Source organism: bacterium (assembly GCA_028821235.1).
Taxonomy (GTDB): Bacteria; Actinomycetota; Acidimicrobiia; order Spongiisociales; family Spongiisociaceae; genus Spongiisocius.
This window is the reverse complement of record JAPPGV010000059.1, coordinates 1-52,987: the sequence shown is the minus strand read 5'-3', so window position 1 is coordinate 52,987 and position 52,987 is coordinate 1. Positions and strand designations below refer to the sequence as shown.

Here is a 52,987-nt window from a genome sequence, read left to right as displayed (position 1 = left end):
ACGTCTATCCACCCACCAACCCACCAGACCCTACCGGTGGATTCAGGCTAAGAGGGTGCTGAAACGGGCGGGATGGGTTGGCCCCTACTTGACCTCTCCATCCGGAGTTCCGTTGTCGGCCCGATGGCCAACCGGACATGTTTGCGTACCCTCCTCACCGCCCGATACACGTACCGGCTCAGGCGGCGCGGATCGCAACCGGCGTGCCGGGTGTCACGTCAACGAGGTCGATTCCATTGACGGGCATGACGAAGCCCCTGATTCCATGCCGGAGCCGCTCCCGATCCTCGGCCAGTTCCCGGGCCGAGGCCTCGGGTTGACCGGTCACAAGACGCGTGAACGCGACGCACGGCTCGGCCGCCTTGGCGTCCGATAGGAGGATCGAAGCCTGGGAGGTTCCGATGCGGATACCGCCATCCAACTCGGCCTCGGAGATGACCTCGTTACTGGAGACGATCAGGTTCTCGCCGCCCGCACCGAGCGGGATCGGGGTGAACTGCTTCCAGATGTTCTCGTAGTGAGAGGTGAACCCGATCGACAGGGCCCGGCCCGGCCGGTAGTTAGTGGCCTGCGGGTGATAGCGGTGGTGGCAGTCCACGATCCACGAGACGCCGTCGAAGCCGATCGGCCCGTCCGGGGTGAGCCGCAGGGTCGACACCTCGGCGAGCGGACCGAGCCGGTAATCCTCACCGTCGCGCAGGGGTCGACGGTGGATCTGGAGCTTGACGACCTGCCCGACCTCTACCCATTCACCCATCACGTGGTTCCTTCCGATTCCTGTTGCCGGGCCGCTCGGCCAGGAGGGTCCGTAGCAAGTCCGGACGGTCGGTGATGAGACCGTCGACTCCCAGGTCCAGCAGTTCCTCCATCTCGGCCCGACGGTTGATGGTCCATACTATTAACGGAACCCCCAGCCTCCTCGCGGCTCGGACCGTCCTGGGGGTGACGATGGTGATCCCACGATCCTTGACGGGCACCTGGAAGGAGTCGGCCCGGGGCCGGTACGGTAGGTGGGTCCTCGCCGCGGTCACGAACCGGACAATCTCGGCGGGGCCGGCCGAGGTTGCCACCGGGCGGTCGACGAGCGACCGGAAGCGGCGTAGGCGGGACCCGCTGAACGAGCCGACGATCACCCGATCCCACAGGTCGAGACGGCGGATGAGTTCCACCAGGGCCGCCTCCATGCCGTCGCTCTTCAGGTCGAGGGTGAATACGCCGTCCGGATAGGTGATGGCCAGCTCTTCGAGCGTCGGCACCTGGACTCCCTGTCCTCGATGGGGGTGGTCGCCGTCGCGCTCGAATCGATAGCCCGCGTCGAGGGTCCGGAGCTCCTCCAGGGAGTGGTCGGACACGAGGCCCGTGCCGTCGGTGGTGCGGTCGACCGTGTTGTCGTGGATGGTGACCAGCATGCCGTCCCTGGTGATCTGGAGGTCGGTCTCCAGGTATCTGTAGCCGAGATCCACCGCGCCCTGGAAGGCGACCATCGTGTTCTCGGGCCACAGCAACCCGGATCCGCGGTGCGCCATGGCGATAGGGTGCTCATGCCCGAGCGCGAAGGGAAGGGACATCGACCGGGAGGTTACCCCTGATTCCTCGCACAGGCCCTCCGGTTACCTGCTGACCACCACCTCGCCTGCCTTGAGTACCTTCCAGACCAGGTTGGTGCCCGGTCGGTAGGGAAGGTGGGTGGGGCTGGGAGCGTCGAGAACGACGAGATCGGCCACCGCGCCGTGGCCCAGCCAGCCCCGGTCGCCCAGGCCCAGCGCCCGAGCGCTGCCCAGTGTCGCTGCCCAGATGGCCTGGTCGGAGGTCAGCCCCATCTCGGTCACGGCCAGGGTGATGGCGAGGGGTAGCGACTCCACCATGACCGGCGCCGGGCTGCAGTCGGTTCCCAGTCCCAACGGGACGCCTTTCTCCATCAGCTTGCGAAGCGAGGTGGGGGAGCGGCGGGTCCCAAGCATCGCGGTGGGGGTGATCACCACGCTGACGCCCCTTTCGGCCATCTGTTCGGCCTGGTCCCGGTCGGGATACCCGGCGTGGTCTACCACCGGGACCGAGGCTTCCAGCGCCAGCCTGTAGACGTCCGGGGCCCGGCCGCGATGGTGTATCCGCGTCCGCGCCCCGAGGCTTGTGGCAACCCCGATGAGTCGGCGTGCTTCCCCGGTCGTCAGAGCGTCGCTTCCGAGTGACAACCGCACCGCGGCTCCCAGCCTGGCCGCCACGGGAAGGTGTAGCTCGGCCACCTCATCCAGAGTCCTCGAACGGTCGGATGCGGTGACCGGCAAACCCGATACGTCGAACGTGGGCACCAGATCAACCATATAACGCCCGCCCGTTTCGACCACCGTGTCGATGAGAGCCAGCTCCCGCTCGTAGTCGTTCGAATACCCGGCGGACGCTTCGACCGTGGTGACGCCGAAGTCGAGCATGCGGTTCAGACGCCGGCCGATCACGTCGGCGATCCGGGAAGCATCCGCTAGGTGGTTGAGGCGGGCTGTCGTGGCGCTGCCGGAGCGGGCAACCGAGCGGGCATCAGGCGCGCCGGTGCTTCTGAGCACGAACTCCTCGCTCCGGTCGCCCGCGAATGCCAGATGGGTGTGGGCGTCCACCAGTCCCGGAAGCACCGCCCGACCCCCGCAGTCCAGGCTGGGAAGAGACCGGAGTCCCTGGGGTGTTCGTTCCGAGGGCCCGGCCCAGACCACCAGGCCGTTGCGGATCGCCACGGCCGCATCCGTTACGAGACCCAGCAAGCCGGGGAAACGCCGATCGTTGGTAGCCAGCGTGCCGATGTTGTCCAGCACCATGTTGCCGATCGGCGTGGCCTGCTCCCGCACGAGGTCCACCGCGAGGTCCACGCAGGCATCACAGATGGCGGCGCCGGCCTCGCCCATGACCAGGTTTCCGGCGTCTTCCGCCCGGGTTCCGCAGAAACTACAGATCATCGGCCAAGCCGGTACCGGCGACAATCCAGCATGAATGGGCTACTGGCGACTGCGACCACGACCTGTCTCACCGCCCAGGTAAGTTACTCGAAACGGCCCGGAACGCAGGGATCGTCGTCAACACCGAGGCGGCGGGCGCTGGGCTTCTCAAACATCAACCTCGCGCCGAGCCCTCGGTTACGGCTGTCCCGAGCGCCTGTTGCGCCTGGCCAGAGAGGCTGCCCCGATCAGGACGGGCACAGCCATGACGAGCGCCGCCACCCTGACGTTGACGAGGGTGGCCACGGAACCGTCGATGAGGCTTGCCACGGGCCGGAGTCCCAGGAAGGCCACGCCCCACAAGGCCATGACCCGGCCTCGGTGGCCTTCCGCCGTGTTGATCTGCACCAGGGTTGTCGACAGGCTGACCGAGACGATGTACATGATCCCTCCGGCGAACAGCGCGGCGATACCCATGTTCGGGTGGGAGGACATCCCGAATGCTGCGATCGACAGGCCCAGCCCGGTCATCCCCAGCGCGATGCTCCGGAACGAAGCCCGTATCCGGGTGATCACCAGGGCGGCGGTGAGCGCTGCGCCCAGACCGAACACCCCGATGAGCACGCCGGTGAACGTGTCGGGCCTCCCGTAGATCTCTACGGTGAACGCCGGGGTCAGGTTGCTCACCGGATCGACCGCTACCGAGACGGCGGCGATGGAGATGAGCAGCGGACCGATGATGGGGTCCTTTCTGACCAGGCGGATCGTCTCCCTGAGGGTGGTGCGCTCCGTGGGCCTGTGGCGCCTGCGCGGGTCGACCTTGACGATCATCACCGCCGCCGCCAGGGACAGGTAGGAGAGGGCGTTGATCGAGAACGCCCAGGTGAAGCCGAGGGTCAGGATGACCCCCGCGCCTATCACCGGTCCGATGGCTCGTGCCAGGTTGAAGGTGATCGCGTTCAGGGCCACCGCAGCCTGCAGGTCCTTCCGCTCGACCAACTGCGGCACCAGCGCCTGCTGTGCCGGGAGCACGAAGGCCTTGGTGATGCTGAACGCGAGAGCCGTACCCAGCAGCCACGCGGGGGTCACCAGGTCCAGATAGGTGACCAGCGCCAGCATCCCTCCGGCCGCCGTGGCCAGTACCTGCGTCAGGACGATCAGGCCGCGCCGGTCGAACCGGTCGGCGACCGACCCGGTCCAAGGGGCGAGGACGATGATGCCCAGGAACTGGGAGAAGGTCGTCATCGCGACCAGGAAGGTGGATCCCGTGAGCCGGAAGATCAGGAGCGCGAGGGCGATGTTCTGGATCCAGGTGCCCATGTTCGACATGAGGTTGCCGAGGAAATAGGGACCGAAGTTCCTCCCGAGGAGCAGGCTTAGCGGCTTGCTCGGAGGAAGGTCCGGCTCGGCGATGTTCAGATCTGAGTCCATGACCCGGTCCAGACGGTTGATTCCAATGCTGACGACGCCGCGCCGTCAACGCACGAGCACCCGGATCGGCCTCGGGTTACTCCGCCAGGCCCAGCTTCCTCAACTGCGGGAGTACCCGGTAGCCGAGCAGCTCTATCGATTCGAACCAGCGGTCGAACCTGAGCCGGAGGTCGAATACGAGGTGTTCCACCTCGACGGCGGCGAACTTGACGACCTCCTCCACCACGTCATCGGGTGACCCCGCTATCAAGGAGCCTTCGATGTCCTTGGCCGTCTCGAAGACACCCGAGGGAGGCTTCACCCACCACTTGCCGCGTTCGTTCGCCCAGCGTAGAAGCCCGTCGATGTTGAGGCCATCGAACGCCTCCTCGCGGGTCTTGGCGATCGAGGTCGGGGGGATCACGGCGACCGTAGGCCGGGAGCGGCCTGCCTCGGCCGCCATCTTGTCCATCGCCTCCACCCGCTTGGCGATGGTGGGCAGGGTGGTCCTTCCCGGCATCCAGCCGTCGCAGTAGCGGACCGCCCTGCGGGCCGAGGCCGGGGTCGATCCGCAATACCAGAAGGGAATAGGAGCGGGGGGTTTCGGCTCGATCGAGATCGCGTCCAGCTTGTAATGGGCATCCTGGTAGTCGACCCGTCCCTCGCCGAACAGGCGCTTGAGGATGTTGGCGTTGGACTCGACCAGTTCGGGACGGAATATGCCCGGCATCCCGATGGCCTCGAACTCGTGGTCGAAGGTGCCGGCTCCGTAGCCGAGGATGATCCGATCGCCGACCAGCTGGGCGAGCGACCCGACCGACAGCGCGGTGTGGATCGGATGGCGGAAGGGGATGAGGGATCCGGTTCCCAAGGTGATGCGGTCGGTGACGGCGCCGACCGCGGTGAGGGTGACGAGGGCTTCGTAGAAGACGATGTTGGGGTTCTCGAGTTCTGCGTGTGGTTCGAACACCAGATGGTCCCGGACCCAGAGGGAGTCGAATCCCAACTCTTCGGCGAGCCGGGAACCGGTCAGGATGCGCTCGCGGTTGGCGTACATGCCGAAGTGAGGCAGGAGCAGGCCGAATTTCATGACGGTTCCTCTTCTAATCGCTGGGTTTCACGTGGCGCCCGAACCCTGGCCTCCCCTTGACCGTCCCGCCACCGTAGATCTCGACACCCCTCAGGAACGTGCGTTCCACCGCCCCGACCACCTGCCGGCCGTCGTAGGGGGTCCATCCGATCTTGGACAGCACGTCCTCGTTGCGGATCGTCCACTTCTTGGTGGGGTCGACGATCAGCAGGTCGGCGTCGAAGCCCGGCCGGAGGTACCCCTTTGAACCGATGTCGAAGCACCGGGCGGGCGCCTCGGCCGTCAGCTCGACCACTCGCTCCAGCGTGAGCTTTCCCCCGTGTGCGGCGTCGAGCAGCAGGGGCACCTGGTGCTGGATTCCCGGAGTGCCGGTGTGGGCGGCCCACATGTCCTCCCAGCCCACGTCCTTCTCCGCCCGGGTATGGGGAGCGTGATCCGAGGAGACGATGTCGATCGTGCCGTCATCCAGCGCGTCCCAGATGGCGGCCCGGTGGTGGTCGGGCACCCAGTAGGACAGGCAGTAGGGCCCTAGCTCGAGCACGTCTTCCCAAGTGCTGAGGAACAGTGCCCAGTGGTTCACCTCGCCCGTGACCCGGACGCCCTCGTCCTTGGCCCGGCGGATCATCTCGATCCCCTCGATGGTCTGGACGTGGACGATGTGGAGGCGGCAGCCGGTAGCCTTGGCCATCCGCAGCAGGGTGGCGGTGGCGGTGTCCCAGATGATGCCGTCGTACGCGGCCAGGGTCTTGGCGTATGCCTCCGGGCTGCGATCCCCTCTCTTCCAGTATCCCTGCTCGACGTGATCCATCAGGGCCTGGTCGTGCGGATGGACCATGAAGACGCGCCCTGTCTCCTCCACGTCCTCGAACATCTGCAGCAGGTGGCCGTGGTCGTGGATCCCCGTGCCGGCCGGGTGGGGATAGGTGCGGCCGGTGTCCACCACCATGTACACCTTGAAGGCCGCCACCCCGGCCGCGGCCATGGCCTCGGTCTCGCCGTGGGCGGGCACCGGGTTGTGGTTGTAATCCACGATGCTCCTGGCCCGGTAGAGGTCGAGGACCTCCTCGAGATAGGTCCTGGTCACGGTGGGGGGATCCAGGTTGGGCATCCCGAAGATGGTCGTCACCCCGCCGGCGGCAGCGGCCTCGGTGCAGGTGATCAGGTCTTCCTTGTGGGTGTAGCCGGGCTCGCGGGTGTGGACGTGGACGTCCACCATGCCGGGCAGCACCAGCTTGCCGGTGGCGTCCACCACCTGCTTCGCCTCCAAGCCGGCTCCGTTACCGGTGGTTACCTCGACGATCCGCCCGCCGGAGACCCCGATGTCCGCCCGCTGCCGGCCCGAGCCGGATACGAGGGTTCCTCCGACCACCGCCAGATCGTATGTCATGTCGTCGCTCCCGGGTCGTGGTCCATCGTCACGGGTTCCCTGCGCAGGTACGTGCCGAACCAGTCGGTGATCTGGGGAACCACCGTGTCCGCGTACTGCGCATAGGCGCCGTAATGGGTGGTGTGGCGCTGCATGAGCAGCTTCTTGGGAGGGTGGGCGCGCTCGTAGAGGGCCACCGCGTGGTCGGTGGGCGTCACCGGGTCGTTCTCCACCCCGACGATCAGGAGCGGAGCGTCTTCGATACTGCCGACCACCTCGATCGGCTTGTAGGCGAGTATCCCATCCACGCTCCGTAACTGCACCAGGGTGGGGACGCGGGAGTCCACGTCCTTCTTCACCTTCGTGGTCCTCCGCTCCGGTGTCTGGAGCATGATGTCCTCGCGGGGATGGACGAGCCGGCTCTTGCCCGTCAGGACCCGCTCGGCCCGGTCGGCGCGGAGGGACTCCAGCAGTTCGTACCATTCGTACTCCCGGCGCATCCGGCGCAGCCAGTCCTCTCCGTCAGCCACCGGCACCTGTGAGACCGCGCAGCGGATGCGCGAGTCCGCCGCAGCCAGCATGATCGCGTTGCCCCCGCCGGTCCCTCCGCTGCCGAAAGTGCCGATGCTGTCCTCGTCGATGTCCGATCGCGACGCGACGTAGGTCACCGCGTTGATCAGGTCCTCCAGCTGGCGCGAGGGCAACAAGAGGTCACTCGCCCCCTCGGAGGAACCGAAGCCGCGGAAGTCGAGGATTAAGACCGCGATCCCGGCGGCGGTGAGGGCTTCGTGGTAGGGGAGGTAGAGCTGGGCGTCCTTGAGACCCAGCCAGCCGGGCCCTTGGACTACAGCCGGGTAAGGAGCGTCCGCACTCCGGTCGGGAAGCCGGAGGATCGCCGAAACGCGATCACCCTCCGAGTAGAACGAGACCTCCTCGACCCTCACGACCGACCTCCAAGGAACCTCTTCGACGCGGTGCTCACGGAGCGAGTATAGGGATCGGATATACGGTATACAGCCGTCAGCGCATCCCGGCTAGCCGCAGATTTCGGCGATGCACTGGGCGTAGACCTTGGTGCAATCGACCAGGTTCTCTATCGAGACGATCTCCCCGTACTGGTCGTAGACGTCGTAGACGCCGTCCTTGCGGATTCCGCCGGGACCGTAGGTGAGGGCGGGCACGCCGTACTCGTGGAGGATCGAAGTGTCGGCTGACACGTCGTAGCGGTACGGCTCCACCTTGTGGGAGGGGGTGCCGAACACGGCGCGATGGGCCCGCTCCACCGTCTGCACCAGGGGCTCGTCATCGCCGATCTCGTACCCGTTGCGGCACAGGAAGAAGGAGAGTTCGGTGGCCAGGGCGGGATCCTTCTCGGCCAGGTCATCCAGGAAACCCCGCACCTGTCGGTGGATCTCCATGATGGTCGCGGTAGGGGGGAAGCGGAAGTCGAGGTACAGGGTGCAACTGCGGGCCGGGTTGACGGCCGGTTGGAAGGGGTTCCCGCCGCGGATCGCCCCGAATCCGATCCTCGTTCCCATGGTGGGGTGAGCGTGGGAAGCGGCGAACTCCGGTTCCCAGGCGCGGAGGGCGTCCAGCACCCGGACCCCCTTCTCGATGGCGTCGTCACCGTGCTCCTTGGACCAGGTGTGGCGGGAGATGCCCCTGGTGGTGACCTTGGCGAAGATGTAGCTCGAGTTGCCGGTCTGGACCCTCAGCCCGGTGGGTTCGCCGAGAATGGCGGCGTCCGCCACCACGCCGTGTTGGGCGGCGTACAGGGTGCCCCAGCCTCCGGCCCGGTAGGCCGGTCCGGCGAACTCGTCGGTGGGGGACTTCTCGGTCTCTCCGATCACACCGGCCAGGATGATGTCGCCCCGTAGTTCGATGTCCGCCTCCTGGACGGCCCGGATGGCCCCGTAGTAGGCCGCGAAGGCCGACTTCATGTTGGAGACCCCGAGGCCGTAGATCCAGCCGCTTTCCTCGACCGTCGCCTTGGGAAGCAGCCCGAACGGCATTCCCGGATCCTTCCCGGTCATGCCCGTGTCGAAGTGCGCCCCAAGCAGGAGGCTGCGGCCCCGGCCGCTTCCTCTCAGGCGGCCGATCACGTTGTAGCGGTCGGGCTCCACCTCTTGGAGCTCGATGTCCATCCCGTCGATCTCCCGGAACCGGTGGGCCACGTAGTCGGCGATCGGGCCTTCCTCCCCGGTGGGGCTGGGGATGTCCACGAGGTCGCAGGTCATGCCGACCATCTCGTCCCGGAGTTCGGGCGTGAAGGAGGGAAGGAGCGTGGCGAGCAGTTCGTTCATGATCGGGTTCTCCTTCTACCTCGGAATGCTCGGGTTGTGATGGGTTCTGTCCGGTGGCACAGGTCTTCAGCCGGCCCAGCCGACCAGAGCGTCGATGCTTATCCCACCCGGGCCCTGGATGAGCAGGACCATGCCCACGATGATGAGCGTGAAGGGCCAGTCCCAGCCGTCCACGAAGCCCTGCTTCCACTTGACCATCGGTATGGCCAGGATGAGGATCACGATGAGCGGGATGACCGCCACGCGGGTCAGCAGACCGACGACCAGCAGGAGCCCGCACAACGTCTCGACGTATCCGGCCAGCAGCGCCACCGCGGCCGGATAGGGAACGCCCTTGCTCCGCAGGAGGTTCTCGGTCCGGCGCGGGCCGTGCCCCGTATCGGCGCTCCTGAAGATCTTGGGCCAGCCGTGGGCCATGAAGACGGCGCCCATCGTGGCTCGCAGCAACCCCATCGCAAGGTCTTCCACCGCTGCTCCTCCCGCTCTCCCGGCGCCCGGAGCGCACCGAAGTCCTGCTTGCCATCCCGGCGGCCGGGCCGCGCTCCGGATCGGATACTCTAAACACGTGAAGCCCCCACGGTTCAGCTACGCCGCGCCGGCCACCGTCCGTGAGGCGACCGACCTGTTGGATAGCGCCGGGGGCCGGGCCCGCGTGCTGGCCGGGGGGCAGAGCCTCATTCCGATGCTCCGCCACCGCCTGCTCGAACCGGAGGCCCTGATAGATCTCCGCCGGATCGACGGGTTGCGCGACATCTGCCTCGACGACGCCCGTAGGCTCAGGCTGGGAGCGATGGTGACGCACCATGCCCTCGAGCGTTGGGCCTCCGACCACGGGCAGGATCTCCTCGTCGATGCCGCCGCGCACATCGGCCACCATTCGGTCAGGACGATCGGCACCGTGATCGGAAGCCTGGCCCACGCTGATCCCGCCGCCGAGTGGGGCGCGGTCGCCCTCGTCCTGGACGGAGTCTGCCAGGTGGCCGGACCTGACGGAGAGCGGGAGGTGGGGGTCGAAGGGTTGTTCACCGGCCCTTACTCGACCAGCCTGGCCGGCTCGGAGATCATCACTTCGTTGACCCTCTCGCTGCCCCCGTCCTGTACCGGTGCTGCCTTTTCCGAGGTGGCGCCTCGCCCCGGTGACCCGGCAATGGCCGGAGCGGCCGCGGCCGTCAGTCTCGACGGCCCCCGCGTGGAGAGCGCCCGGGTGGCTCTGATCGGACTCGCCCCCACGCCGTGCCGTGCTCCGTCGGTCGAGGCCGCTCTGAGCGGCAGTGAGGCCTCGGTCGGTATCGAAGCGGCCGCGCAAGCCGTGGAGGACGACATCGCTCCGATCGGGGACATCCACGGTTCCGAGGAGTACCGGCGGCGGGTGGCGCCGGTGGTGGTAGCCCGCGCCCTGCGATCGGCGCTGGCGAGGGCGGAGGGCGGCCGGCCGTGACCGAGACCGTCCAGGTGACGCTGCTCGTCAACGGTGTCGAGCACGCCTTGGCGGTCGAACCCCGCCTGATCCTCGCCGATGTGTTGAGGGAGCGCCTCGAACTGCATAGCATCCACCTCGGGTGCGAGGAGGGAATCTGCGGTGCCTGCACCGTGCTCCTGGACGGGGAGCCGTCCACGTCGTGCCTGATCCTCGCGGTGCAGGCAGTGGGTCGATCCATCACCACGCTGGAAGGGCTGGACGGCGATCCGACCATGACCGGCCTCCAGGCCGCCTTCCACGAGAACTTCGCGCTCCAGTGCGGCTTCTGCACCCCCGGTGTCCTGGTGAACCTGTTCTCGCTGCTGGAGGACCGGGACCCGTCCGCTCCACCATCCGAGGTTGAGGTCCGGACCCGCCTCAACGGCAACCTGTGCCGGTGTACCGGGTATCAGAGCATGGTGGCGGCGGCCATGCAGGCAGCCCGCTCCGGCTCGGGACACGAGGACCCATGAGGACCGGCGCCGTCTTCGGCAGGCCGGTCCTCCGCAGGGAGGACAGCCGGTTCCTCAAAGGCGAGGGGGTCTACGTACCCGATGTCCGGCTCCCCGATGCCGCGGAAGCGGTCGTCAAGCGCAGCCCCCACGCCCATGCCCTGATCGAACACATCGATATCTCGGAGGCAGCCGCAGCGCCCGGCGTGGTCGCGGTGATCACCGCCGACGACCTGACCGATACCGGCGTCTACCGCCCGTACCACAAGTCACCGCCCGCATTCGCCAACCTGCTCCGGCCGCTCGAGAAAGGCCACGACGTGCCGCTCCTGGCCGCCGGACGGGTGAGGAGGGTCGGTGAGCCGGTCGCGCTGGTTGTGGCGGAAGACCGCTACCTGGCCGAGGATGCCGCCCGGCTCATCCGGGTCGACTACGAACCGCTGGAACCGGTGCTCGACTCCGAAGCCGGCTTGCGGCCGGAGGCGCCGGTCATCCACGACGAGCTGGGAGACAACGTGCAGAGCCGGGTCGGGGTGGTGGTCGGGGATCCGGACGGGGCGATGGCAGCCGCCGATCACACCGCCGGGTTCCGGTTCACGATCCGGCGGCAGATCGGGAGCCCCCTGGGACCCAGGGCGGTGCTGGCCCGATTCGACCCGGTGGAGGGCCTGACCGTCTGGTCTGCCACCCAGATGCAGCACCTCGCCCGCAAGGTGATCGGGGGGATTCTCGGAGTGGCCGAGGACCGCATCCGGGTCATCTGCCCGGACATGGGCGGCAGCTTCGGCGGGGGCGTCTACTACGAGGACATCCTGATCCCGTATCTCGCCCGGCGGGTAGGCCGCCCGGTGCGTTGGGTCGAAGACCGGACGGAGAACCTGGTCAACGCCCGCCACGCCCGAGACCAGGTCCATGATGTCGAGGTGGGGTTCGACAGCCGGGGCCGCCTCCTCGCCCTCCGCGACCGGATCCTCGTAGACATGGGCATCGCCAACTTCTACGGCCTGGTGGTGCCGTACAACACGATCTCCCATCTGAAGAGCCAGTACCGGATCGACAACTACGAGGCCGCGGCGACCTGCGTGATCACCAACAAGACTCCCAACGCCCCGGCCAGGGGAGCGGGGCGGGTCACGGCCGCCTTCGTGATCGAGAGGGTTCTGGAGAGGGTCGCCCGCCGGCTCGACCTGGATCCGGCGGACGTGAGGAGGATCAACCTCATTCCCGCTGATGCCATGCCGTTCGACACCGGGGTGCCCTACCGTGACGGCAAGCCGTCCGTGTACGACAGCGGCGACTTTCCCGCCCAGCTCGAGATGGCGCTGGAGGCGATCGGCTACCAGGAGTTCCGCGCCCGCCAGGCCCGCCTGCGGGCCGAGGGCCGCCACGTCGGGATAGGTATATCCGCCCACATGGAGGGGACCGGCTTCGGCCCTCCCGAGAGCGCCATCGTGAGGGTCGACGGGTCAGGGGCGGTGACGATCCTGAGCGGGTCCAACAACCACGGCCAGAGCCACGAGACCACCCTCGCCCAGGTGTGCGCCGATGCGTTAGGCGTCGCCATCGAGACGATCTCCCTACGGGACGGCGACACCGCCCTGATCCGGCAGGGAGGAGGCACGTTCGCCAGCCGCACCGCGGTCACCGGCAGCATGGCGGTGGCGGGTGCGGCCCGGAAGCTCCGAAAGAAGGCCATCGAGATGGCCGCCCGCCTCCACGGTGTGGAAGTGGACGGACTGACCGTGATCGGCGGGGTCATCCGGGACGGCGCCGGCGCCCGGATCACGACCCTCGCAGAGTTGGCCCAGACGACCGGCGACGGGGAGCGCACCGGTGGGAGAGCGTGCTTGGAGGCGATGGACTCCTTCGCGTCGCCGACCGTGACGTGGGCCTCCGGAACCCACGTCGTCACCCTCGAGGTGGATCGTGACACCGGCCAGGTCGAGTTGGAACGCTACGTGATAGCTCACGATGCGGGAAACATCATAAACCCGGCGGTGGTGGAGGGTCAGATCGTGGGAGGCGTGGTACACGGGATCGGCAACGCGCTGTCGGAGGAGGCGGTCTACGACGAAGCCGGCAACCTTCTTAGCGGCAGCTTCGTCGACTACCGGCTCCCGCGGGCCATCGACGTTCCGCCCATCGAGGTTCACCACCAGGAGTTCCCCTCCGGGCTGAACGACCTGGGGATCAAGGGATGCGGCGAGGGAGGAACGGTGGGTGCACCCGCGGCCATCGCCAACGCGGTCGAGGACGCCCTCCACCCCCTCGACCTGCGCATAACCGAGATGCCCCTGCAACCGGAGAAGCTACTGAGATACATCCTCACGGCCGAAGCATTAGCCCGGAAAGGCCAGGAGGCGTGACTGCCAAGACCCGCCGGGCCCGGCTAGGGCAGGTGTGATCCGGGGGCGGTCGTACCGGCAGAGGGGCTTACCCTCAAGTCATACCCGGTTGTACTCCGGGTATCAAAAAAGCCGTCTCCATCCCTGACACGGTCTTCCAGGCAGCCGAGCGGTTGGCGGAACGTCGCCGGTGCTCCCGATCACGCCTGTACACCCAAGCCCTGGAGCTGTTGCTCGTCGCTGCTGATGCCGATGAGGTCACAACTCGGCTGGATACCGTGTACGCCGGGAGCCATCGGAACTTTCCCCAGCATTGCGGGCTGCACAGCATCGGGCACTGAACGAGTCCTGGTGATCCGCCGCGGTGACATCCGCCGGGTCGACCCTCTTCCTCCGTAGGTTCCGAGCCGGGCCACCGGCGGCCGGTGCTGGTTGTCGCCAGCGATCGCTTCAACCGGAGCACCATCAACACAGTGCTCGCCATCGCCATCACCTCGAACCTACGTCTGGCTGCCGCGCCGGGCAATGTTGACCTACCTGGAAGGGTGAGCGGCCTTGATCGGGATTCCGTGGTCAACGTCTCGCAGTTCGCTACGGTGGACAAGGCAGACCTGTCTGATGCGATCGGAAGAGTCGATGCCGCGACCATGCGGATGGTCGATGACGGCATGGCGCTGATTCTGGACCTGTCCACCGAGCGTTGAGATACCCCCGGGTTGGCCCGGAGGTCGGTGGCAGAATCGCCGGGTCTGCCTCTTGCTTGAAGGAGCCGCGGACGGCTTAGCAGGCGGGTCGCCGGCTTGGCTCGGTTCAGCGATCATGTCCCGATGTTCCGGCGGAGTCGCCGGGTCGACATCGATGTCGGCGATGATCCTCAGTTGCCCCACACATGATCCGACCAGCGGGGGTCCATCCTGGCGGACCGGACTGACCCGGACAGGAGGCCGGCGGTCCTTCATCACAATGATCGTTGTTCCGGTCTCCTGGACGTCATCCATCAGGCGCAGGCGATGCGCCTTTAATTCCGCGGCGTGCACCGATCGTTCAAACCGCCAGCCCGGCTTCCGCGAGCAGGCCCAGGTGGTCGGCGTTGCGTACCGGCAGCGACGACGCCCCGCTGAACAGGCAGACCCGGAGAGGTATTCGCCCGGCCATCATGCACGGCCTCCGTGTGCCGGACACGCCATCAGAGCACCGGGTTCTCAACGGCTCCAGGTAGCGGTGGCGGCCGGTAACCCCCGGCGGCCGCTTCGTAGGCTGCCGCGACACGGAGCAGCAGGGGCTCGTGCAGCCGGCGCGACGACAGCTGCAGGCCCACCGGGAGGCCGTCGACGTAGCGGCCGGACGGGATGGAGATCGCCGGCACACCGGCCATGTTCCAGGGAAGGGTCAGCCGCGTGGTGAGCCTGCTCTGTGCGCCCGGCTGGTCCAGATCGATACACCTTCCCCCACCGATCCCGACATGCCGGGCGTCGATGGGGAAAGCCACGGTGGAGTTGCACGGAGTGAGCACCACGTCCACCGCCTCGAATACTCGGGCAACCCCGGCGCGGATCTCGTTGCGCACCTGCAAGCCCCGGCGGTGATCGGCGGCGGAGACGAACTCCCCGGCCAGGATCCTGTAGCGGATCTCGGGTGTGGCGAAGCCGTCCGGACGGGCGAGAGCGTGTGGAAGGAGAAGGGACTGCGACTCGTGCTGGGCGGCCGCCAGCGCCAGGGGAATCTCGTAGAAGGCCGATAGGTCCACCTCCTCGACCTCCGCTCCCAGGTCTTCGAGGACCCGGGCCGCGTCACGTACGGTCTCCTCCACCTCCGCGAGGGCGTCGTCGAAGAAGTAAGAACCGGGCAAGCCCACCCTCAAGCGACCCGTGCCCCTTGCCAAGCCGTCGCGGTAGGAACCCTCGAAGCCGGAATGGATGGACGTCGGGTCCTTGGGATCGTGTCCGGCCATGACGTCGAGCAGGGTTGCGGCATCCTCGACCGTCCTCGTGATCGGGCCGATGGTGTGGTGCCAGGAGCTGGTGGGAGGCAACTCCCCGAACCGGCTGGCCAGCCCGTGGGTGGGCATCAGGCCGACCACACCGCAATACGATGCCGGCGTCCGGATCGAGCCCCACCCGTCGGTGCCGACCGCGGCCCAGGCCATCCCGGCGCTCACCGCGGCGGCGGAGCCTCCGCTCGAGCCGCCCGGTATGCGGGCCGGGTCCCAGGGGTTGCGTACCGTGCCGAAGTGCATGTCCTTGCAGGTACCCCCCATTCCCCACTCGTGCATGTTGTTCTTCCCGAGGAGGATGGCCCCGGCTCGCCGGAGGCGGGTGACGACCTCCGCATCGAAGTCGGTCTTGTGATCCGCCCAGAGCACCGATCCGTTGGTCGTGGGGTGGCCCGCCACCGCAACGTTGTCCTTCACCGCCACCGGGATGCCGTGCAGCGGCCCGCGGTGGTTCCCGCTTGCGATCTCGTCCGCGGCGACCCTGGCACCGGCCAGCGCTTCCTCTTCGAACACGGTGACGTAGGCCCGCAGGACGGGGTCCAGGGTCCGGATGCGGTCGAGCGTTCTGGAGACCAGATCGACAGGAGAGACCTCCCCGGCCGAGATGCGACTTGCGACCTCGCTGATGGAGGCGAGCGCGATGCTGTCGCTCAACGCTCGCCCGCGTAGAGGGCGGTCCGCGGATCGGTGGAGTCCGGGACGCGCTCGGCCAGCCTTCCGGACCGGCGCAGTATCTGCATCACGTAGGGAACCAGCACCTCGGAGTCGTCGGGATCGAGCGCGTCGCCGAACCTCTCCCGGATCAGGAGCCGAGCGCGGGCCGCCAGGTCTTCATCCGTGGGGGAGTCTTGCTCGGGGTCCCCTTCGGCGCGATCACCGGGTTCCGCCGGAATGGCGCCTTCCTGCCCACCCCAGGAAAGGCGCAGGAGGTCGGGCCGGTCGTACTGGCGGTTGACCAGCTGCGCCCAGGTTCCGGCGTCCGGGTCGATGTCGGCGTAGAGGATTCCCTCGCCCTGCTGGGGACCGGCCAGGATCCTGCCACCCGGCGCGTAGATCATCGAGCCGGGCTCCTCGGTCATCGTCATGAGGTTGGCCCGATGCGCGGCGTCCGGCGCCACCCGCTCCACGGCCTCCGCATCCGAAGCGGCGGCCACCGAGAGTACGTGGGCCGTGTTCTGGTAGGCCACGGCCCGCCCGGTTATCGACACCACATTCTGCATCACGCCGGGAGCGTGGAAATGCGGGGGCCAGAGAGCCACGTGGATCCGGGCGCTCAGAGCGCGCATTGCGTAGGTGAGCAATGGGTTGGAGTTTTCCCCTCCTGCCAGCACGCTCACCGGCCCCCACGGCGAGTCGAACACGCGGATCGACTCCCCACCGCCCGGGTGGAAGAAGACCCGCTCACCCACTGCCGGAACCAGCTTCCGGCGCACGCCGAGCATCGCACCATCCGGGGACAGCACCATCTGGCTATCGAATACCACGCTCACCCCAGGGTCGGGACGCTCGACGAGGCCGATCACGACCATCGCTCCGGCGCGGCGGGCGGCCTCGCACAGCAGATCGCTCTCCGGGCCCGGAACCGTCAGGGCGTTCTCCACCATGGCTGTGGCAAGTTCCCTCGAACGGCCGGCGGTGGGTGGCAGGGCGTGGAACCAGATCGGGTGTCCGGGAAGGAAGCTCTCACCGAATGCGACCAGGCGAGCACCGGCGGCTCCGGCCTCCTCGATCAGGCCGCACGCCTTGCGCACGGACGCGGCCCGATCCAGAAACACGGGGGCCGCCTGCACCACGGCCACCCGGACGGGTCCTTCAGTACCGGCAGGCACGGGCTGATCGTATACGATGACCGGACCGATGAACACCCGGCAGCGTTGAATTCCCGGCAGCGATGAGCCTCTCCTTCGGCCTCCTCGTGCCCCACTTCGGCCCGCACTCGACCTGGGACCGGGTGTTCGCGATCGGGCCGCGCCTCCAGGAACTCGGGTTCTCCAGCGTCTACTTCCGGGACCAGCTGGGCTTCACGGGTGGCGTGTCGTTCGAGAACCCCAGCCACCACTTCGTGGATCCCTTCATCGCCATGAGCGCCGTCGCGGCAACCACCGAACTGACCGTGGGCATGGCGACCCTGACCCCGATTCGCCCGCCCGTGGTGCTCGCCCAGCTGGTGGGATCCCTCGCCCACCTCGCTCGTGGCCGGGTAGCGCTCGGTGTGGGTCTGGGGGGCCAGCCGAACGCCTTCCGCCTGGCAGGACTATCGGTCGACGACCGCATTGCCCTCTTCGAGGAGATGGTGACTGTCCTACGTGCCACGTCGCATCCCCGCGCCTCCCACCGTGGCACCCTGATCAGCTTCGACGGCCTGACTCTCGATCCGGCCCCGCCCCGGGATCTGACGCTTCTCTACTGCGGTTCCAGCCTGGCGGCCATCCGTCGAGCGGTCCGCTTCACTGACGGTTGGTTCCCCGGCCGCTGCCCGCTACAGGTGTTCGACCGCCTGTCGGGAAGGCTCAAGGAGGAGGCCGGCGCGGCCGGCAAGACGATGCGGATCGCCATCGTCCCGCTGATCTCCCTCGACCGGAGCCGGGAGCTCGCATTGGCCAAGGTCAACGTTGAGGGAATCCTCGAGGAGTCCCGCCGGAAGCCGGCCTGGCGTCCGGACGGACCGTTCGACTCGGCGGCGGACCTGCGCGGCGCGCTCATCGCGGGCACGCCCGATGACGTGGTGGAGGAACTCCATCAACTGGAAGGCCGCGGGGTGGACGAGGTGGTACTCGATCTGCGGGAGAGGATGGACGCCTTCGAGGAAGGCATCGAACAGCTCGGAGCCGAGGTCCTCCCGGCTTTCGTGACCTAGCGGTCAGCCGGCCACCGACCCTCACCCTGGCCCGAGGGAAGATCCCGGGTTTCCCTCCGAGCTGCCTGCAAGAGGTGCGCCGCGTGCCGACAATCAGTTGCGCGGGTAGGCCACGCTGTATACATTATGCGCGGAAGTTCGAGGCGCTACTTGGCGGAATTCGGCCATGTGGTGCTGTACGACCGGTGGCGGGGCGGCTCGCACACCGCCCGGCTAGGGAGGAGTTCGGATGAGACACATGAGGCTTTTGGCACTGGTGCTGGGCTTTGTCCTGCTTGGCGCCGCCTGCGGCGCCGATGAGGAGCCCGCTGCTACCACCCAGGCTACGACCGCAACGCAGGCCACCCAGGCCACCCAGGCCCCGGCCGACGACACGCCCACCGAGACGGCTCCGGCCGACGATGCGATGATGGATGAGGCCGAGACGATCGCCGACATCCGGTCCCGGATCGAGGGCCAGTCGGTGGTGGTGGGTAGCTCGGGCTTCCCGAACGCTTCCTTGACGGGTGCGTTCCGGACGATGGACTTCCTGCGGGATGACTTTGGTCTCGACGTGGAGTTCCGTCTGCTGGACTCCGATCCGCTGGTGGCGGCGACTATCGCCGGTGAGGTTGATGTCGGCCAGCTCTCCCTGGCCGGTATGGCGAATGCCGTCTCGGCGGGATCGGATTTCGTCGCCTTCGGCGGTGACGACCAGAAGAACTCGTTCATAATCGCGGCGAAGGCGCCGATCAGTTCGATGGAGGAGTTGCGGGGCCAGCCGGTGGCGGCGACGCAGAGCCTGAACCAGATCACCGGCCAGACTCTCCAGAAGTGTCTGGCGGATGTGGGCATGACCGTGGACGATGTGCAGCTGGTGCGGCTGGCGCACACGGGTGAGGCGACCCAGGCGATCACGTCGGGTCAGGTTGTCGGCGGTATCTCGGCTACCTGGCGTCTCACTCAGCTCACCCTGAATGAGGGCGAGGGCGCCTACAACATGCTTTGTGCGGGTTGGGAGGCGGCCCCTCAGATCTCCTCGGTGTGGTATGCCGAGAGGGCCTGGGTGGAGGCCAATCCTGACATGGCGCTGGCGTTCAACATCGCGTCGTTGAAGTCGGCGCGTTGGGCGCAGGAGGACAAGCAGCAGTGGATCGAGTACGCCATGTCGGTGAACGAGCGCCTTACCCCGGAGGCTGCGTCGCTCGACTACGACAGCCTCTTGGGCGAGCTGGACATGTGGCCGGTCAACGGTTCCCTCGACTACGACCTCTTGCAGACCACCTTGGAAACGTCCTTCGCGTTCGAGGCGGTCGACCGTGAGTACACGGTCGAGGAACTGGTCACCTTCGAGTTCCAGGACAAGGCACTCGAGATCCTCGGGACTGCCGAGCGCAATCCTGATATCTCGATGGCAGACGATGCGATGATGGATGCGGATGCGATGATCGCCGATATCCGGTCCCGGATCGAGGGCCAGTCGGTGGTGGTGGGTAGCTCGGGCTTCCCGAACGCTTCCTTGACGGGTGCGTTCCGGACGATGGACTTCCTGCGGGATGACTTTGGTCTCGACGTGGAGTTCCGTCTGCTGGACTCCGATCCGCTGGTGGCGGCGACTATCGCCGGTGAGGTTGATGTCGGCCAGCTCTCCCTGGCCGGTATGGCGAATGCCGTCTCGGCGGGATCGGATTTCGTCGCCTTCGGCGGTGACGACCAGAAGAACTCGTTCATAATCGCGGCGAAGGCGCCGATCAGTTCGATGGAGGAGTTGCGGGGCCAGCCGGTGGCGGCGACGCAGAGCCTGAACCAGATCACCGGCCAGACTCTCCAGAAGTGTCTGGCGGATGTGGGCATGACCGTGGACGATGTGCAGCTGGTGCGGCTGGCGCACACGGGTGAGGCGACCCAGGCGATCACGTCGGGTCAGGTTGTCGGCGGTATCTCGGCTACCTGGCGTCTCACTCAGCTCACCCTGAATGAGGGCGAGGGCGCCTACAACATGCTTTGTGCGGGTTGGGAGGCGGCCCCTCAGATCTCCTCGGTGTGGTATGCCGAGAGGGCCTGGGTGGAGGCCAATCCTGACATGGCGCTGGCGTTCAACATCGCGTCGTTGAAGTCGGCGCGTTGGGCACAGGAGGACAAGCAGCAGTGGATCGAGTACGCCATGTCGGTGAACGAGCGCCTGACCGCGGAGGCTGCGGCGATCGATTACGACGGGCTCATCCACGAGCTGGACATGTGGCCGGTCAACGGTTCCCTCGACTACGACCTGATGCAGACCACGCTGGACACCTCTCTCGCGTTCGAGGCGGTCGACCGGGCCTACACGGTCGAGGAGTTGGTCACCTTCGAGTTCCAGGACCAGGCACTGGACATTCTCGGGCGGCGATAGAACCGACGACACGACGAAATGAGTCTGCGGGCCTGCCGGTTCCTCCGGGATACGGCAGGCCCGTTAGGTGCCCATACGGCTGCGGAGCGTGGGACTAAGGTTCCCGTAAGTTCCGGCCGTCCTGAAGGCAGCCTGGTTCCGGTTTGCCGGGGATGGCCGGTGCCACTCTCGGGTCATGAGATGGGGAGCTATTGGAAATGGCCGCAGTCGACACGCTGACCCACCGGGAGAGGGGTCCCGCGGTCCTGGCTGCCGGGTGGAGCCGCCCCCTGCTGCGGTTCCTGGCGGTGTTCCAATCGAGTTGGGTGATCCGGATCCTGACCCTCGCCGTCATCCTCACCGGCTGGGAGGTCTTCGGCAGGCGCACCAGCACCGTCACCTTCGCCTCGGTGACCAGGACCTGGGATGCGCTATGGGAGATGACCGTCAGCGGCGACCTGTGGAAGGCGTGGCGGTCCGACCTGGCCATCATGTTCACCGCCCTGGCCATTTCGGCGGTGGCCGGAATCATTCTGGGCTTCGTCATGGGACGGTACCGCTCGATCGACAACACCGTCGAGCCGGTGTTCGTGGGTGTGTTCATGACGCCCAAGATCGCCCTACTGCCGATCATCGCCCTCTGGCTGGGCTTCCAGTTCAACGCCAAGGTGCTGATAGTGATCCTCTTCAGCTTCTTCGAGGTCTTCTTCACCGTTCGCGACGGCATCAAGGTGACGAACGCCGAGTACGTGGACGTGGCCAGGTCATACTCGATCCCGGAGGGCATGATGCTCACCAAGATCATCGCGCCGGCCACCGCGCCCTACATCATCACCGGGCTCCGCCTCGGCCTTCTGCATGGGATGGTGGGTGTGGTGCTGGCCGGCTTCTTCCTAGAGGCCAACGGGATAGGCGGGCTGATAGCCAACCAGACCAACGAGTACCGGATGCACTCGACCTTCGCCGGCATGCTGACCGTCATGGCGGTGGGAGTAGCGATCAACCTCGGCCTGCGGCTACTCGAGCGGTGGGTGACCCCGTGGAGCACTATGGAGGCCACGTGATGGCCGAGACTTCGACAGACAGCGGAGACGGCGCCGTCCAGACTGGCGGGGAGACCCGTAGCCCGTTCCGGATCAGCCGGGTGAGGATCCTTCAACTGACCGGAATCGTGGTCTTCCTGGGGCTGTGGGAGGTGTTCGGCGCCCGGAAGCCCGAGTGGTACTCGCAGCCGAGCCTGACGCTCGCCGAGTTGTGGAGGCTCCTCGGAGCCGAGCAGGTGCTTCCCTACATCGAGGGGAGCTTCCCGGTACTGCTCATGAAGTCCATGGGGGCTCTGCTGATCGGCATGGTGCTCTCGTTCATCGTGGGGGTGACCCTCGGCTTCCTGATCGGCCGGTACCGGGTGTTCCGGGTGGCGCTCGATCCCTACCTGGCGGCCGTCTATTCGGTCCCGCGGGTGGCCTTCGTCCCGATCATGGTCATCTGGTTCGGCATCGCAGACCACTTCCTGGCGGCCGGGGTCGAGATTCCCTTCTCCAGGTTCGTGATCGCCAGCGTGGTGGTGGCCTGCTCGGTTCTGATCGCCTTTTCCACCGCGGCGGGGGTGCACCAGTTGATGAAGGAGTACAACGAGATCTCCTATGCCTTCAACCTGAGGTCGGGCAAGGGCGTGGTCGAGGAATGGGTCGGGGCCATCCTCCTCGTCGTCACCTTCCTGGGCACGGCTGCGGGATGGCTGAGCCTGATCCAGGGTCTGGTACTGCTGTTCGGGACGGTAGGGCTGCTCGTAGTACGCGACCGGCACATGTTCCTGAAGATACTCCTACCCGGCGCCGTCCCGTTCCTGGCCACCGGTCTCCGCATAGCCGTTCAGCGAGGGCTGATAGCGGTGATAGTGGCCGAGTTCCTGATCGGGGTGCCCGGACTGGGCTTCGTGATCCGGGATGCCCGGGCCTCCTACCACACCGACCGGCTGTTCGCCATGGCCCTGCTGCTGATGGTGATCGGGGGGATCATGATCACCATCACCAAGGCGGTCGAGTCCCGGTTGTCCTCCTGGCGACCCAAGGCGTTCTGAGACCGGACCGGGAAGCCGCGGTGCGATCCATCGGATATGGAAGGTGCCGGACCGTTCGAGAGCGGCCCGGCGCCCGGACGCTCTTCCCCGCGCCGGCGCCGGAGCTTCTGTGAGCCGGGACCTGGCCGGCCATCCCCTTAGGAGGCCCCGGACGGGGATGACCTTCGGGGTGTTGCTGCCCCACTTCGGTCCCCACGCCTCGCGGACCCGCCTGATCGAGGGGATGAAGCTCATAGAGGACCTGGGCTTCGACGCGGTGTGGGCCCGCGATCACCTCCTCTGGCATCCGCACAGCCACGAGGAACACACCGACATGACCTTCCTGGAGCCGTTCACCACCCTGGTCGGGCTGGGAACCCTGGTGGAACGGCTGGTCATCGGGACAGGGGTGATGATCCCGGTGCGCCATCCGATCAGGGTCGCCCAGCAGTACCTCACCCTCTCCTACCTCACCGGCGGGCGCGTCATCGCCGGCTTCGGGGCCGGTCACGGCGGCGAGTTGAGGGCGGCCGGGATCGACCCGGACCGCAAACACCGGGCGGTCCTGGAGATGATCGAGATCGTGCGCCGGCTGTGGGTCGACAACGGCGTTACATTCGACGGGGAGATCTTCCGGGTTCACCACGCCTCCCTCGAACCGAAACTCGAGCATCCGCTACCCATCCTCTACGGGGGTCCTTCCCGGCGGGCAGCCCGGATAGCCGCCCGCCATGCAGATGGTTGGCTCGCCGGAACCGTCCCGCTCACCACCGTCGACGCCCGGCTCTCCTACATGCGGGAGCTGCTGGGTAGCATCGACCGTCTCTTCCTCTCAGCCACACCCCGCACGATTCTCGACGATGACCGGGACCGGGCCCGCAGCCGGGTGAGCGTGGAGCGGATGTCGAGAGACGGTAAGAGGAACTGGGTGACCCCGCCGGGGGGCGCCTTCCGGACGCTCGAGGACATCCGGGGCGTGGTGGTGGTGGGCGACGCCCGCGACGTGGCGGACGGCGTCCTTGAGTACTACAAGCGGGGGTTCGACCACTTCACGTTCGACGTGCGCAACCAGTTCGATCGCTTCGAGGAGACCCTGGAGGAGATAAGCGGGTCCGTACTACCGATCGTGCGGGAGGAGATCGCCCGGTCGGGTATGCCGCAAGCAGACAGGAGGAAATGATGGGGATCGTCGACCACGAGAAGCTGAGGGCCAACTACGAGGGTGTGGTCGAGAAGCTGGGCGGTAACCACGCCGCCGGGCTCGTCCATCCCTACGTGTCGGCCGAGACCATTGAAGACGTGAGCGTACGGTCGTCGTTCATCCAGTACGACCGGGAGTTCACCTTCTACGGCGACGAGGCCTTCGACCGGGGAGGGCAGGAACGAGGCCCGAGCCCCATCAGGTACTTCCTCAGCGGGATCGCCTTCTGCATGCTCGGCTGGTACGCCAAGGGGGCCGCGTTCGCGGAGTGTGAGGTCGAAGGGCTCGGGATGAGCATCACCACCCACCTCGACCTGCGCGGGGAGCATGGCTTCGAGTACAAGCCCATCCACATCCAGTGGCTGGTGTTCGACGTACACGTGGAGAGCCCGTCGGCGGCCGACTCCGTCCTGGCCATGATCGACTGGGGCGATGCCCGCTGCCCGCTGGGCGCCTTCTCCCGGCGGGCGGTACCCGTCTACACCGTGGTCAACCACAACGGAACCGTCATCCGCAACACCGTCCCGCACGGAGTTCAGCAGTCCGGCTGAAGACGGGGGTCTTCGGGACGGCCCTGGACCAAGCCACCGACATGACACTCTGCCCGCGCATGTGTCGATGCCGTTTCTGCGCATGTTTGGATACCGATTCTGCGCACTCCTTGATGCCGGTTCTGCCCACTTTGCACGAGCGTCACGGTTGACGCCCGCTCCGGTCGATGATCTAAACCGGGAGGGTCAGCGGAGCCTTCTTGCCAGGTAGTCGATCACGACGCCGGGATAGAGCGGGTGGAAAGGCCGCCCGAAGTTCTTCATGGTGATCTTCTCCTGCACCCGGGTGGCGTAGTCCTCGGCGTCCAGCTGGAAGGAGTGGTTGGCGCCCGGGATCACCCTCAGTTCGACATCCCTGTTCCCGGCGGCCCACAGGGCTCGCGCCGTCTCGAAGGCGTCCTCTGTGGGTACGTTCAGGTCCTCGGCGCCGTGCAGCACGAGGGCGGGGGCTGCCAGGTGGCGGAACTGGTCCTCGGGAGGGAGGTCCAGGTCGTACCGCAGGCTCGACAGGTCGCGGGTCCTGGTCACACCGTAGACCTCCGCCGTCGCCAGCGGCTCGCGGTTCTCGATCGCGGTGACGATGGCTGGCATCATCATCGCATCCTCGTAGGCCTTGGGGGAGTGCTCCTTCACCCACGCCACCTCGGACTCGCCGAGGCGCATGTAATCACGAATCAGGCGGTAGTTGTACTCGAGCAACGCCGCGATCGACCGGTAGAGGGCGCCCTGCAACACCGCCGCGTCGGGCTGCCCCACTTCGAGCGCCACCCGGCAGAGCACGTAGGCGCCGGCGCTGTGGCCCAGCATGGCCGCCCTGCCGTTGCACTCCGGCAGGGACCGGACCCATCGCCACACGGCCCCGGCGTCGGCGACCTCCTCGGCGCGCCGGACTCCCAGCTCGCCCGTGCTCTGGCCGGCGCCCCTCCGGTCGAAGCGGAAGGAGGCGATGCCCGCTCCCGCCAGACCGCGGGCGAGGATGGCGTACATGTGGCGCTTGGGGACGCCGGGCCAAAGCCTCGGATCCACGTCGGCATCCCTGAGATCCGAGAACGTCCCTCCCAGCAGGAGGGTCACCGGCCACGGGCCTTCGCCGGTGGGCAGGGTCAGGGTCCCGGCCAGGGTGGCGCCTTCGGCCTCTACCAAGCGGTCCTCGTCCCGGAAGGGTCTGGTCCGGCTGACGCTTCGGGTGCTCACGGAGCCTCCTGGTATTTCTCTCCGATCGAGCCTGCGGCGCCCGGCCGGGTATTAGCCTCTCGGAAATGTCGGTCGCCGATCTTAACGATTGCTCCCATGGCTGAACGCCCGCCGGGATCCAAGTTCGTCGCCGGAGTAGTGCAGGCGGCACCGGTCGGATTCGATCCGGAGGCCACGCTATCGAAGACAGTCGATCTGGCTACCCGCGCCCGGTCGCGTGGCGTGGACTTGGCAGTGTTCCCCGAGGCCTTCTTCTCCGCCTACCCGCGGGGCCTCGACTTCGGGGCAGTGGTCGGGTCGCGGAGCGAGGAGGGCCGGGACATGTTCCTCCGCTACTGGGAGTCGGCGATCGACGTGCCCGGTCCCGTCACCCACCGGCTCGCCGGACTGTCATCCGATCTGGCGCTGGACATCGTGATCGGGGTGATCGAGCGCGGCGGGAGCACCCTGTACTGCTCGGTGCTGTTCTTCGCGCCGGAGGAGGGCATGTACGCCAAGCACCGCAAGGTGATGCCGACCGGTTCCGAACGGCTGATCTGGGGGTTCGGGGACGGGTCGACGCTCCAGGTTCACCGGACCCGGCACGGCAACCTGGGCGCCGCCATCTGCTGGGAGAACTACATGCCGCTGCTCCGCTACTCCCTCTACCGGCAGAACATCCAGGTGTGGTGTGCCCCGACTGCCGACGCCAGGGACAGCTGGACCGCCTCCATGCGGCATGTGGCGGTGGAGGGCCGCTGCTACGTGCTCTCGGCCAACCAGTACACGACCCGTGCGGACTATCCCGCCGACTACCGGTCCGTTTTCGGCGACGCGCCCGACGGTGTGATCACCCCGGGTGGGAGTTGTATCGTCGATCCGTTCGGTGAGGTCCTCGCCGGGCCCCACTATGGGAGCGAGGCGATCCTGACCGCCGAGATCGACCTGGCCGACACGATCAGGGGCAAGTTCGACCTGGATGTGGCCGGTCACTACAGCCGGTCCGACCTCTTCGCCTTCGACGTCACGCCGCCGCGCCGTCCGGACGTCACGGGCGGAGCCGGGGACACCTCCGAATAGGTTCGTCCACCTCAACCGGATCCAACGACCTGTCGTGCTTGATGCGCCACTCCCTTTTGTGGAAACGGCCTTGACATCAGAATCCTCTTCTGTATAAACTACTTTGTATTACAAACTATATGGAAGGTTCCCGATGCCAGGCTCAGAAAGTGGTGGATCCGCCCTCACCCCTGAAGAGAGTTGGGGATCCATCCACACCACGATGGACAGGGCGAGGAGTTCGATGTACCTCGCCGGAACCTCACCGATCCTGCTGCTGTGGGGAGGTATCACCGCGGTGGCGTATCTCTTCTCATACTGGCTCCAGACCGGGGGCTCCGATCTGGTGGCGCAGAGACCGTGGGTGGTGGTGCCCCTATTCGGCGTCCTGATCGTGGGCGGGACAGTCGGGAGCGCCGTCATCGGGCACCGGGCGGGGCGCAGGAACGTGTCGAGGGAGGCCAGCCGGGCGGTCGGTCTCAGGGTCTTCGGGTTCTGGATGGCGGTGGCGGTGGCGGCCTGGTTCATCCCGGCGGCCGCGGGAATGTGGAATGACGAGCTCGGCCCTCGTATCCCCCACGTGGCCATCGGGATAGTGGCCCTGGGGTACATCCTCTACGGCATGATGACCCGGCCGGCGCTGGCAGCCGTCGGCGCCGGGATAGCCGCCGCCTACTACGTTCCCAGCTTCCTGGCCGGTGACGCCGCACTGGTGGTCTCCGCGGTGGCGACCCTGGCGGTCGTGGGCGGGGGCGCGGCGTGGTTGCGCAGGATCGGGATCCGGTGACCAGCGAGCCCGTCGACCTCGACCAGATCATCCATCAACCCGTCCGTTTGCGGATAATGACGCTGCTGGTCTCCCAGCCGGGCAACGGTCGGGTGGCCTACACGTTCATCCAGAGCACTCTGGATCTCACCGGTGGGAACCTCACCATCCACCTGCGCAAGCTGCGGGACACCGGTTACGTTGCGATCACCAAGGAGTTCCGGAATGAGAAGCCCTCCACATGGGTGAAGGCCACGCCTTCGGGCCGCCGGGCCTTCGCGGACTATCTGGTCAACCTCGAGAAGGTGTTGAAGTGGGCCCCGCCCCTCCAGCCGGAGGGACAGCTAGCCGCAAAGGGAGAGGCCTAGCCGGAAGGGGATGCCGCCGTATCCGCTCGCCGCAGCGATCCCGTCAAACGGTGGCGGTCTTGTGCGGCAGTAACTTGTTCCAGATGTCGTGTCGCATGTCGGCGAACAAGGGATCCCGCTTCAGGTCCCCCTCGGTCCTCGGGTACGGAAAGGGGACGTCGATGACCTCGCTCACCGTGCCCGGGTGCGCCGACATGACAGCTATCCGCCCCGACAGGAAGATCGCCTCGTCCACGCTATGGGTGACGAACACCACCGTCTTGCGCGTCTTCTCCCAGATCCCGAGCAGTTCTATCTGCATCAACTCGCGGGTCTGCGCGTCGAGAGCGCCGAACGGCTCGTCCATGAGCAGTATCTCGGGATCTACCGCCAGGGCGCGGGCGATTCCCACCCGCTGCTGCATACCGCCGGACAGTTCATGAGGATGGTGGTTGGCGAAGCCCTCCAGTCCCACCATCCTTATGTACTTCCAAGCAATCTCCTCGCGCTCCGCCCTTGACTTCCCGGCAGCCTCCAAGGGGAGCGTCACGTTCCCCGTCACGGTTCGCCACGGAAAGAGCCCGAACTGCTGGAACACGAAGGCGCGATCCCGGCCGGGCCCGGTTACGGGCTTGCCCGAGACTCTGACCTCACCGGAATCGTAAGGGACCAAGCCGTCCAAGACCTTTAGCAGGGTGGTCTTGCCGCATCCGCTCGGACCGATGAGGCTGACGAACTCGCCCTCGGCCACGGTCAGGCTGGCGTCGCGCAGGGCCTGAACCGTCCCGTGCGTCCGTCCCCGCCGGCTGAGGCGCTTCGGAGGCGTACCGGTCTTTCGATAGAACTTGTCGACGTGTGCTATCTCGATCTTCGGTCTCGCCACCGGCAGTCTCCTACTCGAACCAATGGAGCGAAGGCGGTCGTGCGGTCAGCACACACCCGACAGCCACTGTATACAGTGCTCTGTATACAGACTAGCGGAGGCACCGATAGCGGTCACTGGAAGCCCGGATACCCATCGGCTCTCTCGCTCGGTCGCTGGCACGGGACCGGACGCGGGTCCGCTCGAGTCGGATCTGTTTGAGCGGGCCGGAACGGGCATGTAGCGTGGATACCGTTAGGGGCCGGCTGTCGGCGACTGCCATCCTGACCATGCTCGGGGCGGCCGTGTTCCTCACCGTGGCGAATACGACGGCCTCGGCCGTCTCCCAACCCGCCATCGCCCAGACGTTCGCGGCCGGACCGGCGGACGTGGGATGGGTGGTCTTCGGTTACTCGGCGATGTTCGCCATAGCCACCGCCCTGTACGGGCGGCTGGCGGCCCGGTTCGGGCTGGGAAGAACCCTCTCGTTCGGGATCCTGCTCCTTGCGTTCGGCTCTCTGGTGGCGGTCGTGGCGCCGACCCTGCAGGTGGTGATCGCGGCGCGGGTGATCCAGGGGGCGGGTTCAGGGGCTATCCCGACCCTGTCGGTGGCCATCCTCGCCACCAGGTACCCCCCGGAGCGGCGCCAGTTCGCCTACGGGATCATCACCGCGGTGGTGGGCGTCGCTCAGGCCCTCGGACCGATGATCGGCGGTCTGCTAGTGGACCTCATCAGCTGGCGGGCCGCGGTGGGGGTCGGGATGCTGGCCTCACCCGTCGCGGCCTTCATCTGGTACGACCTGCCCCAGCGCGGTGACCCCGACCACCGCCTGGACTACGCGGGTGCGGGCTCGGTCCTGCTCCTGATCGGCGGTTTGGTCTTTGCCGTCAACCGGTTCCCGTTAGACGGCGCCACGCTCCTGACCGGGGGCGCCGTGATAGTCGCCGTTCTGGGCGGCTTGCTCACCGCTTCCAGGTCGAAGCGCCATCCGGCTCCGTTCATACCCATGTCGGTGCTGTCTGACCGGAAGTTCCTCCCTCTGGCGATCGCCGCCTTCGTGGGAAGCGCCGCCTATCTCGGTACGATCATCGCCCTGCCATCGGCCCTGTCCCGGGCCCACGAGATAGATGCGGTGGGTATCGGCCTGGTCATCGTCCCCGCCGCGGCGTCGATCTCCCTGGCGTCCACGACTACCAGGCTTGCCTCACGGAGGCTGGGCTACATGGGCACGACGCTGGTCTCGCTGCTGTTCCTTCTGGCGGGAACCGGGCTGCTGGCCGCACTGGGAGTCGACCGCGGCCCCGGCTTGGTGGCGATACTGGTGATACCGCTCGGCATCGGGTTCGGACTGTTGACCCCTCCGCTGGTCGATGCGGTGACGAAGCGCTTCGACGGTCCATCCCAGTCGATCGCCATCGGGATCTTCTACCTGGGCTTCTTCCTCGGCGGATCATCGGGCGGGGCGGTGACAACCGGGATCATCCAGCGTGACCTGTCCGTCCCGATCCTGGGCTCGGGATTCCCCGTGGGCGAAGCCGGGCTGGCTGCCGTGGCTCTGGTAGGGGTCATCATGACGGCGCGCATTCTCATCATGAGACCCGAGGGGGACCGGTCATGATCGCCTGCCCCGGGAAGTGGCCGGCTCCGAAGGCAGGTCTCCGGACGGTATCGTCAAGAATCGTGAACCGCCGCTACGACCGGACTCGAGGCCGATGACCCGACTCTCGCTGGGAATAGCGTGACCCTCCCGAAGACCATGCGAGCCATGGCACTGGTGGAGCTCGGAGGTCCCCACTGCATCATGGACACCAACCTGCCGGTACCGGAACCGGCGGAAGACGAGGTGCTGATCCGGGTCCGGACGGTGGCCGTGAACCACCAGGATCTCTTCACCATGTCGGGCAGGGCCCATATGGCGAACCTCTCGTTCCCACATGTGATGGGGATAGATCCATCGGGAGTGGTTGCCGGGCACGGCTCTCGGGTCACTTCCCTAGCGGTCGGCCGGCGGGTGGTCGTCAAACCTCCGATCGCTTGCGATGCCTGCGAATTCTGCGCTCGAGGCGAGGACGACTCCTGTCCCTACCTCCATAACGTGGGCGTCCACCGGTGGGGTGGACACGCCGAGTACGTGACGGTGCCCGAGCGCAGCGTGTTCCCCGTCCCATCCGGCCTGAGCCACGCCAAGGCCACAGCACTGGCCCACTCGTTTCCCGTCGCGGAGCAGATGTTCACCCGGGTAGGACTGACCGGGGACGATGTGGTCATGGTGGCGGGCGCATCCGGCGCCATCGGTTCCGCCGCGGTCCAGCTCGCCAAGCTGGCCGGTGCGTTCGTCATCGGTGCGGCCGGCTCGCCTGATCGGGCGGCGCGGGCGGCCGTTGCCGGCGCGGACGCCACCGTCGACTACACCGCCGAGCCCGACTTCGCGGGCCGGATCCGCGGCATCGTTCCCGAGGGCGTCACCCTCTTCCTCGACCCAGCCAGCAACCCGGACGTGTGGAAAGAGGTGCTTAAGACACTCCGGAATCGGGCCCGGGTGGTGGTCTGCGGGTCGCACGCCGGCCCGATGGTCCAACTCAACAACAACTGGCTGTTCCGGTCGCGGGTGGCGATATACGGAAGCGCGGGATCCACGCGGCGGGGGATGCGGCGGTGCCTCGACCTGGCCGGAGCAGGCCGCATCGATCCGGCGATCGACTCGGTCCGACCCCTCAGCGACATTCGCGAGGCCTACGCCGACCTGGGTTCCAGGCGCAACGTCGGCAAGATCGTCCTGCGCGTCGCGGAAGGAGACGGGTAGAGGGCCGCTGATCTAGCGGGTCGAGCGGATGGCCTCCCAGACCCGGGCGGGTGTGAGTGGGAAGTCCAAGGACGTCACCCCGTCGTCGCGCAGGGCGTCGTGCACGGCGTTCAGGATCGCAGGAGGCGCCCCGATGCAACCGGCCTCGCCGGTTCCCTTGACACCGAGAGGATTGCCGGGAGCGGGAGTGGTGGTCCGCCGGGCGATCAGAGGGAGGGGCTGGGTGGACGTGGGCACGAGGTAGCCGGCCAGGTTGGCGTTGATGGGCTGCCCGTCGGCGTTGTACACGACCTCCTCCAGGAGCGCCTCTCCGATGCCTTGCATGACCGAGCCGTGTACCTGGCCCTCGACGATCATCGGATTCAGCACGTTGCCGCAGTCATCGACGGCTACGAGCGACAGCAGGGCCACCTCGCCCGTCTCGCGTTCCACCTCGACGACTGCCACGTAGGCTCCGAAGGGGAAGGTCAGCGTGGCGCCGGTGTACATCTCCTCGGCCGCCAGTTCGACGCCGGTGGCTCCCGCCTCGGCGGCAACCTCGGCGAGCGTGACGGTCGTGCCCGGCGAGCCGGCGACGCCGAAGCCCCCGTCCACCAGGACGAGATCCGCCTCTGACGCCTCCAGCATTCCGGCGGCGATCGCCCGAGCGCGGGCGCGAACCTCTATTGCTGTGCGGAGGATCGCCGAGCCGCCGAGCTGGGTGGAGCGGCTCGCGAAGCTTCCGACACCGCCTGCCACCTCGCCCGTATCCCCCGCGTAGACCGTCACCTCCTCGGTAGGCACGGAGAACACGCCGGCTGCTATCTGGGACCAGACCGTACGGTGTCCCTGGCCGGAGGGAGTCGATCCGGTCCTCACGACCACACCGCCGTCCTGGCTGATCTCGACCCTGCCGTACTCGCCCGAACCGGCCGAGCCTCCGGCGCGCTCGACGAACGAGCCGATACCGATACCGATGGGATTGCCCCCGCCGGCCCGCCGTTCCGCCTGGAGTTGCCGCCACCGAGCCACGTCGGCCGTGTCGATGGCCAGCTCCAGGGCGGCCGCGTAGTCGCCCGAGTCGTAGATGAAGCCGGTGTGGCTCCTGAAGGGGAAGTCGGCCGGACCGACGAAGTTGCGCCTCCGAACGTCCTCGGGAAGCAACCCGGCGGCCTGCGCGAACGCGTCCACCGCCCGTTCGATGGCGATGGCCGCCTCGGGTCTGCCGGCGCCACGGTACGGGCCGACCGGGGCCCTGTTGGTGACGACCGCGGTTGCAGTGGCCTCGAGATGCTCGATGTCGTAAGGGCCTTGGATCACGGGCAGGGTGAAGAAGGGGACACGAGCGCCGGAGCACGGGTAAGCCCCGGAATCGCCCACTATCTCGGCGGCGAGGTAGCGGATCCGTCCGTCACGGTCACCGCCGACCCGCATCGTGATGTGCTGGGCGCGGCCATGGGTACCGCACATGAGCTGCTCGGTCCGGCTCTGGAGCCAGACGGTCGGCCTAGCCAGACGCCGGGCTATGGCCGCCACTACGGGATACTCCGGATAGAACTGGCCCTTCGTCCCGAAGGCCCCGCCCACATCCGGAACCCTCGTTCTGATGCCGGACGGGTCGATGCCCAGCATCCCTCCGAGTTGTCTCGACAGCGCTGCAGGCGCCTGATGGCCACACCAGACCTCGAGGCCGTACCCGGCCTGGCGGGCGAGTATGGCCAGGGGCTCGATGGTGACCGGTGAGACCCTGGGAATATCGACGTCGACGGTGACTTCGACCTGGGCGGCGGGTCGGGGTCCTTCGGTCATGATCGTGGCGCGGTGGGCGATGTTCGAGCCTGTATCCGGGAACAGCAGCACCTCGCCCGCCAGCGCAGAGTTGGTGTCCACGGCGGGGAGTTCCTCGGCCTCGATCCACACCGACCCGGCAGCGTCCACCGCTTGGACAGCCGACTCGGCAACTACCACTGCCACCGGCTCTCCCACGTACCGCACCCGGTCGCGGGCCAGGGGCGGCTGGCCCATGCCGGCGGGCCCAGGTGCGCCCGGATGGGGCGACGACGGCATGTCCGGCAAGCCGAGGCCGTCGGCGCCGAAGACGGCCACGACGCCTGGAAGGCCCCGGGCGCCGCCGAGGTCCGGAGGCAACAGCCTGCCGTGGGCGACCGGGCTGCGCACGAAAGCACAGTGGAGGGTGCCGGCGTCCACCATGTCACCGACGAACCGGCCGGAGCCGGTGATCAGCGGGAGGTCCTCCAGCCGAACCGGCGCCTGGCCCAGGTCCATTCTGTCTACCCGGCGGCGCTGTCCGTTACCGCCCGGACGGCCGCGACGATCTTGCCGGTGGTCGGCTCGACATGCCGCTCCAGCGGCGGGCTGAACGGTATCGGGACGTCCGCGGTGGTCACCCGCGCCGGGGCGGCCACCAGGTCTCCGAACGAGTTCTCCGTCACCACGGCCATGATCTCGGCGGCCACGCCGCACCGGCGATGGCACTCGTCCACGACCACCAGGCGTCCGGTCTTCGCTACCGAGTCGAGGATCGTCTGCTCGTCGAGCGGGGAGAGAGTGCGCGGATCGACCACCTCTACGTCGATCCCCTCGGCGCTCAGAGTCTCCGCCGCCTCCAGCGCGCGGAGGACCATCCAGGAGGAGGCGAACACGGTCACGTCCGTGCCGCGTCGCTTGACGTCGGCGACGCCGAAGGGGATGGAGAAGTCCTTGTCGTCAGGTGCGGGCCCTCGGGTGTCGAACAGGCGGACGTGATCCACCCAGGCGGTCGGGTTGTCGGACGCCGCGGCGGTGTTGACCAGCCCCATCACGTCCCGTGGCGTGGAGGGCGCCATGATCTCGAGCCCAGGCGTGTTCCAGAGCATCGCCTGCGGGCTGTGCGAGTGTTGGGCCGCTCCTCCTCCGCGGATGCCATGGTTGAAGTGGAAGACCATCGGCACCTTGGTGGCGCCGCCCGACATGTAGTGGATGTTGGCCGCCTCGTTGACGATCTGGGGGAAGGCCTGGAACATGAAGCTGGCGGTGGCCATGTCCACGATGGGCCTCAGCCCGGCCAGCGCCGCTCCTATGGCCACGCCCACGTACCCGACCTCGGCGATCGGGGGGTGGTAAACGCGGCCCGGGTAGTCGGCATGCAGGCGGGCCATGATCGCCCGGTGCTTGGTGAGGCCCAGGAAGTAGAGGCCCATGAGATGGACCCGCTCGTCGGTCGCCATCTGGTGGCGGAGCGACTCGACCAGCGCCTCGGCGTAGAGCATCTCGCGCATATCCACAACTCCTATGCGTAGACGGACTCGAGGGCGCTGGCCACGGGAGGGTAAGGACTGTCGAGGGCGAACCGGACGCCTCGCTCGATCTGGTCCTTGACCTGCTCGTCCATTGCCAAGGCCTCGTCGGAGGTCAGCACTCCGGCCGAGAGCAGCTCCCGGACGTAGCGGAGCAGCCCATCCTGCTCGGCGTGCCAGACCGCGTAGTCGGCCGGGATCGCCGAAGGGTCCCAGGCGTAGGAGAGATCGGTCGGACCGGTGAGGAGTTGTGGCCAGATCGGCCGGCTTCCCGGCCACCGGACCGTGAGCGCTTCGATGAAGGTGGGGCCACCGCCGCCGCGGGCTCGCCCGACGGCCGTCGCCATCGCTTCGTGGACCGCTCCGGTGTCGGTGCCGTCCACCGTGATCGTGGGCACCTTGAAGGCGGCGGCCAGGTCGGTGAGCGGCGCCGCCGCCATCGTGGAGGACGGGTACTCGTTGGCCTTCTGACCGAGCGCCTCCAGGCTGTTGTTCTCGCACAGATAGATGACGGGGAGGCTCTCGAGGGCGGCGATGTTGATCGACTCGTGGAAGGTGCCCTCCTCCAGGGCTCCGTCACCGAACAGGCATACGGACACCCGATCCCTCCCGAGCCGGGAGAAGGCGAACGCGGCCCCGGTCGCGAGGGGTGTGCAGCCTCCGGTGGCCGCCGACGTGGTCGGGAAGCCGTTCTCGACCGAGGCGATGTGGAGGGTGCCCCCCTTGCCGCGGTTGGTCCCCGTCTCCTTTCCGAGGATCTCGGCGAACATCGCGGCCGGGTCGGTGCCCCTGGCCAGCAGGTGACCGTGGTTCCGGTGGGTGGTGAAGCCCACGTCTCCCGGCTCGAGCTGCGCCAGGGCCGGCACGCCGGTGGCCTCCTGGCCGATGTACACGTGGAAGTGGCCGACGGCGTACTCGCCGGCCAGCTCTATCAGCCCCTCCTCGAAGCGGCGGATGACCAGCATCCGGCGCAGGTAGTCGGTGAGGCGATCGGCCGGTAGGTCGGGGATCACGTTCTTCCTCCCTTCTGTCCATCGGTCCGGGGCGGGACCTCGCCGAGCAGGCCTCGCACCGCCCCCACGATGTCTCCGGAACCGGGAACGAACGCGTCCTCCAACTCCGGTGCGGCGCCCACCGGGGCGAACGGTGCCCCCACCCGGGCTATCGGAGCCCTGGTGCGGACACCGGGGGCGGCTTGGAGCCGGGCCACCACCTCGGCGCCAACCCCGCCGGTAGTGACGGCCTCGTGAGCTACCACCGCCCTACCCGTCCGGCCCAATGAGGCCACAGCCGGTTCCAGATCGATTGGAGCCAGCCAGCGGAGGTCGATCACCTCGCACTCGATGCCGTCCGCTGCCAGGGTATCCGCCGCGGCCAGCGCGTGGTGGACCATCCTCGAGTAGGAGACGATCGTCACGTGGTCGCCGCGCCGCCGCACTACGGATCCCGACGCCGGCTCGTTCCCCGTGACCTCGCCCTTCGTCCAGTACAGACCCCGGTGCTCCACGTACACCACCGGGTTGTCGTCGGCGATCGCGACCTCGAGCAGCCTGGCGGCATCACCCGGAAAGGCGGGCGCCACCACCTTGAGGCCCGGCGTGTGCAGGAACCAGGCTTCGAGGCTCTGGGAATGGTGGGCGCCGAACCGCCCGCTCACGCCGCCCTGGACCCGTACCGTAAGCGGCACCCGCAGAAGGCCGCCGGTCATGAAGCCCAGCTTGGCGGCGTGGTTGACCAACTGGTCCATCGCCAGGGTGGCGAAGTCGACGAACATGATCTCGATGACCGGGCGCAGGCCGGTTGCCGCCGCCCCGGTAGCCATGCCCATCACGGTGGCCTCGCTGATCGGGGTGTCGAGGATGCGGTCCTTCCCGAACTCGTCCGCCAAGCCCTTGGTCGCTCCGAAGGGACCGCCGTATCCCACGTCCTCGCCCAGCACGATGACCGAGGGGTCGGACCGCATGGATGACTGCAACCCCTGTCGCACAGCCTCGATGTACCGGATACGGGCTGCCATCACACGTACACGTCGCCGGTCACGCCCGCCGGGTCGGCGGGGGGATCCGCCAGGGCCTGCTCGGCCGCTACGGCAACCTGGGTCCGGGCCGCGGCCTCGACGTCATCGAGGCGCTCGGGCGGCACCCCCGCCTCGGCCAGATGCCTGGCGAAGCGGGCGACCGGGTCCTTCCGCTTCCACTCCTCCCGTTCGGACAGCGTCCGGTAGCGGGCCGGGTCTCCCTCGTAATGACCCCGGAGGCGGTGGGTGAGCACCTCCACGAAGGAGGGTCCGCCCCCTCCCCGGGCGCGGTCCACGGCCTCCGTCACGGCGTCCCTGACCGCCAGGACGTCACCACCGTCCACGGTGACGGCCGGGATCGAGTAGACGGATGCGTAATCGGCCAGGCGCTCCACCACCGTGTGGGCGGACAGGGGAGAGAACTCGACGTACCCGTTGTTCTCGCACACCAGTACCACCGGCAGCTTCCACAGTGCGGCCATGTTGAGGCTCTCGTGGAAGGGACCGCTCTGCCCGGCCCCGTCGCCGAAGAAGGCCACCGAGACCCGGTCCTCGTTGCGCGTGACGCTGGTCAGGGCGGCGCCCAGCGCCAGCGGGATGTTCCCGGCCACCACCCCGGTGGCGGTCACGAAGCCAACCTCGGGAGCGGAGATGTGCATCGATCCGCCCTTCCCCTTGCAGTAGCCCGTGGACCGTCCGGCGATCTCGGCCATCAACCGGCGTAGGTCGGCGCCCTTGGCGATGGCGTGGGCGTGGGAGCGGTGGGTGCCGAAGGCGTAGTCGCTCCGGCCGAGGGCGGCGCAGGTTCCGACCGCCGATCCCTCCTGTCCGATCCCCAGGTGGATCAGACCGGCCACCTTGCCGGCGGCGTACAGTTCCGACACCTTCTCCTCGAACGCCCTGATCAGCCACATCCGTGCCAGGATCTCCAGATCCGTCAACGGGCGGGTTCGGGTCATGCCGGTCAGGTCTCGGTCTCGGTCTCGGTCTCGGTCTCGGTCTCGCCTGTGGAGCTTCGGAGCATCCGGGTCTGGTCCCGGTCGACGGTCATGGTCTCGGTGTCGATCGCCACCTTGTAGACGTTCCGCGCGTGGCTGGGCGTCACCCACTCGTTGCGCACGTCCTCGAGAACCTTGTCGGGGTCTCGCTCGGTGGGATCACCCACCCCGCCTCCGCCGCCGCTGACCTTCCCGAGGATCTCCCCGCTCTTGATCTGCACCATGCGGTGGGTGCGGGCCGGGATGATCTCGTCTCCCCGGCGGACGTACATCCTCGACAGGGGACCGTCCTCGCCCCCGACCGCTCCCGGCGGCTGGGTCAGGTCGCCGTCCGAACTGCCGGTTGCCACCCCTACGTCCCCACCGACGTTCTCGACCTCCCAGAGCATTCCCGACCCGCCCCGCCAGCGGCCGGCCCCCGACATGTCCGGGACGTAGTGGTAGCGCACCGCTCGCCAGGGGAAGCGGATCTCGATCTCCTCCACGCTGCCGCGCTGGATCGAGCCGAGGCCGGACATACCCATGGCGCCCTCGAACCCGTCGTAGCCCCACACCGCTCCCGAGCCCCCGTCGGCATCGGTGGTGGTCTGCACGTAGCGCTCACCGGTGCGGGGATCGACGCCTGCGATGTAGTGGCCCCTCCGGCGGCCCCATCCGGCGATGGCCTTGTCCGGCATGGCCTTCGACAGGGCGTTGACCGTCGCCTCCAGCACCTGGGTCCCCATGTTCACCGGGGATCCACCCACCGTCGCCGGGTACTGGGCGTTGCAGACGGAGCCCTCCGGAGCGACCACGGTGATGGGTCGCATGCTGCCCTCGTTGTGGAACTCCGAGTAGGCGGGGTCGAAGTAGAGGAAGCTGCCCGCCACGGCCCGGCTGTATGTGGACGAGTAGACGCAGTTCACGAACCCCTTCCGCTGGGCGTCGCTCTCGGAGAAGTCCAGGATCAGCTCGTCGCCCTTGATGGTGGCCGCGCAGCGCACCCACACCAGTTCGTCTAGCACCGTGCCGTCGTCGTCGGTGGCCGACTCGCCGTAGTAGGTCCCGTCCGGGACCTCCGCGAGCTGGGCCCGCACGTTGGCCTCCATCCGGTCCAGCATCTCCTCCACCGCATCCTTGACCGTCGGGACGCCGTACTTGTCGAGCAGGGTGACGATCCGGTTGTCGCACACCTGCAGCGCCGCCATCAGCGCGTAGTTGTCGATCTTGACCCCGTCGGGCCACCGGACGTTGTTCCAGATGAGCTCCAGCACGTCGGTGCGCTCCCGGCCCCGGTCGTAGATCTTGGTGGGGGGGATCATCAACCCTTCGGCGTGTATGTCGTAGCCGTTGGGGAAGTAGCCACCGGGAAATGATCCTCCCGTGTCCATCTGGTGGCCCCGGGTCAGGGCGACGAACACCAACTCGTCCTCGTAGAAGATCGGCCTGAAGAAACCCCAGTCCGGGAGGTGGTTGCAGTACCCCTTGTAGGGATCGTTGCAGATGATCACATCCCCCGGATGCAGGTCGTCGCCGAACTTGTCGAGGATGTACTCCACCGAGAACTGCTGCGACAGGAACATGGACGTGGGTCCTTCGGGCACCGCGATGGTGCGGGCCTGCGCGTCCCAGATACCGGCCGCCATGTCGTGGAGCTGGGCGATCAGGTAGTTCTGCGCGGTGCGGTCGATGACGTAGCGCATCTCGCGGCCCATGCTCTGGAACGAGTTCCAGATGGTCGAGAGGGTGATCGGGTCGACGGGGCCGGGTCTCATGTCGTACCTCCCGAGGGTTCTCCGACCGCTCCGTTGCGGTTCAGGTGGTAGCTGCGCTGGGCGTCGACCGTGGCCGTGAACGATCCGGGCACCACCACCGTGGTGGTCGGCTCCTCGATGATGGCCGGACCCACGACCTGATTGCCGGCCTTCAGCCGGCCGCCGTCGAAGACAGGGGTGGGCACCCGCTCGCCCCCGAACCAGCAGTCACGATGCGACTTGAGCGCGGCCGACGGATCGGGACCGCCCTCCGGGATCCGGTGGAGTTCGAAGGGCGCCTTCGGCACGGTGGCCCGGAGCCGGAAGGTCAGTAACTCGACCCCCTGCCAGGGCATGTTGAACGTGTACAGGTCGTAGTGCTTGGCGTGGAAGTTGTCGATGGCCTCCTCGACCGCGTCCAGCATCTGCATCCCGCCTGCGTCCCGGAAGACGCTCGCCCGGAAGGTCTTCTCGGCTGTCTCGGAGAGGTCCTGGCCGGGATCCATCGGCATCTCCACCTCCACCTCGTGGAACTGCCCTATGTAGCGGAGATCGGCGGTGCGGGCGAAGCTCACGTCCTCGGCCCGGTACCCCATCTCCTCGAAGCCGGTGATGGCTTCCTGCTCCATCTCCTCGTAGAGGGCCTGCACCCGGTCGGTGTCGAGGTCGGCGAATCGGGTTATGTAGGAGCGGGCGTAGTTACGGCCCACGTCCATCGCGAACATCCCGAACGCCGAATAGGTTGATGCCACCGACGGCACGATCACGTGCGGGAGCCCCAGTAGGTCCGCGATGAACGCCGCGTGCGCCGGACCGGCCCCGCCGCCGGCCACCAGGGTCAGGTCCCGGACGTCGATCCCTCGCCGGGTCGCCATCTCGTTGATCTCGTCCGCGGTGAAGGAGCTGACCGCGGTCATGATCGCCTCGGCGGCCTGCTCGACGGTCATACCCAGAGGCTCGGCCACCTTGTCTACGATGGCGCCTACGGCCAGTCCCGGATCGAGCGGGATCTCGCCTCCCAGGAAGAAGTCCGGGTCGATGTAGCCGAGCACCAGGTCGGCGTCGGTGACGGTCGGTGCCGTCCCACCCTTCGCGTAACAGGCCGGCCCCGGATCGCCTCCGGCCGAGCTCGGCCCCACCCTGAGCAGGCCCAGCGAATCGACCCAGGCAATCGACCCGCCGCCCGCTCCGGCCGAGACGATGTCCACCATCTTGATGGCCACCCGCTCGTCCTGTACCCATCCCTCGGTCGTGGTGGGTATCTCGCCCCTCATCACGACCCCAATGTCGATGGAGGTTCCCCCCATGTCGAAGCTGAGCAGGCTCTTGTGGCCGGTCTCGGAGCCGAGGTGCACGGCGGCGGCGGGGGCTGCGGCCGGACCGGATCCGATGAGGTAGACAGCGCGGGGGATGCAGTTCTCGACCGTCTCTACGAGTCCATCCGAGAGCATCATCATCAGGCTTCCGGCGAAGCCGTTCCCGGCGAGCCGGTCCTCGAGAGCCAGCAGGTAGCGCTTCACGGCGGGGCCGGTGTATGCGGACACGGCCATCGTGGAGAACCGCTCCCACTCCCTCCACACGGGCAGTATCTGGGAGGAGGTGGTCACGTACACGTCTTCACCCAACTCCTCCTCCACGATCTCTGCGGCCCGTCGCTCGTGGGCGGTGTTGGCGTAGGCGTGGAGGAAGCCGATTGCGACCGACTCGACGCCCTCGCGGCCGAGCTGGCGGGCCGCTTCCCGTACCTCGTCCTCGTTGAGCGGTTTGTGGATCTCCCCCGTGTACAGCACCCGTTCCTCCGCTTCGAGCCGCAGCCTTCGCGGTATCAGGGGCTTGTACGGGGGCACGAACACGTTGTACATGGAGGTCCGCACGTTCTTGTAGCCACGGCGTATTTCCAGCATGTCCCGGAAGTGCCTGGTGGTGATCATTCCGGTTCTGGCGCCGTCCTCGTTTATGAGGGTGTTGGTGGCAAGGGTCGTCCCGTGGATCAGGAGTGTCACCCTCTCCAGAAAGGCCGGGAGCGCCAGCCCGTACGCGGTCGCCGCCTTGGCGAGAGCGTCAATACACCCGATCGACGGATCGGGCGGGGTGGTGGGTGATTTGAACTGATGCAGGTCACCGGTCTGTTCGTCTAGGACGAGGCAGTCGGTGAACGTACCACCTACATCGATTGCTATCCGGTACATGGCGTCCCTCGCCGGACGCGCGGCTTCACTGGTGTGGTCTGGTCCATACCCGGATTGTATACCTTATGCCAAGGACGGCCTTCCGCCCGGTTACCGACCCCACCGGCGTCTTCAGGGCCGGCCTCGCCCCCGCAGTGCGGCACTACTGGAGGGTCTCCTCTGACATGGTTGCCAGCAGGTCCTCCCGGGCTTCCTCGAGATGGGCCTTCACTGCTCGGGCGGCCCCGTCGGCGTCCCCGTGCATGATGCAGTGGCGCACCTGGGAGTGGGCGGCGTGCGCCAGATCTGTGTCCTGTATCAGGTGGTACCGGCCCACGTTGTCCCGGAGCTGCATGATGAGCCGGTGCATCCGGGGCCGCCCTGAGTGGGAGTAGAGCACGTCGTAGAACCTTCGTCGGGCTGCCCTACCCGCCGTGTCGTCCCGGTCCGAGCTGTCCATGTGTTTCGACAGTTCCAGCACTGCGGCCTGCTCCTGGTGGCCGGACAGGTTCTGGACCGCGTAGCGGATGCATCGACCTTCGAGCATGATCCTCAGCTCGTAGATCTCCGCGATGTCGAGCTTCGACAGAGCCGTCACCCAGGCCCCGCGCCGCCCGTCGATCCTTACCAGGGCTTCCTCGCCGAGCCGCCGCAGCGCGTCGCGCAACGGGATACGGCTCACGCCCAGTTGCCGGGCCAACTCTGCCTGGGCGAGGCGTTCTCCCGGCATCAGCTGGCCGCTGAGAATGGCGTCCCTCAGTGCGGACGTCACCGCGTCCTCGGCGCTGAGCGGTTCAACAGCGGGCAGGAACTGCGACCTGGGCACGCCGACCGGCGGGATGGCCGTCTGGGAGTCGATGGTGCTCATCGCTGGATATTGTATGCAGGCCCTCCCATGTGGCGCCACTCGGCCGGAACCGCCGTGCAGTACCCTCGCAGCCCGCAGCACTAGGGTGCCGGACATGGTTGTCCGAGGCCTGCCCGGTAGAGGTCATTTCGTGATCCGGGACACTACGGCGCTGACCATGGATCCAGCCCTGGGAGAACTCACGGGAACGGACGTCGAGGTCGCCGACGGCGCTCTGGTTGCCGTCGGTCCCCGGTTGCCCGCCGACGGCGCCGAGTCCATCGACGGAAGCAACTGCATAACCATGCCCGGCTTCGTCGATTCGCATTGGCACGTGTGGGGAACGCTGCTGAGAGGTGTGGTGGGGGACGGCAAGAAGCATGGTTGGTTCGCCACGAAGGGCAGGCTCGGGGGATTCTTCACGTCCGAGGACGTGGCGGCGGGGGTGATGCTCGGCATGGCCGAAGGTATCGCCGCCGGCGTGACCACGGTCCACGATTGGTCGCACAACATCATGCGGTACGGCGACGCGGAGGCCAACCTCGACATTCACCGGCGGCTGGGCACGAGGGTGCACTTCTCCTACTCCGCTCCGTCGGCGCATCCCTCGATGCCCATGGAGAAGATGCGAGCCATCCTCGAGAGGGGTGGCGTCCTGCCTGACGAGGTCATGGACTTCGGGAGCATCGGGCGGATCGCCGAGGAGTGGGTACCGCACTCCGATGGTCTCCTGACCCTTGGTGTGGGTGTGCGGGGACCGGCCCGGTCGACTCCCGAGGTCTACCGTAAGGAGTGGGCGCTGGCGAGGGAACAGGGCCTGACCATCTCCATGCACTGCGCCGGTACCAGGGCGGAGGTGCAGCGCATCCACCAGGTCCGGATACTGCACGACGAGGGGCTCCTGGGTCCCGGCATGCTCCTGGCCCACTGCCTCTACATCTCCCCGACCGAACGCGAGTACCTGGCCGCCAACCGGATCCCGGTGAGCATGAGCCCCATGTCCTCGTTGAGGTTGGGCATGGGCGCCCCGCCCGTGGGTGGGCACCTCGCCGCCGGCATCCCGGTGAGCCTGTCGCTCGACACCACGGCCATCTCGGCCTGTGCCGACGTCTTCGCGGCGATGCGGGTGGCGGTGGGGCTGGAGTCGATCGCCAACCAGGACCCCGAAGCGCTGAGCCCCCGGCGGGTCCTGGAGTTGGCGACGATCGAGGGAGCGCGTGCCCTGGGCCTGGACCACCTGGTGGGATCGATAACGGTGGGCAAGCGGGCCGACCTGTTGATGGTGAGGACCGACGCCCTCAACATGGCGCCCGTCCACGACCCGGCCGTCGCGATCGTCCATTCCGCCCAACCTGCCAACATCGACACGGTCATGATCGACGGACGGATCCTGAAGCGCCACGGACGCCTGACCGCGGTCGATCCGGCCGCGGTGGTGGAGAACGCCGCCGAGCATCTGAGCGAGCTGTGCCGGCGGGCCGGCTACCACCCCCCGGGCGTCGGGCAAGGAGGAGCGCGATGAGGACGACTGTGAGGGTCGGGAACGTCGAGGTGACCGCCATCCGGGACAAGGCCCACTCCTTCGACCGGGCCTGGCACTACCCCGCTGTTCCCGAAGAGGCCTGGGCGCCGTACCTCGACCTCCTCGAGAACGAGCCGGGCAACGCGATGGTCAACTTCCATTGCTTCGTGGTTCGCGGAGACGGCCGGGCGGTGCTGATCGACACCGGTTGGGGACCCGAGCTCGGTCCTCCCGGGGCGCCCAAGTCACGGGGGGCGCTGCCGGAGCGGCTCTCGGAGATCGGCTTGGAGCCGGAGGACATCGACGTGGTGGCCTTCACCCACCTGCACGCCGACCATGTGGGTTGGAACCTGGTGTACGACGGCGAGGCGATCTCTCCCCGCTTCGGGAACGCCCGCTACCTGGTCTCCGAGCGGGACTGGGCCTTCTTCAGCTCCCGCGAGGAGAACCACCCGAACATCGCCCGCCAGGCGCTGCCGTTGGAGAGAACGGGGGTGCTCGACACCTTCGCCGACGGCCATAGCCTGACCAGGTCGATCACGGCGGTCGCCACGCCCGGACACACCCCCGGCCACACCAGCTTCGTGGTCCAGTCCGGCGGCGAGCGGCTGTTCATACTCGGTGACCTCATCCACCATCCGGTGGTGGCGACCGAAACGGGTTGGGTGCACCGCTTCGACGCCGATCCCGAGGAGGCGGTCCTGACCCGCCGACGCCAACTCCGCCGGCTGGAGGAGGACCGCACCCTCGTGGCCGCCGGCCATCTGAACCATCCCACCTTCGGCAGGTTCGAACGCCGAGGCGGGCGGCGGATCTGGAGCCCCGGCGTAACCGGAGGGAACGGAGGCTGAGGCGTGGACCTGTTCGGCATCCTCCTTTTCCTGCACCTGTTCGGCGCGATGGCCGGGATCGGGCCCACCTTCGTGTTCGGGAGGATCAGCCGTCAGGGCGCCGGGACCGAGCATTCCCTCTTCGCCACGCGGGTGGTGCGCCTGCTCACGGGCACCACGGCTATCCCGCTCTCCGCGCTGGTGCTGGTATCCGGGATCGGGCTCATGGTGGAGCAGGGCTATGGGTTGTTCGACCGCTTGTGGCTCCTGGTGTCGATCATCCTCTTCGCGGGTAGCTTCACTTATTCGATCACCGTCCAGAACCCCACCCTGGCCCGGGCGATCGAAGCCACGCAGGACGGAGAGCAGCCCGTCGGCGAGAAGGCAGCCGAGGTGAGGCGTCTCCGCACGCGGATACGCAGGGGAGGCATCTACCTGCGCGTCACGGCGACCGTGATCCTGGCTCTGATGATCTTCAAACCCTTCTGAGAAGAGGCGCATGCATATCTGTCTCCAGTCAATTATCTCTAGATCGGAGGTCCGACCCGATGGCTGAACCGACCACCCCTCTCGTTTCGGGCGACTGGCTCGAATCACGCCTCGACGACCCGAAGGTGCGGGTCATCGAGATCCAGTACGAGGCCGACACCAGCGAGTACCACGACGGGCACATCCCGGGCGCCGTCAACTGGTACTGGAAGGAGGTGCTCTGGCACCCCATCGAGCGCCAGTTCCCCACCCCCCGGCTGATGGCCGAACGGTTCGGAGAGTGGGGGATCTCATCCGATACGACTGTCGTCTTCTACAGCGGGCGCAACCAGTACGCCATCTTCGCCTACTGGGTGACCGCGGTCATGAACGGCCACCCCGATGCCCGCGTGCTCGACGGGTCGCAGAAGCGCTGGCAGCTCGACGGGAGGCCGATGACCCTGGAGGTGCCGACGTTCGATCCGGTGCACTACGAGCCGCAGCAGGCCGAGCGTGACGACTCGACGCGGGTGTTCTGCGGGCAGCTGCTGGCGGGCCTCGGGAAACCCGGCCTGGTAGTGCTGGACGGTAGGTACGAAACCGAGTACGTGGGTGATCGGGTCAAGCCCGGCACCGGGTTCGACTACGGGGCCGAGCGCCACGGGCGCATCCCGGGCGCCCGGCACCTGATGTTCCGGCGTCTCTTCAACGAAGACAACACCCTCCGCGCGCCGGCGGAGTTGGAGGAGGTCTTCCGCTCGGTCGGGGCGGCGCCCGACCAGGCCGACGAGGTGGTCGCCTACTGCCGCCTCAGCCACCGCGCCTCGTTGCTCTGGTTCACCGCCACCCGGATACTCGGCTGGGACCACGTACGGGTGTACGACGGATCCTGGACCGAGTGGGGCTCGTCGGTGGGCCTCCCGGTCGAGCGCTAGGCACTCCGCCGGCTCGAATTCCCCCTTGGGGTTGACCGCCCAGTGATCAGACCCAGACACCTGAGGTGGTCCGTAACTGGAAATAACGCCGGTTCTCTCCAACAGCTAGAGCGTGAGCAAATGGCGGCCACGCCGAGAGTCTGGCCGATCCCTGGGGGTCGCACTCGGCAGGTCGCCGTCTCGCGTCCTATCGCAGCCTTGACATGATGTAACAACTAGTCCTGTTGCCCCTCGCCACCGAAATGCGTGGTCCCGCTCGGAGGTTCAGGTGCGGGTTCGACCGTGCTAGCGAACTCTCAGGCCTGTTCTTGAGGTCAGGTTGCGGTTTCGACGAAGGGCGAGATACAGAACCACAGACGCCAGTTGGATTCGCTCGAGAACTCGCCCGAGCGCGCCTCTGATCGCAACTGCTCCAGCGAACATCCCGCGTCGGCGAGGGTCCTGCTGATGCTCTCCTCAAGCTCTTCGGGGCTCAGGACGAAGACCTCAGCACCGCTGGTCTCACCATGCGCGCTGATGCCCCTGGGACTCTCAACGCCGGGTGCCTGCTCTGCCAAGACCATGGTGGGTTCCTTCTCTTGCGGACGACTCGCTATTAGCAACGCTATCGGACCGGAGTGACACTCCGTAACGAGTCGGACAACCGGCGTTGACACTCGCGCTCGCATCGGGCCCGCGAGATGCGACTAACGACCAACAGATGGTTCGCTCGCGCCTAACGGACGAAGGTGCTACCCATTCTCCGATGCTGGCTCTGAGCTCGGTGAACCGTGCACGGCTCGAACCTGGCGGTCCTGCAAGTCGCTACGACCTCTGCACCGGGGTGTCGCCGTGTCAGATTCGGATGCCCCCCGGCGATGGTCGTCAAGGAGGGTCGTGGCCGGTGCGTGGTCGAGTTTGGTAGCCGTTGGCGGTTCGTTGGACTCTGAGGTTGTTGGTTTCGAGCCACTTGTGGTGCCGGCGGCAGACAGCCACCAGGTTGTCCACGTCGGTTCGGCCGCGGTCGCGGTGCCATTCTTGGATGTGATGTAGTTCGCATCGGTGCATGGGAGCGCCGCAGGCAAAGCATCCGCGGTCGCGGATGGCTACCGCTAGCCGTTGCGCGGCGTTGGCGAGGCGCTGGTTGCGGCCCAGCCAGAGGGGACGGCCTGCCCGGTCGAAGATCATGCCGGCAACTTCGGTGTCGGGGCTGAGGGTGGTGAGGACACTTGCGGGTACGGGTCCGACGCCGATGATCTCGCAGATGCCGTCGGGATCGGTTCCGTCCACCACTCCGAGCGGAGCCAACAGGATGAGCTGGGTAGAGGCCTTAGCTCTCACACCTACGGTTCCCGCCACGGGCTCGCCCGTGTCCGCGTTCCGGTTGGTCAACAACTCGAACACCACATCGGCTACACGCTGCTTCGGGCTACGCACCAGGTCCGGATCTTGACCAGCGGCGCTGTCTTGGCGTAGCTGAGCCATGTAGTGGTTGTCGATGGCTTGGCGGAGGTGTTCGAACTGGGGGCGGGGCACCTTCGCCATCAGGACTCCGAGCCCGGTTTCTTTCTCCACCCACAGTTTTGCTTCCCGGGCCCGGCGCTGACGCTCTAGGGGATCGACGCCTCTTTCGATCAGTTTCTCGTTCGACCAGCGGCGGGCGTGGCGGTCGAAGCTGTCGGGAAGGAGTTGGGCAGCGGCGTCGATCAGACGATCGTCCCCGTTGACTGCTTCCGTGCCGACCTTCTCCGCAGCGTTCGCCAGGGCGTTGACGTGGTCTACGGTGATCTGTCCTGCGGCGAACCGTTCCTTGACGTTCGGCATCTTCTGGAGCCGTCGCGCTACTTTGGCCATCTTCTTCGACTCTCGCTGCGGCAGCCGGGCCTCTTGTCGCAGCACCTCGCCGGGATCAACCCCCGACCCTCCATCACCGGTTTCTATCTGGTGGGCCACATCACACAGAAGCGAAGAGGCCATCGACCGTATCTCACCCAACATCTGGGCCGCACGGGTCGCGTGGTCGCGGGACATGGGACCGATACGAGCCTGGCGCAACTCACCCACAGCAGCACCGATCCGCCCAATGGCATCGCCAGAGGTTCGGAGCCCCGGCGCGGGATCGCCGAGATCGGGCCGTCCGTCGCGGTCTCCGAGCAGGGAGGACATGTGTTCTTGAACCATGCACATATATGTAACAAGACCCTGTGACATATTCCGTGTCTACAGGATCGTCACCAACGAATTATCAACGTTCCTATCGCAGGTCACCACAGCGAGAAGGTCCCGTGGCCCCCTTACTGGGTCGCGGCCGGAAGGACAGCCATCCAGCAGATGACGCCGACGTCGTCTTCTGTGATCTCCGCCAATGGCTCGGACGGCGCTGATTGGTCAACGCTTCGGTGTCAACTTCGCCTTCTGCTGCTCGGTTTCGTCCTGTCGCTCTTGGTATACGGACCCTGTCCCAGTGGCGTCGACTGCTGGAGTAGTCGGAGGTTCTCCCCTACCTACTCAGGGTCGGCCCTAGAAAGGTGTGGATAACTCCTGTAGATGGGTCCATATGGTCTGATCCTGAGATATATGCCTCCTAGAGTGTTCGAAGCCGTGGAGCAAGCAGCCGGGCGGCTAGCCGAATCGGAGGGAGCGACCGACGATGAGTGAGATTGGTGCGGCACGCCTATTCGAAACGACTGGCCCCGTCGCTGTCCCGCCGTTGTCGGGTCTGGACTCGGCGTTGGAGACAATACGGCGGTCGGCGTCGTCGCAGCGTGGGGTGGGCGGAAGGTTCGAGCGGTTGATGTGTCGGGTCCTGCTGGACCATCCGGGCGAGTTCCGCGGTCGGTTCACTCAGGTGGTTCCCTGGGGCGAGTGGGAAGGACGGGACGGTCCCGATTCGGGTATCGACCTGATCGCTACAGACGTTGACGGGGACCGGTGGGCGATCCAGACGAAGTGCTATCGGGACGCCCGAGCGCCCGAATCGGGGGTCGACTCGTTTTTGGCGAAAGCGAACACGGCCCGGTTCCAGCATCGCATGTTCATTTCGACGTCGCGGGCTTCTCCGCCGGTCACCCGGGCTGGCGCGAAGAAACTGAAGGGGGCGGGATGCCGTGTGCTGTATCACGGGGATCTGGCGCAGTGGCAGGTCCCCTGGACCGAACTCGCTGCTGATCCCGACAGCGCCCCTATCCCCAGGGTGCTGTACGAACCGCACCCCTACCAGCAGGATGCCATCGACGCAGTGGTGGCCGGTTTCGACACTGGTGCTGCCAGGGGGCAGATGATCCTTCCGTGCGGGACAGGCAAGTCCGTGGTCGCGCTCTGGATTGCCGAACAGGCCGCGCCCGCTGATGGGACGGTGCTGTATGTAGTCCCGTCGATCTCGCTGCTGGGGCAGACGATGCGGGAATGGGCGGCGCAGCGGCGCACCGTCCAAACATATGTGGGTGTGTGCTCCGATCGGACCGCGGGGAAGCGGGGCGGCGCGGAGTCAGCCGATCTGACGGAACTGTCGATTCCTGTCACTACCGACCCGGACCGCATCGCCCAAGCCCTCACTAATCCGACCCGCAACGGGGCTACCACGGTGGTGTTCTCCACATATCAATCGCTCGACCAGGTCGCCGCCGCGCAGCAGCAGTCCGGGACGGTGTTCGATCTGGTCATATGCGACGAGGCGCACCGCACCACCGGAGTCGAGACCCCCAAGACAGGGATCAGCCCGTTCACCCTCGTCCATCACAACCAGAAGATAAGGGCACACCGCCGGCTGTACATGACCGCCACACCACGCCTGTACACCGCACAGGCCAAACGGAAGGCCCGCTCGAAGGACATTGCGGTGTTCTCGATGGACGACCCGGACGTGTTCGGGGACGTGTTCTACGAGATGTCGTTCAAGGCCGCGGTCGATGGAGGATGGCTGTCCGACTATCAGGTAGCGATAGTCGCAGTCGACCGGGGCCTGTACGGTGACCTGGCCGACAACGTTGTCAACACCATCCAACTGGACCACGGAGACGAAATCCTCGCGGACGATGTGGTGGCCATGCTCGGCTGCTGGGACGCGATGGCCGACCCGCTCTCCCGCGGACCCGGCCACGGTCGGCGCACCGGCCAGACCAACCCGATCCCCGGCCGTGGTGTGAAACGGGCTATAGCGTTCCAGAACACGATCAAAGCGTCACGGCAGCTCGCCCGTCTGTGGGAACCCGTCATCGACGGATATGTGGAACAGCAGCCGGCACCCGGCGCCGACAACGGCCTGTTGGGGTTGGACGTGACCCATGTGGACGGAACCACACGGGCGTCGGAACGGGCCACCGCCATCGCCGACCTCAAAGCCGACATCCCCTACGACCGGTGCCGGGTCGTGTCCAATGCCCGCTGCCTGTCCGAAGGCGTCGACGTGCCCGCCCTCGACGCGGTCCTGTTCCTAGCCCCCCGCAGGTCGATGGTCGACATCATCCAGGCCGTCGGACGGGTCATGCGAACCGCGGCGGGGAAAGAACGCGGTTACATCATCCTGCCCGTAATACTGCCCGAAGGGAAAACCCGCATCGACGACGCCGTTCTACGCAGCCCGAGATTCAAGCCGGTCTGGGACGTAATCCGGGCGTTACGAGCCCACGACGAACGGATGGACGTGTGGGTCAACACCGCCGACAAAGGCGGCAAACCACCCATAAACGTCATAGGCGGCACCGACACCGACGACCCCGACGGCACGGGTGACACCGACGACACGGATGGGGGGTTGGACACTGCCACCGTCGCGCAGATGACCCTCCCCCTCGACTCCGAAATCGCCTCCGCGCTGGTCGAAATCTGCGGCGACCGCACGTATTGGGCGACGTGGGGAGACGACGTAGGCGAAGTCACCCGAACGGTCGCAGCCCGCATCAGCCGACTCATCGGATCCCGGCCGCACACTGCGGAAGCGTTCGGACAGTTCCTCACAGAGTTGCGTCAGACGATCAACGAACACCTACAAGAAGCCGACCTGGTCGACATGTTGGCCTGCCACATAGTCACGCTGCCCGTGTTCAACGCCCTGTTCGGCTCCGCCGCCTTCGCTTCCCTCAACCCGGTAGTGGCTGCGTTGAACCAGATGGTGGACACGCTCGACCGGGACCACATCCGAGCCGACACCGCCCGCCTCGACCGCCTTTACGACAGCGTGACCGAACGGGTCCGCCAGGTCACCGACCCCGAAGGCCGCCTCAAAATCCTGCTCGAGCTGTACGAATCGTTCTTCGCGAAAGGCATGAAACGGGAAACCGACCGGCTCGGCGTCGCCTACACCCCCATCGAGTTGGTGGACTATGTTCTCCGATCAGCCGACCGGCTCTCCCAGCACCACTTCGGTAAGGGCATATCAGACCCCGACGTTCATGTGTTGGACCCGTTCACCGGAACCGGCACCTTCATCAACCGGTTACTTACCATCAACGGCAGCGACGGCCGCCCGCTTATCACAGACGAAGACCTGGACCGTAAGTACCGCGAAGAGATACACGCCAACGAGATGCTGCTGTTGGCCTACTACATCGCTGCTGTCAAAATCGAAGAAGGATGGCGGCAACGCCGACCCCGCAGCGACTACCAGCCATTCGCAGGCATCGTCCTGTGTGACACGTTCGCGACTAGACCAGACCAGCGGCAGCTGGACACCCTGTCAGGCAACAGCCGCCGGGCCGAACAACAAGCCGGCCAACGCATCGACGTCATAGTCGGGAACCCGCCCTGGTCCGCAGGACAGAGAACCGCAGCAGAAGACAACCCCCATATCGTGTACCCGGAGCTCAGGCAACGCGTCACCGACACCTATGTGGCGAAGTCTGCAATGACCAACCGCAGGCAGCTGTACGATTCTTACAAGCTGGCGTTGCGGTGGGCCACCGACCGGATCGGCGACCAAGGCATCGTCGCGTTCATCACTCCCAACTCGGTGCTCGACGGCAACGCCGAGTCCGGGATCAGAGCCTGCCTAGCCGACGAATACCACAGCCTGTACCTGCTCAACCTACGCGGCGACGCCCGCCTCTCCGGCGAAGCATGGCGACGGGAAGGCGGCAAGATGTTCGGGGGAAGCAGCCGTGTGGGCATACTCGTATCCGTACTGGTCAAACACCCCCACCAGCCACACCCCGACCGCCAGGCCCGCATCCGGTACCACAACATCGGCGACTACCTCACCACAGACCAGAAAAAACGCACCCTCCGCGATATGGGGCATGTGCCGACGAGCGGAGACGGGGAAGGCTGGCAGCGCATCAAGCCTGACAGCAACCACGACTGGATCAACCAGTCCGACCCCACCTGGCAACACCTGATGCCCCTCGGGGACAAGACCACCAAACAGGCAGCCCTGCGTGGCACACCTAGCAAGGACGCCAGCGTCGTGTTCCACATCTACTCACTCGGGTTTGCCACAGGGCAGGACTCATACCTGTACGACTACGACAAGGACGGTCTTGAAGCACGGGCCGAAGCAATGGTCGACGAATACGAACAACAACGCGACCGTGTGAGCACCGGAGAGGCGACGGTCAAGCAAGCCACTGCCAACGTCAGGCCGCATGTCATCAAATGGACCGGTGATCTGCGAACACGGCTACGGCGCAACCTGCCTGTCACCTACGACCAACACAACATCCGGGAGGTTCACTACCGGCCGTTCACCAAGATGTGGCTTTACTACGACAAGGGGTTTATAACTAGGGTCTACCGCGTCCCCATCATGTTCCCCCACCGTCCAGGCGGTAACGAACAAACACCACACACATCGCCTGAAAGTCTCTCTCTCTCTCTCTCTCTCTCTCTCTCTCTCTCTCTCTCTCTCTCTCTC

Annotated in this window: 42 protein-coding genes and 1 pseudogene; 20 read left to right on the top strand and 23 right to left on the bottom strand. The window is 66.8% G+C overall.

Going from position 1 to position 52,987, the window contains the following annotated elements:
* Positions 1-178: 178 nt before the first annotated feature.
* The 9 genes from OXK16_06545 to OXK16_06505 all read right to left on the bottom strand — a co-directional run bounded on the left by OXK16_06545 (position 179) and on the right by OXK16_06505 (position 9,558).
* A complete protein-coding gene (locus OXK16_06545) occupies positions 179-757 on the bottom strand; it encodes a hypothetical protein (protein ID MDE0375603.1) in 579 nt (192 codons plus the stop codon).
* Positions 750-1,526 carry a glycerophosphodiester phosphodiesterase gene (locus OXK16_06540; protein ID MDE0375602.1) on the bottom strand — a complete coding sequence of 259 codons (777 nt, stop codon included), beginning with the start codon at positions 1,524-1,526 and terminating at the stop codon, positions 750-752. The genes OXK16_06545 and OXK16_06540 overlap by 8 nt, the downstream gene beginning before the upstream one ends.
* Before the next feature lie 84 nt (positions 1,527-1,610).
* Positions 1,611-2,942: an amidohydrolase family protein gene (locus tag OXK16_06535; GenBank protein MDE0375601.1), complete on the bottom strand. Its 1,332-nt coding sequence runs from the start codon at positions 2,940-2,942 to the stop codon at positions 1,611-1,613.
* Positions 2,943-3,119: 177 nt separating this feature from the next.
* Entirely contained in the window at positions 3,120-4,352 is a 1,233-nt protein-coding gene (locus OXK16_06530) for an MFS transporter (GenBank protein MDE0375600.1), read from the bottom strand.
* 76 nt (positions 4,353-4,428) lie between these two features.
* Positions 4,429-5,421 carry an LLM class flavin-dependent oxidoreductase gene (locus OXK16_06525; protein MDE0375599.1) on the bottom strand — a complete coding sequence of 331 codons (993 nt, stop codon included), beginning with the start codon at positions 5,419-5,421 and terminating at the stop codon, positions 4,429-4,431.
* A gap of 13 nt (positions 5,422-5,434) precedes the next feature.
* Complete coding sequence (locus tag OXK16_06520) at positions 5,435-6,808, bottom strand: dihydroorotase family protein (GenBank protein ID MDE0375598.1); 1,374 nt, start codon at positions 6,806-6,808, stop codon at positions 5,435-5,437.
* The gene (locus OXK16_06515; protein MDE0375597.1) at positions 6,805-7,731 is read right to left on the bottom strand and encodes a prolyl oligopeptidase family serine peptidase; all 927 of its coding nucleotides are present in this window, start codon (positions 7,729-7,731) and stop codon (positions 6,805-6,807) included. Before OXK16_06515 ends, OXK16_06520 begins: the two co-directional genes overlap by 4 nt.
* A gap of 90 nt (positions 7,732-7,821) precedes the next feature.
* Positions 7,822-9,090 carry a M20/M25/M40 family metallo-hydrolase gene (locus tag OXK16_06510; protein ID MDE0375596.1) on the bottom strand — a complete coding sequence of 423 codons (1,269 nt, stop codon included), beginning with the start codon at positions 9,088-9,090 and terminating at the stop codon, positions 7,822-7,824.
* A gap of 66 nt (positions 9,091-9,156) precedes the next feature.
* On the bottom strand, positions 9,157-9,558 hold the full coding sequence (locus OXK16_06505) for a DoxX family protein (GenBank protein ID MDE0375595.1): 402 nt from the start codon (positions 9,556-9,558) through the stop codon (positions 9,157-9,159).
* A gap of 97 nt (positions 9,559-9,655) precedes the next feature.
* On the opposite strand from OXK16_06505, the gene OXK16_06500 reads away from it, so the two are divergent.
* The 4 genes and pseudogenes from OXK16_06500 to OXK16_06485 all read left to right on the top strand — a co-directional run bounded on the left by OXK16_06500 (position 9,656) and on the right by OXK16_06485 (position 14,050).
* Entirely contained in the window at positions 9,656-10,528 is an 873-nt protein-coding gene (locus OXK16_06500) for a xanthine dehydrogenase family protein subunit M (protein ID MDE0375594.1), read from the top strand.
* Positions 10,525-11,022 (top strand): (2Fe-2S)-binding protein, encoded by a 498-nt coding sequence (locus OXK16_06495; protein ID MDE0375593.1) that lies wholly within the window; start codon positions 10,525-10,527, stop codon positions 11,020-11,022. Before OXK16_06500 ends, OXK16_06495 begins: the two co-directional genes overlap by 4 nt.
* Positions 11,019-13,367 (top strand): xanthine dehydrogenase family protein molybdopterin-binding subunit, encoded by a 2,349-nt coding sequence (locus OXK16_06490; GenBank protein MDE0375592.1) that lies wholly within the window; start codon positions 11,019-11,021, stop codon positions 13,365-13,367. Before OXK16_06495 ends, OXK16_06490 begins: the two co-directional genes overlap by 4 nt.
* A gap of 327 nt (positions 13,368-13,694) precedes the next feature.
* Positions 13,695-14,050 (top strand): annotated as a pseudogene (locus OXK16_06485) (type II toxin-antitoxin system PemK/MazF family toxin).
* 482 nt (positions 14,051-14,532) lie between these two features.
* Here the strand turns inward: OXK16_06485 and OXK16_06480 are convergent.
* Together OXK16_06480 and OXK16_06475 are read right to left on the bottom strand one after the other, a co-directional pair.
* A complete protein-coding gene (locus tag OXK16_06480) occupies positions 14,533-15,993 on the bottom strand; it encodes an amidase (protein MDE0375591.1) in 1,461 nt (486 codons plus the stop codon).
* The gene (locus tag OXK16_06475) at positions 15,990-17,168 is read right to left on the bottom strand and encodes a hypothetical protein (GenBank protein MDE0375590.1); all 1,179 of its coding nucleotides are present in this window, start codon (positions 17,166-17,168) and stop codon (positions 15,990-15,992) included. The genes OXK16_06480 and OXK16_06475 overlap by 4 nt, the downstream gene beginning before the upstream one ends.
* Positions 17,169-17,230: 62 nt before the next feature.
* On the opposite strand from OXK16_06475, the gene OXK16_06470 reads away from it, so the two are divergent.
* From OXK16_06470 to OXK16_06445, 6 genes are all read left to right on the top strand, one after another.
* Positions 17,231-18,196 (top strand): LLM class flavin-dependent oxidoreductase, encoded by a 966-nt coding sequence (locus tag OXK16_06470; protein ID MDE0375589.1) that lies wholly within the window; start codon positions 17,231-17,233, stop codon positions 18,194-18,196.
* Positions 18,197-18,434: 238 nt separating this feature from the next.
* Entirely contained in the window at positions 18,435-20,567 is a 2,133-nt protein-coding gene (locus OXK16_06465) for an ABC transporter substrate-binding protein (protein ID MDE0375588.1), read from the top strand.
* A gap of 197 nt (positions 20,568-20,764) precedes the next feature.
* A complete protein-coding gene (locus OXK16_06460; GenBank protein MDE0375587.1) occupies positions 20,765-21,610 on the top strand; it encodes an ABC transporter permease in 846 nt (281 codons plus the stop codon).
* Entirely contained in the window at positions 21,610-22,626 is a 1,017-nt protein-coding gene (locus OXK16_06455; GenBank protein MDE0375586.1) for an ABC transporter permease subunit, read from the top strand. The genes OXK16_06460 and OXK16_06455 overlap by 1 nt, the downstream gene beginning before the upstream one ends.
* Before the next feature lie 43 nt (positions 22,627-22,669).
* A complete protein-coding gene (locus OXK16_06450) occupies positions 22,670-23,785 on the top strand; it encodes an LLM class flavin-dependent oxidoreductase (GenBank protein ID MDE0375585.1) in 1,116 nt (371 codons plus the stop codon).
* Positions 23,782-24,357 (top strand): OsmC family protein, encoded by a 576-nt coding sequence (locus OXK16_06445; protein ID MDE0375584.1) that lies wholly within the window; start codon positions 23,782-23,784, stop codon positions 24,355-24,357. The genes OXK16_06450 and OXK16_06445 overlap by 4 nt, the downstream gene beginning before the upstream one ends.
* 186 nt (positions 24,358-24,543) lie before the next feature.
* On the opposite strand, the gene OXK16_06440 is transcribed toward OXK16_06445, so the two are convergent.
* Positions 24,544-25,551, bottom strand: a complete 1,008-nt coding sequence (locus OXK16_06440; protein MDE0375583.1) for an alpha/beta fold hydrolase — start codon at positions 25,549-25,551, stop codon at positions 24,544-24,546.
* 96 nt (positions 25,552-25,647) lie between these two features.
* Here OXK16_06440 and OXK16_06435 point away from each other — a divergent pair, with 96 nt between their 5' ends.
* From OXK16_06435 to OXK16_06425, 3 genes are all read left to right on the top strand, one after another.
* The gene (locus tag OXK16_06435; protein ID MDE0375582.1) at positions 25,648-26,610 is read left to right on the top strand and encodes a carbon-nitrogen hydrolase family protein; all 963 of its coding nucleotides are present in this window, start codon (positions 25,648-25,650) and stop codon (positions 26,608-26,610) included.
* A 223-nt stretch (positions 26,611-26,833) separates the two neighbouring features.
* Positions 26,834-27,376 carry a hypothetical protein gene (locus OXK16_06430; protein MDE0375581.1) on the top strand — a complete coding sequence of 181 codons (543 nt, stop codon included), beginning with the start codon at positions 26,834-26,836 and terminating at the stop codon, positions 27,374-27,376.
* Positions 27,373-27,723 (top strand): transcriptional regulator, encoded by a 351-nt coding sequence (locus OXK16_06425; GenBank protein ID MDE0375580.1) that lies wholly within the window; start codon positions 27,373-27,375, stop codon positions 27,721-27,723. Before OXK16_06430 ends, OXK16_06425 begins: the two co-directional genes overlap by 4 nt.
* Positions 27,724-27,766: 43 nt before the next feature.
* On the opposite strand, the gene OXK16_06420 is transcribed toward OXK16_06425, so the two are convergent.
* Complete coding sequence (locus OXK16_06420) at positions 27,767-28,585, bottom strand: ABC transporter ATP-binding protein (GenBank protein MDE0375579.1); 819 nt, start codon at positions 28,583-28,585, stop codon at positions 27,767-27,769.
* Between the two features lie 224 nt (positions 28,586-28,809).
* On the opposite strand from OXK16_06420, the gene OXK16_06415 reads away from it, so the two are divergent.
* Both OXK16_06415 and OXK16_06410 read left to right on the top strand, forming a co-directional pair.
* Positions 28,810-30,183 (top strand): MFS transporter, encoded by a 1,374-nt coding sequence (locus OXK16_06415; protein MDE0375578.1) that lies wholly within the window; start codon positions 28,810-28,812, stop codon positions 30,181-30,183.
* Between the two features lie 120 nt (positions 30,184-30,303).
* On the top strand, positions 30,304-31,368 hold the full coding sequence (locus tag OXK16_06410) for an alcohol dehydrogenase catalytic domain-containing protein (protein MDE0375577.1): 1,065 nt from the start codon (positions 30,304-30,306) through the stop codon (positions 31,366-31,368).
* A gap of 12 nt (positions 31,369-31,380) precedes the next feature.
* Here OXK16_06410 and OXK16_06405 read toward each other — a convergent pair whose 3' ends face one another.
* The 8 genes from OXK16_06405 to OXK16_06370 form a co-directional block, all read right to left on the bottom strand.
* Positions 31,381-33,633, bottom strand: coding sequence for a xanthine dehydrogenase family protein molybdopterin-binding subunit (locus tag OXK16_06405; GenBank protein MDE0375576.1), 2,253 nt, complete (start codon positions 33,631-33,633; stop codon positions 31,381-31,383).
* Positions 33,634-33,638: 5 nt separating this feature from the next.
* Positions 33,639-34,625, bottom strand: coding sequence for an alpha-ketoacid dehydrogenase subunit beta (locus OXK16_06400; protein ID MDE0375575.1), 987 nt, complete (start codon positions 34,623-34,625; stop codon positions 33,639-33,641).
* A gap of 11 nt (positions 34,626-34,636) precedes the next feature.
* Entirely contained in the window at positions 34,637-35,656 is a 1,020-nt protein-coding gene (locus OXK16_06395) for a thiamine pyrophosphate-dependent dehydrogenase E1 component subunit alpha (GenBank protein ID MDE0375574.1), read from the bottom strand.
* Positions 35,653-36,660, bottom strand: a complete 1,008-nt coding sequence (locus OXK16_06390; GenBank protein ID MDE0375573.1) for an alpha-ketoacid dehydrogenase subunit beta — start codon at positions 36,658-36,660, stop codon at positions 35,653-35,655. Before OXK16_06390 ends, OXK16_06395 begins: the two co-directional genes overlap by 4 nt.
* The gene (locus tag OXK16_06385) at positions 36,660-37,619 is read right to left on the bottom strand and encodes a thiamine pyrophosphate-dependent dehydrogenase E1 component subunit alpha (GenBank protein ID MDE0375572.1); all 960 of its coding nucleotides are present in this window, start codon (positions 37,617-37,619) and stop codon (positions 36,660-36,662) included. The genes OXK16_06390 and OXK16_06385 overlap by 1 nt, the downstream gene beginning before the upstream one ends.
* 5 nt (positions 37,620-37,624) lie before the next feature.
* A complete protein-coding gene (locus OXK16_06380) occupies positions 37,625-39,412 on the bottom strand; it encodes a hydantoinase B/oxoprolinase family protein (GenBank protein ID MDE0375571.1) in 1,788 nt (595 codons plus the stop codon).
* The gene (locus tag OXK16_06375; protein MDE0375570.1) at positions 39,409-41,580 is read right to left on the bottom strand and encodes a hydantoinase/oxoprolinase family protein; all 2,172 of its coding nucleotides are present in this window, start codon (positions 41,578-41,580) and stop codon (positions 39,409-39,411) included. Before OXK16_06375 ends, OXK16_06380 begins: the two co-directional genes overlap by 4 nt.
* Before the next feature lie 142 nt (positions 41,581-41,722).
* On the bottom strand, positions 41,723-42,427 hold the full coding sequence (locus OXK16_06370) for a GntR family transcriptional regulator (GenBank protein ID MDE0375569.1): 705 nt from the start codon (positions 42,425-42,427) through the stop codon (positions 41,723-41,725).
* Between the two features lie 94 nt (positions 42,428-42,521).
* On the opposite strand from OXK16_06370, the gene OXK16_06365 reads away from it, so the two are divergent.
* Genes OXK16_06365 through OXK16_06350 form a run of 4 tightly spaced genes read left to right on the top strand, consistent with a single transcriptional unit; the run spans position 42,522 to position 46,161 of the window.
* Complete coding sequence (locus tag OXK16_06365) at positions 42,522-43,928, top strand: amidohydrolase family protein (protein ID MDE0375568.1); 1,407 nt, start codon at positions 42,522-42,524, stop codon at positions 43,926-43,928.
* On the top strand, positions 43,925-44,779 hold the full coding sequence (locus OXK16_06360; GenBank protein MDE0375567.1) for an MBL fold metallo-hydrolase: 855 nt from the start codon (positions 43,925-43,927) through the stop codon (positions 44,777-44,779). Before OXK16_06365 ends, OXK16_06360 begins: the two co-directional genes overlap by 4 nt.
* A gap of 3 nt (positions 44,780-44,782) precedes the next feature.
* Positions 44,783-45,247 carry a DUF2269 family protein gene (locus tag OXK16_06355; GenBank protein MDE0375566.1) on the top strand — a complete coding sequence of 155 codons (465 nt, stop codon included), beginning with the start codon at positions 44,783-44,785 and terminating at the stop codon, positions 45,245-45,247.
* Positions 45,248-45,306: 59 nt separating this feature from the next.
* Positions 45,307-46,161, top strand: a complete 855-nt coding sequence (locus tag OXK16_06350; protein MDE0375565.1) for a sulfurtransferase — start codon at positions 45,307-45,309, stop codon at positions 46,159-46,161.
* A 314-nt stretch (positions 46,162-46,475) separates the two neighbouring features.
* Here OXK16_06350 and OXK16_06345 read toward each other — a convergent pair whose 3' ends face one another.
* Both OXK16_06345 and OXK16_06340 read right to left on the bottom strand, forming a co-directional pair.
* Positions 46,476-46,724, bottom strand: coding sequence for a hypothetical protein (locus OXK16_06345; GenBank protein ID MDE0375564.1), 249 nt, complete (start codon positions 46,722-46,724; stop codon positions 46,476-46,478).
* A gap of 301 nt (positions 46,725-47,025) precedes the next feature.
* A complete protein-coding gene (locus OXK16_06340) occupies positions 47,026-48,306 on the bottom strand; it encodes a DUF222 domain-containing protein (GenBank protein ID MDE0375563.1) in 1,281 nt (426 codons plus the stop codon).
* Positions 48,307-48,934: 628 nt separating this feature from the next.
* Between OXK16_06340 and OXK16_06335 the strand changes: the two genes are divergently transcribed.
* Positions 48,935-52,987, top strand: a 4,053-nt coding sequence (locus OXK16_06335; protein MDE0375562.1) for a DEAD/DEAH box helicase family protein, incomplete at its 3' end; no start/stop codon positions are given.

Excerpts from the sequence above, each read along its gene's own strand:
- OXK16_06545 (MDE0375603.1), bottom strand. The coding sequence starts at position 757 with ATGGGTGAATGGGTAGAGGTCGGGCAGGTCGTCAAGCTCCAGATCCAC.
- OXK16_06540 (MDE0375602.1), bottom strand. The coding sequence starts at position 1,526 with ATGGCGCACCGCGGATCCGGGTTGCTGTGGCCCGAGAACACGATGGTC.
- OXK16_06535 (MDE0375601.1), bottom strand. The coding sequence starts at position 2,942 with ATGATCTGTAGTTTCTGCGGAACCCGGGCGGAAGACGCCGGAAACCTG.
- OXK16_06530 (MDE0375600.1), bottom strand. The coding sequence starts at position 4,352 with ATGGACTCAGATCTGAACATCGCCGAGCCGGACCTTCCTCCGAGCAAG.
- OXK16_06525 (MDE0375599.1), bottom strand. The coding sequence starts at position 5,421 with ATGAAATTCGGCCTGCTCCTGCCTCACTTCGGCATGTACGCCAACCGC.
- OXK16_06520 (MDE0375598.1), bottom strand. The coding sequence starts at position 6,808 with ATGACATACGATCTGGCGGTGGTCGGAGGAACCCTCGTATCCGGCTCG.
- OXK16_06510 (MDE0375596.1), bottom strand. The coding sequence starts at position 9,090 with ATGAACGAACTGCTCGCCACGCTCCTTCCCTCCTTCACGCCCGAACTC.
- OXK16_06490 (MDE0375592.1), top strand. The coding sequence starts at position 11,019 with ATGAGGACCGGCGCCGTCTTCGGCAGGCCGGTCCTCCGCAGGGAGGAC.
- OXK16_06470 (MDE0375589.1), top strand. The coding sequence starts at position 17,231 with ATGAGCCTCTCCTTCGGCCTCCTCGTGCCCCACTTCGGCCCGCACTCG.
- OXK16_06465 (MDE0375588.1), top strand. The coding sequence starts at position 18,435 with ATGAGGCTTTTGGCACTGGTGCTGGGCTTTGTCCTGCTTGGCGCCGCC.
- OXK16_06460 (MDE0375587.1), top strand. The coding sequence starts at position 20,765 with ATGGCCGCAGTCGACACGCTGACCCACCGGGAGAGGGGTCCCGCGGTC.
- OXK16_06455 (MDE0375586.1), top strand. The coding sequence starts at position 21,610 with ATGGCCGAGACTTCGACAGACAGCGGAGACGGCGCCGTCCAGACTGGC.
- OXK16_06445 (MDE0375584.1), top strand. The coding sequence starts at position 23,782 with ATGATGGGGATCGTCGACCACGAGAAGCTGAGGGCCAACTACGAGGGT.
- OXK16_06435 (MDE0375582.1), top strand. The coding sequence starts at position 25,648 with ATGGCTGAACGCCCGCCGGGATCCAAGTTCGTCGCCGGAGTAGTGCAG.
- OXK16_06430 (MDE0375581.1), top strand. The coding sequence starts at position 26,834 with ATGTACCTCGCCGGAACCTCACCGATCCTGCTGCTGTGGGGAGGTATC.
- OXK16_06405 (MDE0375576.1), bottom strand. The coding sequence starts at position 33,633 with ATGGACCTGGGCCAGGCGCCGGTTCGGCTGGAGGACCTCCCGCTGATC.
- OXK16_06400 (MDE0375575.1), bottom strand. The coding sequence starts at position 34,625 with ATGCGCGAGATGCTCTACGCCGAGGCGCTGGTCGAGTCGCTCCGCCAC.
- OXK16_06390 (MDE0375573.1), bottom strand. The coding sequence starts at position 36,660 with ATGGCAGCCCGTATCCGGTACATCGAGGCTGTGCGACAGGGGTTGCAG.
- OXK16_06385 (MDE0375572.1), bottom strand. The coding sequence starts at position 37,619 with ATGACCCGAACCCGCCCGTTGACGGATCTGGAGATCCTGGCACGGATG.
- OXK16_06380 (MDE0375571.1), bottom strand. The coding sequence starts at position 39,412 with ATGAGACCCGGCCCCGTCGACCCGATCACCCTCTCGACCATCTGGAAC.
- OXK16_06375 (MDE0375570.1), bottom strand. The coding sequence starts at position 41,580 with ATGTACCGGATAGCAATCGATGTAGGTGGTACGTTCACCGACTGCCTC.
- OXK16_06370 (MDE0375569.1), bottom strand. The coding sequence starts at position 42,427 with ATGAGCACCATCGACTCCCAGACGGCCATCCCGCCGGTCGGCGTGCCC.
- OXK16_06365 (MDE0375568.1), top strand. The coding sequence starts at position 42,522 with ATGGTTGTCCGAGGCCTGCCCGGTAGAGGTCATTTCGTGATCCGGGAC.
- OXK16_06360 (MDE0375567.1), top strand. The coding sequence starts at position 43,925 with ATGAGGACGACTGTGAGGGTCGGGAACGTCGAGGTGACCGCCATCCGG.
- OXK16_06350 (MDE0375565.1), top strand. The coding sequence starts at position 45,307 with ATGGCTGAACCGACCACCCCTCTCGTTTCGGGCGACTGGCTCGAATCA.
- OXK16_06345 (MDE0375564.1), bottom strand. The coding sequence starts at position 46,724 with ATGGTCTTGGCAGAGCAGGCACCCGGCGTTGAGAGTCCCAGGGGCATC.
- OXK16_06340 (MDE0375563.1), bottom strand. The coding sequence starts at position 48,306 with ATGTCCTCCCTGCTCGGAGACCGCGACGGACGGCCCGATCTCGGCGAT.